The sequence below is a fragment of the Paraburkholderia phymatum genome (genome assembly GCF_038900715.1).
GTDB classification, from domain to species: Bacteria; Pseudomonadota; Gammaproteobacteria; order Burkholderiales; family Burkholderiaceae; genus Paraburkholderia; species Paraburkholderia phymatum_A.
In genome coordinates, this window is the sequence record NZ_JAYMRZ010000035.1 from 1 (window position 1) to 57,671 (window position 57,671).

A 57,671-nucleotide genomic window follows, 5' to 3' on the forward strand; every position below is an offset into this window, starting at 1 on the left:
CGATTCGCTCAGCACGAGTTCCCCTTTGGGCCGTCCGCTCATCGATGCCTCCTCGTATCGAGTGCCACACAGAACACTTTAGTACGTGATCGACATCATTCAATGAATTTTTAACTCATGACACTAGTGCTGCTGGGCTTCTGGCGCGGCTTTCGCTCCGACGAACTCAGCCGGCTGCGGATCGAGCACGTAGCCGTTGAAGCCGGCCGCGGCATGACGCTGTACCTGCCGCGCACGAAAGGCGACCGCGCGCAGCTGGGCACGACCTTCAAGGCTCCGGCGCTTTCACGGCTGTGTCCGGTGACGGCTTACGAGGCGTGGATTGCGGCCTCCGGCCTGACGGAAGGGCCCGTGTTCCGGAGCATTGACCGCTGGGGAAACATCAGCGACGAGGGACTGCATGCGGGCAGCTTCGTGCCTCTGTTGCGTGCGCTTTTCCATGCGGCAGGCCTGGCCGTGCCGGACAGCTACAGCAGTCACTCACTACGGCGGGGCTTCGCAACGTGGGCCAACCCGAACGGCTGGGATCTGAAAATGCTGATGCAGTACGTTGGCTGGAAAGACGTGCGCTCTGCGATGCGCTACATCGACGCGGCCGATCCGTTCGCGCAACACCGCATCGAATCGGCACTCGCAACGCCAGGCACGGCCGTGCAGGAACTACCAGTCCTCGCATTGCCTGCGCCATAACGCTGGATTGAGGCATCACTCCACGCCGCCCTGGCGAACATGTACCGGGGGAGATTCGCTGCAAGCTCAATCGCGATCCGGACCAGCCAGATCTTCATGGCGGAGCGCTTCGAGCGGGCGCACCACATCACGGATCGATAAAAGCCCGGCGACATAGTGATCGATCTGGTCGAGCACGTCCTCGATCTGTTCGACAATCGACACGTCCCGGGTTGTTGCCGCGAAGTTCGCACCGTTGACGAGTGCATGCGCGATGCCATGCAGGCGCAACAGATCGTCCTGCAGGCCTTCCGGATCGTTAAGGCCTGTGCGCAGTTCGTCGAGCGTATCCACCGCATCGAGCACCCGCGTCGTGTCATAGCGCGACTGCAGCCCCTCCAGTGCGGCGGCATCAACCTCACCGTAGGGCGTGGTGGTCACCGCGGCTCTTGCACTCATCGGGCGTTACCTCATTTCGTCGTGAGGCCGGGCCGCCCGGCCAAACAGGGCATCGTTGATCCAGCTTTCGGGCGGACGTTCCAGATGCAGCCGGTAGCGCCCGAAGCGGCGAATGTTGTGCGTCGCATACGGGCTGACGAATTCAATGTCCTCGGTGCGGACCTTCTCGCCCTCGGCCACCATGTCGCGCAGGGCCCGCATCATGTCCACCGTGTTCTGCAGGATCACGGCCGATGCGATGAGGTCATTGTAGCGTAGCCGTTTTTGCTGCTCTTCCGGCTCGTTCTCCGCGATCACGTCGCCGCCGAACGACAGCCATTTCGCGAAACCGTTGTACGACTCTATCGACTGGTCGCGGATTCGCTTGAATCGGAATGGAATCAGGCGCTACGTGCTCTCACCGAAGCTCAGGACCACTACGAAAAGCAGCGCGAAGCTGATCGCGCAGGACTTAACGATAAACAGCGTGCAAGCATCATGACTCTCGCGAGAGACTTCCCTCGTCTCTGGAACGATCCGCGCACACCTGATCGCGAGCGAAAGCGCATGGCGCGACTGCTCATTGCTGATGTGACTTTGCTCAAGGGTGCAGACATCTGCGTTCAGGTCCGCTTTAATGGCGGCGCCACGGATACGCTACATGTGCCGCTGTCCAAGCCAGCGTGGATATTACGGCAAACCCCTCGCGCAGTCATCGCCGAAATGGACCGGCTTCTCAACGATTACACCGAGAGTGAAACGGCAGAGCAGCTTAATCGTCAGGGGCGCGCCTCCGGCTGGGGCAAGCGGTTTACTTCCAGAATGATCACGCGGCTTCGACTATCCCACAAGCTACCGAGTCATCATGACAGGCTGCGCGCACGCGGAATGCTCACCCTGGACGAGATCGCAGAGCAGTTGGATGTGATGCCGACGACCATCAAGACCTGGCGTCGTGCAGGCCTGCTTGTAGCGCACCGCTACGACGACAAGGGAGGATATCTCTTCGAACCGCCCGGCGCTGACGCACCGGTGAAATTCCCGCACCAGGGAAAGACCCGTGGCCGACGCTCGGCCGCATAAACACCAACTCAACCGACCTATGAGGTGCACTATGCAGCGCAGCCCTTGGCGGGGCTGCTGTTCGCGCAGAAGGTGTCGATGTTCAGTTCGTACATAGCGCGGCCGAACTGCGTGACGCCTTTGCCCGCCGTCTCCGCGCGGCGCTTCACGTAAAAGACGCTGGCGCGGTCGCTGTAGAACGCCACCGGCTTGCCGTGGCGCTCCAGGTACGCGCGGGTCGCCTCGAAATAGCTGAAGGTCGACTCCGTCTGCGTGAAGTGCAGGTGCATCAACCGGCTCGTCGCGTCGTCGACGTACACCAGCAGCGTGCAGGCCGGCGCGCGATCCTCGAACCAGCGGTGGTCGCTGCCGTCGATCTGCACCAGCTCGCCGAAACACGCGCGTCGTGCGCGCGGCTGGTAGACCTTCGGCGGACGTTGTTTGCGCGGCACCCACAGGCCGGCCTGGGTCATCAGTTGGCGCGCCGTTTCCTTGCACAGCCGGATGCCGTGGCATTCGTCCAGCTTCTCGCGCGCCAGCGTGGGCCCAAAATCGGCGTAGCGCTCGCGGATGATCGTCACGGCGCGCAACGCGAGGCCTTCGTCGAGCTTGCGGTTACCTGGCCGTCCGCGCCGGCCCGAGGGCTATATTCGAGGTTCATGAAAGCCTCCTGAATAACCTGTTTTTCAAGTGAACTGGATCAAAGCACTGCACTTCAATAAACGGGTTGGGGTTCGCTCGTGATGGCAATCACATCTAGCAGGATTAACCCTAAGGTGAAGGCCCACGGCCAGTTCGGAACCGATACCCAAATCAAGCAAGTTCGGTGCCGTCCACGCCTTTCAACTAACGCAAGCACGGCGCACGAGTTCGCCGCGACACAGAGCCTTCGCTGACATCTTGCAGATGAAGCCAGCAAATCGCTCAATAAATATTACATCATATTGTGATATTTCAAGTATCGATGTTGCGCGGGGTGGGAAAGGTCCTGTGTTTCTGGTTCATGCCCGCCGCGGTAGCATAATCAGATGTCGGCACGAAGCCCCGCAATCTTTTCGCGCGCAGACGAATCGCACGCGCCGATTGCGGCCACTGTTTGTTCAGCCGTTCCTAATTCCTTGTATGGAGCGAACGATGTCGAAGCGCAACTACCAGAGGCGCAAGATCGAAGACCGGGAATTGCATCCCGAAACACTGATGATGTCGTACGGCTACGATCCGTTCCTGTCGGAAGGCTCCGTCAAGCCGCCGGTCTTTTTGACCTCGACGTTCGCGTTTCGTACGGCCGAGGACGGTGCAGACTTCTTCGACATGGTGTCGGGGCGCAAGCCACTTCCTGAAGGCGAAAGCGCTGGCCTGGTGTATAGCCGCTTCAGTCATCCGAATCTGGAAATTGTCGAAGACAGGCTCGCGTTGCTCGACGGTTCGGAAGCCGCAATCGCGACATCCAGCGGAATGTCCGCCATTGCGGCGATCCTGCTTACGTTCCTGAAACCCGGCGACTGTGTGGTCCAATCGACGCCGCTCTATGGCGGCACCGAAACGCTCATCTCGAAGTTTCTGCCGGAATGGGGAGTCAGTTCGCAAGTGATCAATGACGGGCTGTCGGCAGAGGCGATTCGCGCTGCACTCGAAGCCGCTTCGACAAAAGGCAAGGTCAGGATGTGCTGTATAGAAACGCCCGCGAATCCGACCAATGCACTCTTCGATCTCGAAGCGCTACGCACGGAAATTGACGCTTTCGAAAAACGTCATGGCTATCGGCCGCTTTCGGTATGCGACAACACGCTGCTAGGACCGTTGTTCCAGAAGCCTGCAAAACACGGCATCGACCTGAGCGTGTACTCGCTAACGAAGTACATCGGTGGACACAGCGATCTGGTCGCAGGTGGCGTCACAGGCAGCAAGAACCTGATCACGATGATCCGTGCAACGCGAAGCACGTTCGGTTCACAACTGGACCCGCACTCATCGTGGATGATCACTCGCTCGATGGAGACGCTCGTGCTGCGCATGGAGCGCGCGGCGCAAAGCGGCGCCGCTGTTGCGCGACGGCTCGCAAGCAATCCGTTCAGGCCCGTCAAGGTACTGCATCCAGAGATCATCGACGATCCGAACTACCAGGCCGTGTATCGGCGACAGTGCAGCGGCCCCGGTTCGACGTTCGCTTTCATCCTCGATGGAGGCCGCGAACAGGCGTTCCGGCTCATCAATGGCCTGACGCTTTTCAAATCGGCAGTGAGTCTGGGCGGCACGGAGTCGCTCATTTGTCACCCGGCGTCGACGACGCATTCCGGTGTCCCTGCCGATGTCCGCGCGGCAGCGGGCGTTTCAGAGGGTTTGATTCGCATCTCGGTTGGACTGGAGCACCCGGAGGACCTCATTTCGGACCTGTCGAACGCGCTGAAACACTGCTAACGGACCGGATGCGCGAAGGCTGGCCTGACCCGCATGCGCGATCGCGCTGCGGAGTCATCGTCTTTTGCCGTTAGCGCGTCCATGCTACATTCGGTTGTCACTCTTGCGCCGACCATGCGTAAAAGCCCACGTCCAGGCTTTGCATGGCAAAGCGCAGAATACCTGTCACGGCAGCCCCAAAATCGGTCCTTTAACGACACCCGGCGCGGTGCCCTCGCGGTGCCCCTACCGGCAAAGGAAAACTGCAATGAGTGCGGTTCCTGAACAATATGCCGGCGAACCGGAAGGTTCGCTGAAACGAAGGATCAGTTGGACAGGCGCATTCTGGGTAGCGAGTGGCGCCCCGGCGCTGGTGCTGTTCTCGATCGGCTCGATTGCAGCGACGGTCGGCAAGCTGTCGTGGGCCGTGTGGATCATCTCGATCGGCCTGGGTTTCATCCAGTCATTCTCCTATGCGGAGATTGCGGGACTGTTCCCGCACAAATCAGGTGGCGCATCGGTCTACGGTGCGATCGCGTGGGTGCGCTATTCGAAGCTGTTCGCGCCGTTATCGGTGTGGTGCGACTGGGTCGGATGGTCGCCCGTGATTGCGATCGGCTCCGGGCTTGCGGCAGGCTACGTGCTCTCGATCATGTATCCCCCCGACGCCGCGATCAACACCTGGCAGATCACGCTCGTGAATCTCGACTGGCTGCGCAGTGGCCTGAGCCTGCGGATCAACGCTACATTCATTCTCGGCGCGACGATCCTGCTGGTCACGTTTGCGATGCAGAACCGGGGCATTCTGCACGCGGCGCGCATTCAGATGATCCTTGGCGTCGTTGCGCTGATCCCGCTGATTATCGTCGGCACGGTGCCCCTTCTGACTGGTGATCTGCCGCTGCATAATCTGCTGCCGCTCTTGCCGTTCGCTAAAGACAGCAGCGGACAGATCATCGACGGCACCTGGGACCGCGCAGGCGTCACGCTGATGGCAGGCGGCCTGTTCATCGCCGGATACTCGACCTACGCATTCGAAACCGCCATCTGCTATACGCGTGAATTCCGCGACCCGAGGGTCGATACGTTCAAGGCCAACCTTTACTCGGGCCTGCTGTCCATCTTCGTCTTCACCGTATTGCCGCTCTCGTTTCAAGGCGTGCTTGGTCTCGGCCACCTCGTCACCCCCCAAGTCACGGATGCGGCCGGCAACGTCGTGACACCGGCCGTCTATAGCGGGATGCTGGCACCCGACATCTATAGCGGCACCGGTGTCGCGAAGGCGATGGCGCCGATGATCCACGGCGGCTTGCTGGTCGAGCGCGTCCTCGTGGTCATGCTGGTCCTGGCGCTCGTCCTCGCGATAATGACATCGATGGCAGGCTCCTCTCGCACGCTATACCAGGCGTCGGTGGACGGATGGCTGCCGAAGTACCTGTCACACGTCAATGCAAACGGCGCACCGACCCGCGCGATGTGGACGGACCTGTGCTTCAACCTGATCCTGCTCCTGATGTCGGACTATGTGTTCGTGCTGGCGATGTCCAATGTCGGCTACATCATTTTCATCTTCCTGAACCTGAATGCCGCGTGGATTCACCGGCTCGACCGTTCGCACTGGAGTCGGCCCTACCGCGCGCCGAACTGGCTGATCGCACTCGGCACGGTGTTTTCGTTCGTGGATCTGGCACTGCTCGGCATGGGTGCGGACATCTGGGGCGCGGGCACGCTGGTTTCGGGGCTGGCCTTCGCCGCGCTGATTATTCCGGTGTTCCTCTTTCGACACTACGTCACTGACAAAGGACACTTCCCCGAAGCGATGAAAGAGGACATGCAACTCGTGAACGGGGCCAAAGTCGGCAAGCGCGCGGGGATTCTGCCTTATTTGACGATACTCGCCGGTATCCTCGTGGTCGCGGTCACGCACAGTCTCGCGATTTATTGACACAGCAAACGCGAAAAAAGCGCGTCGTGATAACGACCCCACTCATCACAAACGCGCCTGACTCGTATTACTGGGCATTAGCTGGCTGAACATTTGAACGAGACGCGGCATTCAGCGTGTTCTGCATCAACATTGCGATCGTCATAGGGCCAACCCCGCCTGGAACAGGCGTGATTGCCGATGTCAGCGGAAACACATTTTCGTAGTCGAAGTCGCCGACAAGCCCAGTTTCACCATTGGGTTTCGTGACGCGGTTAATCCCTACGTCGATAGCGACTGCACCCGGCTTTATCCAGTCCGCCTTCACGAGCCGAGGAATACCGACTGCAGCGACGACTATGTCGGCCTGTCGGCAAATCTTCTGCGGCTCTACCGTCCAGCTATGCACGATGGTGACTGTGCAATCGTTGTGCATGAGAAGGTTCGCCATCGGCTTGCCGACGATGTTGGAACGTCCAATTACCACCGCATGTTTGCCACGAATACCTTCGCCGAGAACCTGCTTCAGCAGATGCAGGCAACCCAGAGGCGTACAAGGAACAATAGCCTGCTCGATGTCTCCCGTTCCAAGGCGTCCGGCATTCGAGTAGTGAAATCCGTCGACATCCTTGCTGGGTACAATTTCCTCGATCACTGAATGGGGATTGATCTGCGGCGGCAAGGGAAGCTGCACCAGAATGCCGTGAATGGCGGGGTCCTGATTAAGCTCTCGTATCAGAGCCAGGAGTTCAACCTCGGTGACCTCTTCCGGCAGATCATATTGACGCGATAGAAAACCGCATTCTTCAGCCCGGCGTTTCTTGCTTCTCACGTACACGCTACTTGCCGGATCTTTGCCCACAAGAACCACGGCCAGTCCGGGCCGCAGCCGTTCACTTTGCACCCGCGCCTTGATCGACTCGAGAATGTCGGCGGCTGCGGCTGCACCATCAATGATGAGCGTGGGATCAGCGAAAGATGATCGTTCGGTATTCATCAGCGGGACCCGTGGTTGAAGATGAACAGGCGTGATCGAGAGGCCAAGGCGAGCGTCGATTCGAAGCCGAATCGTCGAGAACTCGTCGAAAACAACAGTAGCCAGGCGATATTCGCGTGTCAACGTCGATCACCTTTTTTTCCCGTCAGGAAACTCACGTACACCTTTGGGAGTATCGCCACAAGCCATGAATCAATCGCCCGACGCGATGTTCACGACTGTTTTTCATGGCTTGCTTTCCTGACACGACGAAGTACTGAACGGTACAACTCGCCATTACCCACAATGGGGTAGACAGGGCCACCTTCAAACGGTCTACCCCCTCAAATCGTATTGACAACGACGCTGCGGAACACAAACATTGGCGGGACACTTTGTTGATCAAACGGAACTGGATGAAGCCGCCTGATCATTGACCTTGCCGGCGTTGCCGGCACAACCAAGGAGTTGCCGACATGGAACACACAATTCGAAAGCGCATTGATCGAATGTTCTTCCGCGACAAGCGCATGGCGCAAATCGCTCTCCTGCTGTTATGGGTCACGTTTGCCTACGTCTATTTCGCCATTACATCCCAGACAACCGATACATCCGTTCAAGTCGCACTCTCCATTGGCGCAGGCGCGGTGCTGATATTCAACTCCGCCTCCATTCTCGCGATGATCCGCCATTACGCGGAAGACAAGGATCACATCTACGGCCTCGACATTCGTCACCTCGACGAAAATCGCGCAGCCAAGGCGGAACTGGCCAAGCGCGAAGAAGAAGCACTCAGTCCAGTCGTCGAGTAAGCGTTCAGGCCTGACGGCCTTACTTTTGCTGTGCCCCAATGTGCGCCGCAGTCGCCCGTCCGGCAACTGCGTCGACCCCGCATTGGTTTTCCGGAAATGCCGACCAGGGAGGAAACCCACATGGCAGCCGATTATGTCCCGCCCGTCCAGAAAGGCTTCGGACAGTTCGTCGATAGCCTCTTTCTGCTCGTACTCGTGTACTGCAGCCTGCTTGCACCCCTGTTGCTCAAAGCGCCCGACAAGCCGCCTGAAACCCAAGCCGCAAGCAAGCAGGTTTCCTGGCGAGAACTTGGCCAAAACCCGGCGATGGAAGCGCAATGGCGCAAGCTTGGCTACAACGCAGAGCAGGCCAAGCCGATCATCACCACGCGATTCGATTACGAGATCGAACCCGTCTCGCTCATCGTGACGGCACTCGTCATCGTCGGCTATTTCCTGTTCGTCCTGCGCGTGTCGGACAAGCAATACCGACAGGTGATCGCGGAAAAATTTGGGGAGTGACGTCATGAATTTCTGGCAACTGCTGAGTAATGGCGCGTGGGGCCTGGCGATCCTGATCTTCGCGTGGATTCTTATCGATGCGTTCAAGGTCAGTCGCGAGTACGACGATGATTTCCTGATGAGTTCCACAGAAGGAAACGAATAGGCAAACGCGAGGGCAGACGCGAGGCAGACGGGACACAGGCAGACGGTCGGCATTAACCGCAGAGGAGCAGCTCATGAGTGACGCAGCAGCAGTACCACAAACAGGCGAACGCATCGCGTTGCTGAAAGTGTTGGGGCCGATTCACGTGTGGGCGCTCGGCGTCGGCATCGTGCTGGTCGGCGAATTCATGGGATGGAACTTTTCCGTCGCGAAAGGCGGCGCATATGGATCGCTGATCGCGTGCTGGATCATTGGCCTGCTCTATACATGCGTCGCCATGATCGACTCGGAAGTGACGTCGACCGTCGCCGCCGCCGGTGGGCAGTACACGCAGGCCAAGCACATCATCGGGCCGTTGATGGCGTTCAACGTGGGGCTTTATCTCGTGATGGCCTACACGATGCTCGAAGCGGCCGACGCGCTCGTCGTCGGCGATCTGGTCAAGGCGGTGGCCATCGATTCGGGCTATGCGAACTTCGATTCGCGTCCATTCACGCTCCTCACGATCGCCTTTCTCGCCTGTCTCAACTATCGTGGCGTATTCGTGACGCTCACGGTCAACTTCGTGATCACCGCCGTTGCATTCATCGCAATCGTCGTGCTGTTCTTCGGTGTCGCGCCGTGGCATCCGGGGCAAGTGCTCATTCATCACGAATTGCTGACACAGTTGCCGTACGGATGGCTGGGTGTCGTCGCCGCCTTGCAGTTCGGGATGTGGTACTACCTCGGCATCGAAGGCACCTGTCAGGCGGCAGAGGAGGTTCGCTCGGCGGGCCGTTCCATTCCGCTTGGAACGATGTCCGGGATGATCACACTGCTCGTCGCGGCAGCCCTGACCTGGTATGTCGCCACGGGCCTCATGCCGTGGGAGTATCTGGGCCAGGCGGTCACGCCGCTCTATGACGCTGCGCGGCTGTCCGGCAACAAGGGGTTGCAGGCACTGCTCTTCGTCGGCACCCTGTTCTCGGCTGTCGCGTCAGCCAATGGTTGCATCAACGATGCGTCGCGTGCGTGGTTCTCGATGTCGCGCGACCGGTATATGCCGATGTGGTTCGGCGCCGTTCACCCGCGCTATCGCACGCCCTACCGCGCCATCATCTTTCTCGTGCCGATTGCCATTTCGTTCGCGTTCACGGGTCTGCTCGACCAGGTGATCAAGTTCTCGATTCTCTCCGGCCTGCTCGGCTATACGTTCATGTCGATCAATATCGTCAAGTTCCGCCGGAAGTGGCCGCTTGGCAGTATCAATCGCGGCTACATTCACCCTTTCCATCCGATCCCCGCGATCGTGCTGGCCGTGCTCTGCACGGCGACTTACTTCGCGACTTACCTGGGCTATGGCACTTCGCTTCTGTCGATCATGGCTTTCTATATCACGGCGTCCATCTGGTTCGCGCTGCATCGTTACAAGTACGTCAAACGCGGCGACCAGTTCACCATGGATTGGCCCCGTCCGAAAGACTATTGACGCGACTCATGCCGCGCACCGCGCGGCTCCAACATGGAACGCCTCGACATGCACTCGACGGGAATCGCACTGGCCGTTCTGTTTCTCATCGCCCTTGGCCTGATGTATCGGCGTGACAGCAAGGCACTGCAAGCGGAGCGAAGCAGGCTGTTCGACGCGTGCCTCGCGCTCTTCGACCACCACCGCATGACACAACAAGACGCCGCCTGGCCTGTGCTCGTCGGCGCCTATGACGGGTATGAAGTGCACATTGCACCGCTGGTCGACGATGTCACCTTTCGCAAAGTACCGTCGCTATGGCTTCTCGTTACGGTTAAACGCGAGCTGCCGATGAATGGTGCCGTCGACCTGCTCGCCCGCGCGCAGAATACCGAGTTCTATTCGCCCGCGGACAGCTTGCCGGTGCGGGTCGTCACGCCGCAAGAGTGGCCCAGTCAGACGACGATCAAAGCTGACAGATCCGCTGCGGAACTTCCGCTTTCCGTGCTGGATCCTCACGTGAGGCGATTCTTCGGTGATCCTCGCGCGAAGGAGATGCTCGTTACGCGGCACGGCGTGAGGATGGTTTATCAGGCACAAGGCGCCGACCGCAGCGAGTACCTCGTGCTGCGACGGGCCGTGTTCCGCGAAGCGAGGCTGTCTGCGGCGCTGGTCGAATCGCTGCTGGATCAGGCTGTGCAGTTGTGCGCGGACATAACCAGAGGAGGTGTTCATGGACAGGCTTAAGACCGCACGCGCACAGCGACCCGTGCATCCTTATCTCGTACTGGTGGCGGCCGCACTTCTGCCAGGAGCCGGGCAGGTGATCAACGGCATGCCGACGCGTGCATTGATCATGATATTTTTCATGCTGTCGCTCGGGTTCGTGACGATGCAACTCGCGGCACCCGGGCGGTCTTTTGTTGGCCAGCACGCTGGTGGAATCTTTGTCTACGCCATTGCGGTAATGGACGCCTATTTCATCGCGAGGTATCGGTGGGAGATGTTTCGGACGCGCGGCGCCACCGCCGTCGCTCGAATCTGCGATTGATCCGCTGGGTTAGCGGAAGGTAAGCGGGAGACAAACGGGGCGATGTGAGCGGGTCTTGACGCTCAGTCCGTATCATCCGCCGCACCAGCCACTTCCCAGCCTGAAGCGGAAAGCACATGGTCGAGCACTTTCTTGGCGTCGGTTTCCCCATTGCCAAGCGAGCTACAGCCAACACGCGTCTGCACCTCGAACTCGTGGCCTTCCACCTTGACCGGGGCTTCGAGCAATTTCCGCAGATTGTCCCGCAGTGCCTCCAGTGCCTCGTCCATGTTGGCCGCCGCGCGTTGCGCCAGGTGTTGCGCTTCGCTGCACCATGCGAGGGCGTCGGCGCTGAAGTCGACCAGCAGCACCGCGAACACGTGAGAGTCGAGCAACGCTGCGCAATTCAATTGCCCTTGTATGACTTCGAGCCTTCTGCCAATCGCGATCAGAACCCGATCGGCGTAGTCCTGGCCAAAGCGCGTCGCCACACGTTCGAGTTCGCCGACGTTGATCGCGAAGATCGCACACGGCAGCGAAGTCCGCGATGACATGGACATGGAAAACGCCACGCGGTCGACAAACATCGACGCACTCATGAGCCCCGTGGAGTTCTCGAACGTCAAACGCCGACGGGCGTCTTCTTCGATCATCTGCCTGCGCGCCACTTCCACGATGAAGCCCTCCAGGCCCATCAGTTCGTCACGCGCCGAATAGACGCCGCATCCCTGATCCCATACCCATTTGGTTTGCCCGGAGCGGTCCACTATCCGGTAAGTCAGTTCATAAGGCTTTCGGGCTACGATTCGCGTCTGCACCTCGTTCCAGACGAACTCACGGTCATCCGGGTGAATCAGCGAGCGGAAGGTCATCCGGCTTTCGTCAATCAGTTCGAACGCCTCATATCCTGTGAGATCGAAGCATCCTTCGCTGACGAATGCCATCGACCGGTCGCGGTTGTTCTGGCCGCGATAGATCATCGCCCGCAAATTGGACAGCAGCGTGCGCAGGCTGCGCCGGCTCGCGCGCAGTGCTTCTTCATTGCGCCGGCGATTCGATATGTCCGTCGCGAGGCCCACGGCGCCGACCAGAATGCCTTCGTGGTCGGTCACGGCGTGGCCGCGCAGTTCGACATGCGCCGTCGTGTTGTCGGCGCGGATGAGCCGCGCTTCCATCACCAGTTCGCTCAAGTGTCCATCGAGCAGCGCTTTCAACCGCGCATTCAAGGTTTCCGCGTCTTCCGGATGGAAAAACGCCGAGAACGGCCGTGGCTCCGGTTCGCTGCCGACAGCACGCACGAGGCTGCGCCACGCAGGATTCGAAAAGATCAGACGTAACTCGCGATCGACACGGAACAGCGCTTGAGGCAACTGCAGAACGGCATCCTGGCAGTGATGCAGGATCTGCAGCTCGCTGCGCTGCGCGTCCGCACTCGTGTAGGGAGCGGGAAACTGCAGCAGCGTCATGCTCGAACCGCGTGCGCGCAGGGCTGTGACCGGATGCAACCGGAAGCTGCCGTCGCCGTATGCAATCCTCAACGAGCCCGACGTGCGCTCTTCACCATCACGCGACTGCGTGAGCAATGCCGTCAAATCGAGCAGCGACTGCGGATGCACGAGATTGCTGAACGGCATCCCGACGATTTCGTCAGCGTAGGGTTCCCAGCGGGCGTGCTTGAGGAAGGCGCTGTTGACGAACACGAGCGCGTCGTTGTCGAGCAGCACGGCGGGCGTCGAGAGATTGGCCGCGAATGCGCCCAGTTCCGGCGACTCGACGGCGCGCACGACGCGAGGCGCACTGCGGCGCGCGCCATACGCCATGGCAAGCAGAAAGGCCGTCAGGCATCCTGCCAACCCAATCGCGACATACAATAGATCATTACTGCCGGGACTATATACGAGCCTGGGAATCACCAGCGCGGCTACCGCACCCAGCAATACCGTGGCGAACAGATAAACCGACATGACGTTCTCGCTTCGAAAAAGCAGGATCACCGCTCGTGAGCGGGTTTCCGACCAGTCTGCGCCCGTTTACCGCTACCCGCTCTATGCGAGGGTGTGCTCACTGCTGGCCTGCATCGTTGCCTTGATCGCGCTGCTCTACGTGAGCGCGTTCATGCAGGCAAGGGGAACTGAAGATTTCCGGCAGACGCTGTTCTCTCTGGACGAAGCCGCGAGATTGCGAACCAGTGCGAAGAACCTGCAAACCAGTTCGCCGGAAAAGGCCGATGCGCAAAAAGAACTGGCCGACTCGCTTGTCCGCAACGATACGCTACTGAACGACTGGAGGCAACGCGGCGCGCCGACCACGGAACTCGCCGCACTACTTGCGGCCACGAGCGCAGTGTCTGCGTCCGGCATCGCGCGTGAGCCGGATGCAAGGATCTCTACGCTGAAGGCGCTGCGCTTGCAGGTCGCCGATCAGTTACAGGTGCACATGGCCGTGCTCGGACTGCTGCAGGCCGGCACCGTTTGCCTCCTGATTCTGGGTGTCATCGCGCTCGCGCGCGGCGCGCGCCGCGCGGTCGTCACGCGGCCGAACGCCGCCTTGCAGGCGCTCGCGGACATAGGCCAGGCGATACCGCAAGGAAGCGATGAAATCGACCGGCTGCTGAAGCTCCACGCGCAACTCGCCGTTCGACTGCGCACTGAGCAAAACGAGTCGGCGCAACTCAAGCGGATCGTCGAAGACTACATTGCATTCGCGGACCAATCGCTCGAACTGCTTCACCACATCTGCGCGCAGCTTGCCGAAGAAGAGCCTTCGGGCCGCACGCTCGAGGCCCTGCTGCAACGTCTCGTCGGCGTGCTCCAGGCGAGGCGTATCGCGCTGGTGGTGACGGAATCGACGGCCCAGCTACTCGATATCGACCTCGTCGTATCGCCCAATGGCGACGTGCCGTCCATTGTCCGCGCACGCGTCACGAACGAACTGATGACGCTGGTCGGCACCTACACGTTTTCGCCGATCAACGGCGAGGTGCCGCCGCCGCCCGTGCTGGCCGCCCCGGTGCGCGTGCCGCTCGCCAGCTATGGCGTGCTGATCGCGGAAGGCGAGCCGGACACACGCTTCGAACAGCGCCACCTGTATCTGATGGAGACCATCGCGAGCGTGCTCGCACACGCGATCTCCAACGTCAGCCGCGATGTGCGCGACCGGCGGATGGCGCTCTTCGAAGAACGCAACGCGATTGCGCGCGAACTGCATGATTCGCTCGCGCAATCGCTGTCGTACATGAAGATCCAGCTTGCCCGCCTCCAGGCCGTGCTGCCGCCCGAACTCTCGCAAACCGACGTCGGCGAAATTGCGCGGGCGATTCGCGAAGGCATCGACAGCGCGTACCGGCAGTTGCGCGAACTGCTCACGACATTCCGCTCGCCGATGCATGCGCATGGTCTCGCCTCGACGCTCGAAGAACTTGCCGAAGAATTCGGCTCACGCAGCGAGGTGCAAATCTCGATTGACAATCGTGTGCCGCGCATGCGCCTGACTGTCAACGAGGAAATGCACGTCGCGCAGATCGTGCGCGAGGCGCTCACGAATGTGCTCCGCCATGCGCGCGCCACGACTGCGCAGGTACAACTGATGTCGGACGGTCACGCGATGACGGTGTCGATCGAGGACGATGGGCGCGGCATCGACCGGGCGCAGGGCGACGAACATCACTACGGCCTCACGATCATGCGCGAACGCGCTCGCAGCCTCGGCGGCCGCCTCGAACTCAAGCCGGCCGAACGCGGCTCGCGCGTCGTATTGAGCTTCGTCCCGACAGCGCTCGCCGCGCACAAGGCGCGCGCAATCAGCGGCTCGGGCGTTCGTTGACCGGTCCGCAAGACGCTTTCGCCGAACTTACGGACGCGGCTGCCGCCTGTGTCGTGCGTCTGTCCGATCAGCGTGCGGCCGTGATTCATGAGCCGTAGTCATTGGTCATTGCGCAGCGATCGTTGCCTCACTCTACCGTCCCCGCGCGCAATGGTGGAATCCGCAACTACCCCAGAACTTGTGCGGTCAGCCGCGCTGTCCCGATTCGGGTAGCACGACCTACCCACAAAGAGGTAATGCCACTGGGCGATTGCGAAATGTAATTGGACGACAAAGACTTGCGATCATCGACGCTGCGATAGTCAAACCGGCCGAGCATCGCCGGAGACATCTTTGACATTGCAGAAGAACTGCTCTGTCGCTTCCGACACTATGGAAAACCCGGAATAAGCCAGCGTTCCGGCACCAGGCTATTTTTTCGCTCGCAGCATGTTGTTAAACTGTTTCGGCATCGATTCCGGGAATAACAACACTAACCACCGCTCGCACGTTCACGAGATCGTACTGCGTCAAACGGTGCAGTTTACGCGTCCAGACCGATGAACTTCATTGTTCTGGTCCATGAACCCAGGAAGAGCAGATGGTCACTCACACCGTACTTCTTATCGACGACCACCCGTTGTTTCGCAAGGGCGTCGCGCAACTGATCAAGATGAACCCTGCGTTCGAGGTCGCCGGCGAAGCGATCTCCGGCGAGGACGGGATCGAACTGGCTGTCCGGCTCAAGCCGGATGTCGTCCTGATCGACCTCAACATGCCGCGCATGAACGGTATCGAAACGCTGGAAGGAATGCGCGAAGCCGGCGTGGACGCGCGCTTCATCATGCTGACGGTGTCGGACAACGAGCGCGACGTGGTGGCCGCGTTACGCGCAGGCGCGCACGGATATCTGCTCAAGGATATGGACCCCGAGGACCTGTGCGTGTCGCTTCAAAAAGCGCTCAAGGGCACGGCTGTTCTAAGCGAGTCCGTCACGGGCGCCCTGGTTCAGGCGCTCTCGGGCGGCCACGGCCAAAGCATTCCCACCGCGCAGAACGAACTGACCGCGCGCGAGGTCGAGGTGTTCGACTATCTGGTCGCGGGTCTGTGCAACAAGGCCATCGCGCGCAAGCTCGATATCAGCGTGGGTACTGTGAAAGTGCATGTCAAGCATGTACTGCGCAAGCTCGATCTTCACTCGCGGCTTGAAGCCGTTCTGTGGCAACGCGAACACGGCGGAACGCGCTCGCCTCACTAATGCGCCAGCACAATGCGGCTGCACGCGCGCTCGCCGCTCGCTCCTCTCTCATTTCATCAGTGAATCAGTGACGCACACGCCGCGCCATCTTGCGGCGTCGTCTCGTGGCTTTCCCGTGGGCTCCCGCATCGCCCCTGTGGTTAACCTTTACTCACCAGTAGGTAATCCAACGAGGCGCATTGCCACGTCGAATCCGAATGCCAATAATTGGCTCAGTGTGGCGCACCAGCTTGCATATGCGCTCGTGTTTTCTCGGAGATGCCCACCATGTCGTCATGCCAGTCGCTCTCAAGAAACAGTACCCGGGTCGAAAGCATCATGCGTGAGCGCGTCGGCGGATTCGCCCCGAGCGAGCCCGTGGTCCGCTCGTGGACGCGCTGCATCGAAGACTACGGCCTCGATCCCGACGTGTGCGCGCCGCCACCCTTGATCTCCAGTGCGGAACTCGCGCAGCGCCGCGAGCTGAATGTCGATCTGGTCGATTGCGCGAAGCTCGAAATGGCTACGCTCTATCAGCAGCTCGGCGATCCCGAACTCGCCGTCATCATGACGGACGCCGAAGGCGTCATCCTGCATCTGGCTTCGTCGCCCGAATTCGCGGGCGAAGTCGAAGACTGGGGGCTTTGCGCCGGTGCCGTGTGGAACGAGCGTGAAGCGGGCACCAACGGCATGGGAACCTGTCTCGCCGAAGGCGAATCCATCGCCGTGCGCCAGCACGAGCACTTCTATAAGCGCTATACCACGCTCACTTGCGCGGCCGCACCGGTATTCGACGAACGCGGAACGATTGCAGGCGTGCTCGACGTCACGAGCCGCTCGCCTTTGTTGCAGCAGCATTCGCTCGTGCTTGTCGGCATGTCGCGGCAGATGATCGAGAACCGCCTGCTCGATGCACGTCACACGCACGCCTACCGTATCCAGTTTCACAGCCGCCCCGAGTTCGTCGGCACGCTGCATGCGGGCAGGCTCACTGTCGACGAGGACGGCACGATACTCGGTGCGAACCGCAGCGCCTTGATGCAACTCGGCTTTGCGAAGCTCGACGATATCGCGGGCAAATCGGTCACTGAAATCTTCAACGCTTCGCTCAACGCGATCGTGACGCGCAGCGCAGGCAGTTCGTTTTATCCCGTCGCCATTTACTGCACGCATGCGTCGAGCCGCTTTTTCGTCGTCGCGCAGGCGCCGCGCGATCGTGCGGCGCACGAAGGGATCACAACGCAGCCCGTTGCAGCCGTCCGCCGTCCGGCACGGGCAGCAAGGCCGACAGCCGCGTCAGGGCCGGGCGCTGCGCGCGTCGAATTCGGCGACGCGCAGATTGCCAGTCAGTTCGATCTCGGCGCACGCGTGATCGATCGCGGCGTCGCCGTGCTGGTTCATGGTGAAACGGGCAGCGGAAAGGAAGTGTTCGCCAATGCGCTGCATGCGGCAAGCAAAAGCAGGAATGGTCCGTTCGTCGCCGTCAATTGCGCTTCGTTGCCCGAGCACCTGATCGAGAGCGAACTGTTCGGCTATCGCGCGGGCGCCTTTACAGGCGCACAACGCGAAGGACGACGCGGCAAGATTCTGCAAGCCGATGGCGGCATGCTCTTTCTCGATGAAATCGGCGACATGCCGCTTGCGTTGCAAGCGCGTCTGTTGCGCGTGCTCGAAGAACGCGAAGTCACGCCCCTCGGTTCCGAAGCCGTCGTCAAGGTGGATTTTCAGCTCGTGAGTGCAAGCCACCGGGATCTCGAGGAACTGGTCGAAAGCGGACAGTTCCGCGAGGACCTGTATTACCGGCTCAACGGCGTGATGCTGGAGCTTCCTCCGCTGCGCGCGCGCACGGATAAGCTCGCGCTGATCCGCCATCTGCTCGAGAAGGAACAGAGCCCTGCTCCACGGCTTTCGGCAGACGTGCGGCAGATTCTGCTCGACAGCGACTGGCCCGGCAATATCCGCCAGCTACGCAACGTGCTGCGCACGGCGGCTGCATTGTGTGACGGCGATGTACTCACCACGGACCATCTGCCCGCGTGGCTCGTTCAGCGGGAGAAGAATCTGCATCGGCCGCAACCTGCCAGCCCGGCGCCCGCGCTGCCCGATAGCGATGACTTCGCCGACGCCGCAGACGCCGAAGCGGCCAGTGCCGCGCCGCTCAATGCGATCCTCCAGGCGGAGCGCGAAGCCCTGCTCGCGCTGCTCGACAAGAACCGCTGGAACGTGAGCCAGGTCGCGATTGCGCTCGGCATCACGCGCAACACGCTCTATCGGAAAATGAGGCGCGTCCACATCAATACGTGACGCGCCCCGGCGAAGTCAGTTCAACTGGCTCGCCTGCATCTCGTGCGTTGCGATGCCGTGATCGATACGCGTTGCACGCTGCCACGTGCGCGGCCCGCCAATCAACTCCGTCAACTCCCCGATTCTGTCGATCACGCGCACGCAAGGCAGTTCGGACACGGGATGGTTGCTGCTGTATCCATAGCTGACGCACACCATCGGCATCCCGGCCGCCTGCGCCGCGAGCGCGTCCGTCACGCAATCGCCGACAAAAAGCGTATGCGCCGGGTCGACGCCCAGCGCCTCGCACGCGTGCAGGAGCGGATCGGGATCGGGCTTGCGCGGCAAGCGCGCGCTTCCATCGACGACCATGTCGAACCATGCATGCAAGCCGAAGCGCCACATCAGCGGATCGACGAAGCGCGATTCCTTGTTGGTGACCACGCCGAGCTTGAGCCCCATGCCCCGCAAGCTGTCGAGCGTCGTCTCGATGCCGGGATAAAGCGCCGTCAACTGGTTTTCATCGCGGCAGATCTGGTGATAGCACGTCTCGTAGCGGCGCAGCACGAGGTCGAGAGTCGCGGGACGCGATTCGACACCCAGCAGCGTCAGCGCACGATCGACGAGAATTTCGGAACCGCCGCCGATCAACGTCTGCGCCACGCCCGGCGCGAGCAAAGGAAAGCCGTTCTCGGCCAGCGCCCGGTTGAGCGCGTTGCCGATATCCGGCGACGTGTGCAGCAGCGTGCCGTCGAGATCGAACAGCACGGCATCGATTGGCATATTGCGCGGCATGACTTGCATGTCTGTGTCTCCTTGTTGACGGTCAGGGTGTTCCCGTAGACGGGTCAGGCCGCCCGCTTCTGGCGGTCGATCATCTGCAGGATCATGGGTGTGAAGATGAGTTGCATCGCGAGTCCCATCTTGCCGCCCGGCACGACGACGACGTTCGGCCGGCTCATGAACGAGTCGTGCAGCATCGTGAGCAGGTAGGGAAAGTCGATGCCCTTCGGGTTGGCGAAACGGATCACGACGAAGCTCTCGTCGGCACTCGGAATGTCGCGGGCGGTAAATGGGTTCGACGTGTCCACGGTCGGCACGCGCTGAAAGTTGACATGCGTGCGGCTGAACTGCGGACAGATATGGTGCGCATAGTCCGGCATCCGGCGCAGGATCGTGTCCATCACGGCTTCCTGCGAATATCCGCGCAGCGTTTTGTCCCGATGCAGTTTCTGGATCCATTCGAGATTGATGATGGGTACGACGCCGACCAGCAGGTCCGCGTGTTGCGCCACATCGATGCCGCGTCCGACGAAGCCGCCATGCAGGCCTTCATAAAAGAGCAGATCGGTGGGCGGCTCGATGTCCGTCCACGGCGAGAACATGCCGGGTTCGAGATCGTACTGCGCGGCTTGCGCTTCGTCATGCAGATATTGCCGCACCCGTCCTCGCCCCGTCGCGGCATACTCGCTGAACAGCGCCGCGAGATCCTCCAGCAGGTTCGCTTCCGGGCCGAAATGGCTGAACTGACGGCGGCTTTCCTCCGCCTCTTTCATCGCGGCGCGCATCGCCGTGCGGTCGAATCGATGAAACGCATCGCCTTCGATAACCTGCGCATTGAGCTTCTCGCGCCGGAAGATGTGCTGGAAGCTGTTCATCACGGTCGTCGTCCCTGCCCCGCTCGAACCCGTCACCGCGACAATCGGATGTTTGATCGACATGCCGTCACTCTCCTCTACACGCGCGCTTCCGGACGAAACAATGAGCGCTCGTTAAAGAGCGGTGACGTGAACGGTGCATCCTCGCCTCGCTCGTGCTCGCGGTGATAGCGCTCGATGCGCTCGACCTCGCTCTGCGTGCCGAGAAACATCGGCGTGCGCGCATGCGTATCGGCCGCGACATCGAGAATGCGCGCGCGCCCGGTGCTGGCCATTCCCCCCGCCTGCTCGACGAGCCACGCCAGCGACTGCGCCTGATACAGCAAAGGCTGACGCGCGGCGCGCGCCGCACGGCGGCACTCGCGCGGGAAAAGACACAGGCCGCCGCGCAGCAGCGTGCGATGCGTATCGGCAACCAGCGACGCAATCCAGCGCGTGTCGAAGTCGCGCTGGCGCATGCCCGCGCTGCCGTCCTGACACTCCCTCACGTATCGCTGCACGGGCGGCTCCCAGAGGCGTTCATTGCCGCCATTGATAGCCAGTTCGGCGCCCTGTTCGGGAATGCGGATAGCAGGATGCGTCAACAGGAATTCGCCGCGTTCGCGGCACAGGGTAAAGCCATGCGTGCCGCGTCCGACGGTTATCACAAGGATCGTTGCCGGTCCATACAGCGCGTAGCCGGCGGCAAGCTGATTCGTGCCTGTGATTTCGCGTCCTTCGTCGGCGTTCGCTGCATCGGCAGACCGTATCGAGAAAACCGTTCCGAGCGCCACGTTCGTTTCGGCATTCGCCGCGCTGTCGAGCGCATCAGCCAACATCACGTAACGGCCCGCCCGCACCACGCGAACGGACTCCATGCCACGCGAGACCATGCCCGCGCTATCCGCACTGCGCTCGCACACGCCGATCAGGGCGTCATGCACGGTGGCGCCGAGCGTCGCGTGAAACGATGACGCGCGCGCCGGGCAGACGGTCCGCGGCCCGCTGATCGTACCCTGCGCGATGTGCATCGCAATGTTCTTCACTGCCTGAGCGATCTCGTCGATCAGGGCACCGAGCGCGGCATCGGCGGCGGCGTGCACGACGTTGGCCGCCTGCGCGTGACGCTCTGTCAGATGGGCAGCGAGGAAGCTCGACAGTGTCGGCTGGACGGCACTCATGGCGGCGGCGCAGCCGTCGCCCGTGATGCCGGCGGAGCGCTCCTGTTCGCCTGGTTCGATTCGTGCATTCATCGTGACCTCGATCGTCCGTTGCGTGCGATGACCACTGGCAACCACAGTAAGCCGGTGAGCCCTCGATAGAAATTCAGAAATTTTTATTTGCGCTTTAAGCGACGCTTATCAGTCGCCGTATGGAGTGCCGACCATGCTCAATCTGCTTCGCAACCTCACCTTGCGCCAGTTGCAGATATTCTCTGCTGCCGCACAGTACGAGAGCTTTGCGCGCGCCGCCGAAGACCTGCATTTGACGCAGCCTGCCGTCTCCATGCAGATCAAGCAGCTCGAAGAAGCGGTCGGATTGACGCTTTTCGAACGCATCGGGAGGCGCATTACGCTCACCGAAGCCGGCGCGACGCTGTCGCATCACGCGAAGCGGATTCTCGGCGACATCAAGGACGCCGAAGATGCGATGCGGTCCCTTTCGTCTGCCGATGGCGGAACCGTCTCCATTGGTCTCGTCAGCGCGGCCCGGTACTTCGTCCCTCGCCAGATCTCGCGATACGCGGAGCGTTATCCGAAAGTCGATATTCGCTTTTCGATCGGCAAGCGTGACGTGCTGCTGCGCCAGTTGCAGGACAACGCGATCGATCTCGCCGTGATGGGGCGTACGCCCGTCGAACTCGATGCACATTGCGAGCCGCTCGCGTACAACCCGCATGTGATCGCCGCGAGCACGACTCATCCGTTCGTCGATGCAGCGTCTTTCGACTTGCACGATTTGCGCCATGACACGTTTCTGATGCGTGAACCGGGTTCCGACACAGCGGCCGTCGCGATCGAAATGTTCCAGCATCATCTGTTCACGCCGGCTCGCACCCTCGCGCTCGACAGCAACGAAACCGTCAAACAGGCGGTGATGGTGGGCATGGGCGTGAGCCTGTTGCCGCTGCACACGCTCCGGCTCGAACTGCTGGCACGCGAGGTGTCGATCCTGCACGTGAACGGCACGCCCATCGATCGCGTATGGCACGTGGTCCACATGAACGCAAAGCAGATGTCGCCGACCTGCGCGGCGTTCCGGCGCTTTCTGATCGAGAAAACGGGGGCGTGGCTCGAAGGTCAGTTCGCGGACCTCACGCCGCCCGCTCATGCCGCGAGTCCGTTCTTGCAGACATGAAGCAAAATGTCACTGATTCTGCACAGTGTTCGACAGCATGCACGCATCGGATCAAGGCCACCGCGCGGTCCGTTCGATCGTCACGCCGACCGCCTTCACGTTTGCGAACTTCTCGGGTTTGGCGAGCGAGACGCGCACCCAGTGAGCACCGAAGTCGGCAAGCAGCATTTGCGCAATCGACTCCGCCAGCGCCTCCAGCAACTGCACTTTGTGCATGTCCAGCAGCCATTCCAGCGCCGCGCGCACCTTGCTGTAGTCGATGGTGTCGCCGATACGATCCGTGTCGCACGCGTGACTGCGCGGCACGCCTGCCCATAGGTCGATCCGCACCGGCTGCAGACGGGTCAACTCGTCCGGGTCGATTCCGATGACCGTATCACCCTGAAACCCTTCGATAAAGATCAGGTCCATCCCGGACGAAGCGAGATGTGGCCGCTCTATTACGTTCCTGTCGATCACGTTCATTGGGTGTCCTTATAGCCTGTGTGTGGTGCTCGCTGATGCAAGAAGCGGCCCAGGCACGAATGTCGCAAGCGATCGGCGTAAACGTTCTCGACCAAGCCTGAGTGCATCGCGCAGACGACGGATAGCCGCACAGATGACCGGTCGAGAGGCGTTGCAGTGTGTACCGCAAACTGAACATCCTGGCTACCCTGGCTACGCGCGTCTTTATGCGAGAACGGCTTGAACAAGGAGGCTCCATGATCCGTATGCTCGCCAGTGTGCGCACGCTCGACGAGGCGCGCGACGCCGCGAGAGCCGGCGCCGATCTCATCGATCTGGACGAACCTGGCGCCGGCGCATTCGGCGCCATCCCGGCGGCGCGGATCGCGCGCATCGCGCAATCCCTGCGCGCGGAATATCCCCATCTGCCCGTCAGCGCAACGATCGGTGACGGGCGGGCCGGGGACGACGCGTCGCTGGCGTTTCGCGCGTCGAGGACGGCACGTTGCGGTGTCGGCTATGTGAAGGCTGGCGTCCCGGCCGATGGCGCTTCATTCGACGTCGCGTGTCGAACGCTCGCTTCTATGCGTCGCCTTCACGGGAACATGGTGCCCGTGCTGCTGGTGGACAATGGCCTCGACCTGCGCGTGGTCGAATACGCGTCCAAACTGCGCTTTGCGGGCGTCATGGTCGATACGACCAGCAGGAAACTCGCGAATCTCTTTCAATGCGTGCCGCTTGCCGTGCTCGACAGCATGGTGCAGATCGTGCGCATGCACGATGCGATGGCGATACTCGCGGGCGAGTTGCTTGGCAAGCACGTGCCGTTGATCCGCGCACTCGGTCCCGACATCGCCGGTTTCCGCACGGCGCTGCGCGATGGGTCGCGCACTAGCCGGCTCGATCCCGCGCGCGTGCGCGATCTGCGCGCGCAACTGCCGGGCCCTGCACGTAGCGCTCACGGCGCTGCAAACGATATCGGTATCGAAGCACCCGCTCAATCCGCTGTCGCGTGAAGCAAACGGTCGCGCACGCGCGACCCGTCGCTGCGGTTCACGAGGTCGACGGGATACGACGCGTCGCAGGTGAACCTCGCGAATGAGCGATCGACGATGCCGAGCGCGGCGTATTCCTCGATCGAACGCGACGGTTCGATCTCACATGACTTCACGACGACCAGGCGTTCCGCATTCAGCCGGTTCGCGAGCCAGGCGGCGAGGCTGTCGGAGGTCACGTCCGAACTGGTCAGCCGGTTGGCTTCCTGGAACAGCAGATCGAGCGGCACCCACACGGCCACGCGCCCCGCATGCAACGCGGCGCGAATCTGCGCATCCGTCGCGGCAATCAGCAGTTGACGGCACAGGCCCTGCATCATCAGCGCATATTGCGCCATCGCCAGCACGGTCATGTTATGCGCGGCGACATCATCGAATCGCCAGATGTCCTGATGCTCGCGAGCCTGCTCCGCGAACCGGCCGCCGCCCGGCACGATCACGACCCGTCCGCGGCCGAAATCACTCAGATCCGCGAGCCATTCTTCGAGTAACGGATCGCGGCTCAGACTGCCGCCAATCTTTACCACCCACATAGGCGCTCCGTGTGAGGTGATTGCCTGGTTTCAAGAGGTCGCATCGGCCGCGCGATGCAATAACGCAATCAAGTTCGCCGTTGATTCTTCAAACGTGATCTGTCCGTCGCCTGTGCCGATGTATTGCGACAGCAGGAGCAAGTATTCGACCATGCGGCACGCGCCGCTGACACGCCTCGTTCCGCGCCGCCCTTGTCGCTCAGACACTCCTACAGAACGATTTTTTTCATCGCCAGGTCTTGGCGCATTGGAGGTGGGATATTCACGTTCCATGCCATGAATCGATTCGCTGCATGCGTGCAGCGAGATCCCTGCCGATCCCGGCCATCGCAATCGGACGACGCGTGACAATCTGCATCGCGCACGACGCAAAACACACGAATGCGGGCTATACGCGTGATGGCGGCGTGCTTGCGATGTTGTCTCGCGCGCATATACACAGCGGCGGCTGCGCGGCGACGTATCGGTTCGGGGTAAAGGAGAAAACTGCTGCGAGGTTAGGCGTCCATTGACACCCGCTCACCCGCTTCTTGCGCGCTGTTCACGAGGCTCTCCCTGAACGTGGACGCGGCAGCAGATAGCTGCTTGCTCTCCCGATGCACCAGATACAAATACCGGACGATCGGAAAGTGCTCGACATCGAGCACCTTGAGCCGCAGCGTTTCGAGTTCGGCCATGATCGTCGCGAGAGGCACGACCGACAGGCCCATGCCGGCCTGCACAGCCCATTTGACGGCCTCGTTGCTGCTCACTTCCATGCCCGGACGAAAACTGATGCGGTGTTCGGCAAAGAAGCGCTCCATCGCGCGGCGCGTGCCGGAGCCGGACTCGCGCACGAGAAACGTTTCGCGCTCCAGCATATCGAGCGCGATGCGGCGCTCGCGCACGAGCGCATGATCGGGCGGCGCGATCATCACGAGCGGATTCTTCGCCACGCGCACGGCGGCGAGACCTTGTCCTTCAGGCGGAAGCCCCATGATCGCGAGATCAGTCTCGTTGCTCGCCAGTTCGTTCAGCACGCACTCGCGGTTCCCGACCGAAAGGCTCACCTTGACGCCCGGAAATGCCCGCGTGAACTTTGCGATCAACTGCAATGCAAGCGGATTGGCCGTCCCGCTCACCAGCGACACCTTCAGCTTGCCCTGCTTCATGTCGCGCAACTGGTCGAGCGACTCTTCGAGGAACGACAGCTGCTGCTGGAGCAGCCGCGTATGGCTATACAGTTCCTTGCCCGCCGCCGTCAGGAAGAGGCGCCGCCCAACCTGCTCGAACAGCGGCATGCCAATGCCCGTTTCGAGTTGCTTCAGTTGTGACGAAACGCCGGGCTGCGTCAGATGAAGCTCTTCCGCCGCGCGCGAAAAGCTCAGATGGCGCGCACTCGCTTCGAACACGCGTAGCTGACGCAAAGTCAGGTGCAGCATCTCGCTCTCTTTCCTCCTGGACGCACGCCAGAACGGCCTGCTTTCACGCCTCAACTCTACCAGCCGGGGCTACGCGGGCAATGCCCATGAAGAGGTACTCCATGAGGCTTCATGCCCAGCCGGCAAGGCTCACACGCGAGCTTATGGGTCGGATAAGTAACCCGAATGAGTGCTTTTGGCGCTGCGCCACTACCATCGTTTCAACAGGAATGCCAAGTTGACTTAAAGACGAAACAGCGGACGAGCAGTACGTCCGACCTGTCTCATCGACTCAAGAGAGGTTCATCCATGTTCAGCTACCAAAACACGCTCGCGGTCACCGATCCGGAATTGAAGCAGGCCATCGCAGCGGAAACGCAGCGCCAGCAGGATCACATCGAGCTGATCGCATCCGAGAACTACACGTCGCCCGCCGTGCTGGAAGCGCAAGGATCGCAGCTGACCAACAAGTATGCGGAGGGCTATCCGGGCCGCCGCTATTACGGTGGATGCGAACACGTCGACGTCGTCGAGCAGCTTGCGATCGATCGCGCGAAGCAACTGTTCAACGCCGAATATGCGAACGTGCAACCGCATTCGGGATCACAGGCGAATCAGGCCGTGTATCTGTCCGCGCTCAAGCCGGGCGACACCATTCTCGGCATGTCGCTCGCGCATGGCGGACACCTCACGCATGGCGCGTCCGTCAACGTGAGCGGCAAGCTGTTCAACGCCGTGTCGTACGGTCTGGATCCCGATACGGAAGAAATCGACTACGACGAAGTGCGCAAACTCGCGCAGACGCATCGGCCGCGCATGATCGTCGCGGGCGCTTCCGCGTATTCGCTCGTGATCGACTGGCAGCGCTTTCGCGAAATCGCCGATAGCGTGGGCGCGACCTTGCTCGTCGATATGGCGCACTATGCGGGCCTCGTCGCGGCGGGACTTTACCCTAGCCCCGTCGGCATCGCCGACTACGTGACCACCACCACGCACAAGACGCTGCGCGGTCCGCGCGGCGGCCTGATTCTCGCCAGTGCGCAGACAGCAAAGGCGATCGATTCGACGATCTTCCCCGGCATCCAGGGCGGCCCGCTGATGCATGTGATCGCGGGCAAGGCCGCCGCGCTGCGCGAAGCGATGACGGACGAATTCCGTCAATACCAGCAACAGGTGCTCGTCAACGCGCGGACCATCGCGCAGACGCTCCAGCAGCGTGGCTTGCGGATCGTGTCGGGCCGCACCGATTCACACGTATTCCTCGTCGATCTGCGTGCGAAGAACGTGACGGGCAAAGAGGCGGAAGCCGCGCTTGGCCGCGCGTTCATCACCGTCAACAAGAACGCGATTCCGAACGATCCGCAAAAGCCCTTCGTCACGAGCGGCGTGCGCATCGGCTCGCCTGCCATCACGACGCGCGGCTTGCGCGAAGCCGAGTCCGAACAGCTTGCGCATCTGATCGCCGATGTGCTCGATGCGCCCGGCAACGATCTCGTGATTCGCCGCACAGCCGATGCCGTGCTCGCGCTCACCGCGAAGTTCCCCGTCTATCGCGACGCACCCGACGCATTGCGTCACAACCCGTCTGCGTCACGGGACGACAGATCGGCCGCTGGCCATACGGCGCACTGAAACACGCCAAACGACTTCTCAAAGTCCATCATTCAAGGAGACGAATCATGTCGAATACTTCAGGCACGCGCATCGCAGGACGCAACATCCTCGCCGTCCCCGGCCCGACGAATATTCCCGACGCCGTGCAACGCGCGATGGTCGTGTCGATGGAAGACCACCGCTCGACGAAATTCCCTGAACTCGCGCATGGTCTGCTCTCCGATCTGAAGAAAATCTACCGGACAGCCGAAGGCCAGCCGTTTATTTTCCCGTCGTCGGGTACGGGCGCATGGGAAGCGGCGCTCACGAATACGCTGTCGCCGGGTGAGAAAGTGCTGGTGCCGCGCTTCGGCCAGTTCAGCCATCTGTGGGCCGACATGGCGCAGCGCCTCGGCTTCGACGTCGAGATTCTCGATGTGGATTGGGGCGAAGGCGTGCCCGTCGAACGCATCGCGGAGATTTTGAAGGCCGACCGCCAGCACACGATCAAAGGCATTCTCGCCTGCCATAACGAAACGGCAACGGGCGTGACGAGCGATATCGCCGCATTGCGCCACGCGATGGATGCGGCGGGTCATCCGGCCTTGCTGTTCGTCGACGGCGTGAGTTCGATCGGCTGCATCGACTTTCGCATGGACGAATGGGGCGTCGATCTCGCCGTGACGGGCTCGCAAAAAGGGCTGATGCTGCCTGCGGGCCTCGGCATCCTGTGCGTGAGCCAGAAGGCGCTGAAGACCATCGCGCACGCGACATCGCGCCGCTGCTACTTCGATCTCGCCGACATGGTGCGCGCCAACGCAACCGGCTACTTCCCGTACACGCCTGCCCTGTCACTGATGTACGGGCTGCGCGCCGCACTCGATCTGCTGTTCCAGGAAGGCCTCGAAAACGTCTTCGCTCGCCACCACTATCTTGCCTCGGGCGTGCGCGCCGCCGTCACGGAAGGCTGGGGACTGGACGTATGCGCGAAGGCGCCGAAGTGGCACTCCGATACGGTGTCCGCGATCGTCGTGCCTGAAGGATTCAACGCCGCTCAGGTGATCGACACGGCGTATCGCCGATACAACCTCGCGCTCGGCGCGGGGCTGTCGAAGGTCGCGGGCAAGGTGTTCCGCATCGGCCACCTTGGGGACCTCAACGAACTGATGCTGACGAGCGCAATTGCAGGCGCGGAAATGGCCATGCTCGATGCTGGTATCGACGTACGCCCAGGCAGCGGCGTGGGCGCAGCGGGACAGTATTGGCGCACACACACGCCGGGCGCGCAAGCGGCGACACATTCGACGGCCCAGCAGGCAGCCGAGCCCGCCGTGCGCCGCGTCGTCGCGGCCTGATGCAGTGGCCCGCAGTGGCCCGATGAGACGCGCTTCGGATCGCAATCTTCCCGCTCACATCACGGCACCTACGACATCATGCAACACGACATCGTCTTTCTTGACCGTTCGACGCTGAACGCCGACGTCCGGCGTCCCGCGTTCGAGCACCGCTGGGTCCAGTACGCATCGACCTCCTCACACGAAGTCGAGCAGCGGCTCGAAGGCGCCACCATCGCGATCACCAACAAGGTGCCGTTGCGGGCGAACGTGCTCGACCGGCACCCGTCGATCAGGATGATCGCCGTGGCCGCGACGGGCTACGACTGCGTCGATACGGCGTACTGCCGCGAGCGCGGCATCGCCGTCGCGAACATTCGCGGCTATGCGACGCACACCGTGCCCGAGCACACGTTCGCGCTGATCCTCGCGTTGCGGCGCAATCTGCTCGCTTACCGCCACGACGTGCAGCGCGGACGCTGGCAACAGGCGAGGCAGTTCTGCTTCTTCGATCACCCGATCCGCGATCTTCATGGCTCGACGCTCGGCATCATCGGCGGCGGAGCGCTCGGCCAGGGCACGGCGCGGATCGCGCGCGGCTTCGGCATGCGTGTGATCTTCGCCGCCCACGACTCGAAGCGCGCACGCACGCCGGGTCTCGACTACGTGCCGCTCGACACGCTGCTGCGCACGTCCGATGTGATCTCGCTGCACACGCCGCTCACGCCCGCTACGCGCAACCTGATCGGACTCGACGAGTTGCGCATCATGAAGCGCGACTGCCTGCTGATCAACACGGCGCGCGGCGGGCTCGTGTGCGAAGCCTCGCTTGCCACGGCGCTCAAGGAAGGGCTGATCGCGGGTGCGGGCTTCGACGTGCTGAGCCAGGAGCCGCCCGTCGCGGGCAATCCGCTGCTCGAACTCGATCTGCCCAACTTCATCCTGACCCCTCACGTTGCGTGGGCCTCCGACGACGCCATGCAGTCGCTGGCCGACCAGCTGATCGAGAACATCGAGGCCTTCGCGCGTGGCGAGCCGCGCAACCTCGTGACCTGACGGCCACGCAACCACGCAACGGAAACCAGCACTACATCGGAGACATCGATATGGACATTCACGAGTATCAGGCCAAAGACCTGCTGGCTGGCTTCGGCGTGCCGATCCAGCGCGGCTCGGTCGCCTACACGCCGGATCAGGCCGTGTATTGCGCAACGGAACTCGGCGGCTGGCACTGGGCCGTCAAGGCGCAGATCCATTCGGGCGCGCGCGGCAAGGCGGGCGGCATCAAGCTGTGCGAGACCTATCACGACGTGCACGAAGCGGCGACCGGGCTGTTCGGCAAGCATCTGGTGACAACGCAGACGGGGCCGGAAGGCAAGGTCGTCGAGCGTGTGTACGTGGAAGTCGCGGAGAAGTTCGAACGCGAGATCTATCTCGGCATCGTGCTCGACCGGAAAGCGGAACGCGTGCGCGTGATCGCCTCGGCACAGGGCGGCATGGATATCGAGGACATCGTGCGCACGAACCCGCAGGCCGTGCTCCAGACGGTGGTAGAGCCCGCCGTCGGCTTGCAGCCCTTCCAGGCCCGCGAAATCGCCTTCGGTCTGAGCCTGAGCATCAAGCAGGTGAGCCGCGCTGTCTCGACGATCATGGGCGCATACCGCGCGTTTCGCGATCTCGACGCGACGATGGTGGAGATCAACCCGCTCGTCGTGACGGCTGACGATCGCGTGATCGCCCTCGACGCGAAAATTTCCTTCGACGACAACGGGCTGTTCCGCCATCCCCATGTGGCCGAGATGCGCGATGCGACGCAGGAAGATCCGCGCGAAGCCGAAGCCGCGCAGTTCGGCCTGAACTACGTGGGGCTCGACGGCGACATCGGCTGCATCATCAACGGCGCCGGCCTCGCGATGGCCACCATGGACACGATCAAGTATGCGGGCGGCGAACCGGCCAACTTTCTCGACGTCGGCGGCGGCGCATCGCCCGAGCGCGTGGCGGCCGCATTTCGCCTCGTGCTGTCGGACCAGAACGTGTCGGCCGTCCTCGTCAACATCTTCGCCGGCATCAATCGCTGCGACTGGGTCGCCGAGGGCGTCGTGCAGGCGGCACGCGGCCTGAGAGTGCCGCTGGTCGTGCGACTGGCGGGGACGAACGTCGCGGAAGGACGACGCATCATCAAGGAAAGCGGGCTGCCCATCATCGCGGCGGAGTCGCTGCTGGAAGCGGCGCAAAAGGCCGTCGAGGCCTCCAAGGCGCACCGCGCGCGCCAGGCCGGCAATCACAGATAAGGAGCACAGACATGAGTATCCTGATCGACGAAACCACCCGCGTCATCGTGCAGGGCTTCACGGGCGACAAGGCCTCGTTCCACGCGAAGGAGATGATTGCCTACGGGACCCGCGTGGTCGGCGGCGTGACGCCCGGCAAGGGCGGCAAGCATCACATCGAGCGCCCCGTGTTCGACACCGTGAAAGAGGCCGTGCGCGAAACGGGCGCGACCGCGAGCCTCGTGTTCGTGCCGCCGCCCTACTGCGCCGACGCCATCATGGAAGCCGCCGACGCGGGGCTGAAGCTCGTCTGCGTGATCACCGACGGCATCCCGGCGCAGGACATGATGCGCGTCAAACGCTATCTGCTGCGCTATCCGAAGGAAACCCGCACGATGGTGGTCGGCCCGAACTGCGCGGGGATCATCAGCGCGGGACGCGCGATGCTCGGCATCATGCCGGGTCATATCTACCGGCGCGGCAATGTCGGCATCGTGTCGCGTTCGGGCACGCTCGGCTATGAGGCCGCCGCGCAACTCAACGCGCTCGGCCTCGGCGTCACGACGAGCGTGGGCATCGGCGGCGACCCCATCAACGGCAGCTCGTTCCTCGATCATCTGAAGCTGTTCGAGCAGGACCCGGAGACGGAAGCCGTCGTGATGATCGGCGAAATCGGCGGACCGCAGGAAGCGGAAGCGGCAAAGTGGGTCAGCGAGCATATGACGAAGCCCGTCGTTGGCTATGTGGCCGGCCTGACGGCACCGAAGGGCCGGCGTATGGGACATGCGGGCGCCATCATCTCGGCGGCAGGCGATAGCGCCGCCGAGAAAGCGGAAATCATGAAGTCCTACGGCCTCCCGGTTGCGCCCAGCGCGTCCGAGCTGGGTTCCACGGTTGCCTCTGTGCTCGAAGACAATGTCGCGCGCCGCGTTGCCTGACTGGGGCTACGGCATCGACACACAGCCCGACTCGCCGCGCGTCGAAGCTGTGCGCCCCCTCCATGCGGGCAGGCACGCTGCCGCCGACGGGCTGCACAAGCTCGCGGCCGCGTCGGCGTCGCTGCCCGCCCTCAGCGCGGACGACTATGAAGAGGCAGTGATCGATCTGCTGTCGGAGCTGTTGCGCGACATCGCGCACGCCCGTCAGCCCGAAGTCGAACGCACGCTGCGGGGCGAGTCCGCGCATGAATCGATGAGCGAGCTGATGCGCGAGCGGATGGATGACCGCACCTCCCGCGTCGTGCTCCGGCGCATGCTGCAAGCGCAAGGCATGTGGTTCCAGCTGCTCAGCATTGCCGAGCAAAGCACGGCGATGCGCCGGCGCCGCGAAATCGAGATCGAAGGGGGCTATGACCAGTTGCCCGATTCGTTTGCGCGCGTGATTGCCGAAGTCGCTGACGCCGGCGTTCCCGCTGCCGAAGTGCGCAACGCGCTGAGCCATCTAAAAGTTCGGCCCGTGCTGACGGCCCATCCGACGGAAGCGAAGCGGGTCACCGTGCTCGAAATTCACAGGCGCATCTACCGGCGCCTGATGGAACTCGAATCGCCACGCTGGACGCCTCGCGAACGCCATACGCTCGTTCTCGCGCTCAGAAACGATATCGAGCTGTTGTGGATGAGCGGCGAACTGCGGCTCGAAAAGCCCACTGTCGCACAGGAAGTCGCGTGGGGACTGCACTTTTTCGGCGAGACGCTATTCGAAGCCGTGCCGCTGCTGTTCGACAAGCTGGAGAACGCGCTCGAGCGCCACTATCCGGGCGAGCGCTTCGACCTGCCGCGCTTTTTCCAGTTCGGTTCGTGGATAGGCGGAGACCGGGACGGCAATCCGTTCGTCGACGACAGCGTCACGCGCGCGACGCTGCATGAAAACAGGCTGGCGTGTCTGAAGCGCTATCGGCTGCGTCTCGTCGAACTGACGCAGATGCTGAGCATCACATCCGAAGCGTTGCCTGCGCCGGACAGTTTCCACGAGGCGCTTGCGCGCGCATTGATGGCGAGCGGCGAGCCCACGTCCATCGCGTCACGCAATCCGGGCGAACTGTTCCGTCAATACCTGACGTGCATCCTGCGGCGGCTCGATGCGACGCTCGCCAACGCGAGCCGTCCCGCCGACAGCATGCCCGTTCAGGGCGGCTACACGAGCGCCGACGAACTGGCCGCCGACCTGCTCGTGATCGAGCAGACACTCCTCGCGACGGAAAGCGGGCGGCTGGCGCGGATGCTCATACGGCCATTGCGGCACGAAGTGGAGACGTTTCGCTTCAGCACCGTGCAGCTCGATCTGCGCCAGAACACGAATGTCATCGAGCAAGCCCTGCGCGCTTTGTGGCGCGCGACCTGCGGCACGTCCGGCGAGCCACCCGCGAGCGACTCGCAAGAATGGAAAGCGTGGCTCTTGAGCGAACTGGGGCAAGCGTCGGACAGCGAAGCGGAACGGGAGCGCCGTTTTCTCGCGCTGCCGCCCGAGGCAGCACAGACGCTGCAGATTTTCCGCACGGTGCGCCAGATGCGTCAGCAGGTGGATCGCAATGCGTTCGGCGCGTTCATTCTCAGCATGACGCATCGTGCGAACGACGTGCTCGGCGTCTATCTGCTTGCGAAGGAAGCGGGTCTCTTTTCCGACGCGGCGGGCACGGAGAGCTGCACGCTGCCCGTCGTGCCCTTGCTCGAAACCATCGACGATCTGCGCCGCGCGCCTGAAATCCTGCGCGAACTGCTGGCCGTGCCGATGGTCCGCCGCAGCATCCGCGCGCAGGGCGGCGTGCAGGAGATCATGATCGGCTATTCCGATTCGAACAAGGACGGCGGATTCTTCGCGAGCAACTGGGAGCTGTCGAAGGCGCAGACGAAGATCAAGCGGCTCGGAGACGAACTCGGCATTTCGATCGCGTTCTTCCATGGACGCGGCGGTTCAGTGAGCCGGGGCGGCATCCCTGCTGGCCGCGCGATCGCCGCGTTGCCCGCCGGCTCGGTCAACGGACGTTTTCGCGTCACCGAACAGGGCGAAGTGGTGTCGTTCAAATACGCGAATCGAGGCACCGCGCAGTATCACGTCGAGTTGCTGGCATCGAGCGTGCTCGAACATACGCTCAAGTCGGAACGCGAAGCAGCGTTGCTGCCCAAAGGCGAATTCGATGAGGCGATGGAAGCGCTCTCCGGCGCGTCGCGAGCCGCGTACGCGAAGTTCATCGAACAGCCGGGCGTGCTCGCGTATTTTCAGGCGGCGAGCCCGCTCGAAGAATTGTCGATGCTCAACATGGGTTCGCGCCCTGCGCGCCGCTTCGGCGCAAAGAGCTTGCAGGATCTGCGCGCGATTCCGTGGGTGTTCGCGTGGGCACAGAACCGCCACGCGCTCACGGGCTGGTACGGCGTCGGCAGCGCGATCGAAGGCTTTCTGTCGGTGCGTCAGGAACGCGGGCTCGATCTGCTGCGGCGGATGTTCGACGAGTCGCGGCTCTTCCGGCTCGTCATCGACGAAGTCGAGAAGACGCTGGCCCAGGTGAACCTGGATATTGCGCGGGAATACGCGAGCCTCGTTCAGGATGAGCAGACCCGCGACACGCTCTTCAGGCAGATCGAGGCCGAATACCAGCTCACCGTGAGGATGGTGAAGACAGTCACGGGTTCGCCCGGACTGGGCGCGCGCTTTCCGAAGTTCACTGCCCGCCTGCAGCGCCGCCTGCCCGCGATCGATCTCATCAGCCGGCAGCAGATCGAACTGCTTCGCCTCTATCGCTCCGCAGAGACCGAACGGCAGCGGCGCGCGTATCAGGTGCCGCTGCTGCTGTCCATCAACTGCATCGCATCGGGTTTCGGCGCGACGGGCTGAACGCCGTCGCCCGTCGTCGATAACCGCCACCGTAGATTGCCTACAGGAGAATCCGCATGAGCTTCACTGTCATCGAGCAGGCCAAAGCGCGCTTGCATCGTTCCGAGCTGGCCGTTCCCGGCTCGAATGCCGCGATGTTCGAAAAGGCCGCGCGCTCGGCCGCCGACATCATCTTTCTCGACTGCGAGGACGCCGTCGCGCCGGACGACAAGGAACAGGCGCGCAAGAACATCATCGAAGGGCTCAACGAGATCGATTGGGGCAGCAAGACGATGATGGTCCGCATCAATGGTCTCGATACGCATTACATGTATCGCGATGTGGTCGATATCGTCGAGGCTTGTCCGCGACTGGACATGATCCTGATTCCGAAGGTCGGCGTGGCGGCGGACGTGTACGCCGTCGACATGCTCGTCACGCAGATCGAAGCCGCGCGCCAACGCACCAGACGCATTGGCTTCGAAGTGCTGATCGAAACCGCGCTCGGCATGGCGAACGTCGAGAGCATCGCGCAATCGAGCCGGCGTCTGGAGGCGATGTCGTTCGGCGTCGCGGATTACGCGGCTTCGACGCGCGCGCGTACGACGGTGATCGGCGGCGTGAATCGCGACTACGGCGTGCTCACGGACAAGAACGCGCGCGGCGAGCGCGATTACTTCTGGGGCGATCAATGGCATGCCGCGCAGACACGGATGATGGTCGCCTGCCGCGCGTATGGGCTGCGTCCCATCGACGGTCCGTTCGGCGATTTCAGCGATCCCGATGGCTACGATGCCGCCGCGCGCCGCGCAGCCGTGCTGGGCTACGAGGGCAAGTGGGCGATCCATCCGTCGCAGATCGAACTTGCCAATCAGGTGTTCACGCCCGCCGACACCGAAGTCACCAAGGCTCGCCGCATCATGGATGCGATGGCGCAAGCCGCGAAGGAAGGCAAAGGCGCTGTTTCGCTCGATGGCCGGTTGATCGACGCCGCGAGTATACGCATGGCCGAGGCGTTGCTCGCAACTGCGGATGCGATTGGGAATAACAGCAAGCGGTAGGGGAAAGGGCGGCCTGCGGGCCGCCCTTCATCAAGATGTGCAGTACAACGTTCAACCAAACGCCAGCGCCATTGCCTCACGTTCCTGACACAGATAGTCGCCCTGTACCTGATTCCAGGCCGACAGAATGGCATCGGCGGCGCAATCGGCGTCATGCCCGATGCTCGCCCACGAATTGACCGACAGGCGCATCACGGCACGTCCTTGCCACACGGCCTCACGTACATCGCAAACGCCCTGTGCCTGGATGCATGCGATCGTGCGCAGTGTCAGCTGGTCGGCGAGTGAGTCGTCATAGGCGGAGCCGAAGCGCACGAACACCAGGTTCGATTCGACCTCGTCAACCAACGCAACGCCCGGTCCCAACGCAAGCCGGCGGGCCATGCGGCTCGACAGCGCGAACTGTGCGGCCGTACCAGGTGCCTTGTGTGTATCGTCTGCCATCCGGGCCTCCCTGTGATCTTGAACGCAATTAACGCGTTTCTGCCCGCCTACCCCGCCGGCATCTGCCAGAAAGGCTGCGCGGGGTGAAACGCTTCCCCGTCTGCAAAACGCTCTGCCGAGCGCAGCGTATTTTCGATCAGCATCGTGACCGTCATCGGTCCGACGCCGCCGGGCACCGGCGTAATCCACGAAGCCCGCTCGCGCACCGGCTCGAAATCGACATCGCCGACAATGCGTCCATCAGCCATCCGGTTGATCCCGACGTCGATCACGATCGCGCCTTCCTTGACCATCTCCGCCTTGATAAGCCCCGGCTTGCCCGCCGCGACCACGAGAATGTCAGCGTGTATCGTATGCTGCGCGAGGTCGCGCGTCTTCTTGTGACAGACGGTGACGGTCGCTTCCTTCTGGAGCAGCATCAGCGCCATCGGCTTGCCAACGATATTGCTCGCGCCGACCACGACGACGTTCTTGCCCGCCACGTCGATACCCGTCGTCTCCAGCAGAAGCTGGACGCCGTAGGGCGTGCACGGAGGAAAGACGGAATTGCCGACCACCAGCGCGCCGACGTTGTACAGATGGAAGCCGTCGACGTCCTTGTCGACGACGATGCTTTCCAGCACACGACGCACGCTGATTTGCGGCGGCAACGGCAATTGCACGAGAATGCCGTGCGTGCCGCGCTCGACGTTGAGCGCGGCAATGCGATCGAGCAGTTCCGTCTCCCGGCAGTCCGCATCGAAGCGATGCATGAACGAGCGCACGCCGCAATCCGCGCAGGCTTTTACCTTGTTCGCGACGTACACCTCGGACGCGGGATTGTCGCCCACCAGCACCACGGCTAGACCAGGCACGACACCTCGCGCGGACAGGGCCGCGACGCGCTCGCGAAAGCGCGCGCGCAGACGTCGTGCGAGGTGCCGGCCATCGATCAGTTGCGCGGTCATCGTGCGCCGTTCAGGCCGGGAATCCAGTTGGTCCCGGCGAGCGGCACGCGCGCCATCGCCGCTGCTTCGACGGTGAGCGCCACGAGGTCTTCCAGCTCCAGATGGTGCACGTTCTGCTTGCCGCACGCGCGCGCGATCGTCGTCAGCTCCATGTTCAGCGTTTTCAGATAGTTCTTCAGACGCTTTGCGCCGACCTCGGGCTTCAGACGCTCCTGCAGCACCGCGTCCTGTGTCGTGATGCCGACGGGGCACTTGCCCGTGTGGCAATGGTGGCAGAAACCCGGCGCGGTGCCGAGGTTCGCGTAGTCGTCGAGCGCATTCACATGCTGGCCGTTCTCGATATACGACGCGCTATTGCAGCCGAGCGACACCAGCACGCCCTGCCCGATGGCCACGGCATCGGCGCCCATCGCCAGCGCCTTCGCGACGTCGGCCCCACTGCGGATGCCGCCCGAGATGATCAGCTGCACCTGGCCTTTCATGTTGAGGTCTTCGAGCGCATCGACGGCCTGGCGCAGCGCGGCGAGCGTCGGAATGCCGACGTTCTCGATGAAGCACGTCTGCGTCGCGGCCGTGCCGCCCTGCATGCCATCGACGACGATCACGTCCGCGCCCGCATGCACCGCGAGCTTGACGTCGTTGAACGTGCGGGTCGCGCCGACCTTCACATAGATGGGCGTCTGCCAGTCGGTCATCTCGCGCAATTCGAGAATCTTGATCTGCAGATCGTCGGGACCCGTCCAGTCGGGATGGCGCGATGCCGAACGCTGGTCGATGCCTTCCGGCAGCGTGCGCATCTTCGCCACGCGCGGCGAGATCTTCTGGCCGAGCAGCATGCCGCCGCCGCCGGGCTTGGCGCCCTGCCCGATCACGACTTCGATCGCGTCGGCCTTGCGCACGTCGTCGGGATTGAAGCCATAACGGGACGGCAGGCACTGATAGACGAGCGTCTTCGACGAGCGCCGCTCTTCGGGTGTCATGCCGCCGTCGCCCGTCGTCGTCGACGTGCCGACTTCCGTGGCGGCGCGGCCGAGCGACTCCTTCACGTTCGCCGACAGCGCGCCGAAACTCATCCCCGCGACGGTGATGGGAATGGCAAGCTCGATCGGCTTTTTCGCGAAGCGCGTGCCGAGCACGGTCTTGGTCACGCATTTTTCGCGGTATCCCTCCAGCGGATAGCGCGACAACGATGCGCCGAGAAACAGCAGGTCGTCGAAGTGCGGCACGCGGCGCTTCGCCCCGAGACCACGGATCTCGTACAATCCGTGTGCCGCGGCATTCTGGATATAGTCGATCGTCTTGCGGTCGAAGCCCCAGGACTCTTCAGTGGCAATGTGTTTCATATGTACGGGCTTGATTTCCATGGCGGGGTCCCCGGTTCAATATTCCTGATTCGCATCGGCATTCCAGTGATACAGCGAGCGAGCCGACGCAACGCGCCTGAATTCCTTGGGATCGAATTCCGCGAACGCGGGCCCCGCTGCGCGCAACAACTGCGCAACGGCTTCCACATCCGCGGCCTGCATCGGCTCTTCGCGCGCGTCGGCGCCCAGCGACTTGACCTTGCCGCGCACGTAAAGCACCGCCTCGTACAGCGAGTCGCCGAGCGCGTCGCCTGCGTCGCCGCAGATCACGATGCGGCCCGCCTGAGCCATGAACGCGGTAAAGCTGCCAACCGATCCCTTCACGACGATGTCCGCGCCCTTGAGCGAAATGCCGCAGCGCAGGCCCGCATCGCCTTCGATGACGAGCAGCCCGCCGTGCGCCGATGCGCCCGCCGCGTTCGAGGCGAAGCCCTTCACGTGGACGCGGCCGCTCATCATGTTCTCGGCCACGCCCGTGCTGGCGCTGCCCGAGATCGTCACCTTCGCTTCCTTGTTCATGCCGGCCGCGTAGTAGCCAGCATGGCCGTCGATCTCGACTTCGATGGGCAGATCGATTCCCACCGCGATGTTGTGCGCGCCGTCGGGATTCGAAATCAGCACCTTGCGCGTGCCCGCCTTCGCGGCCTCGCGGTGCAGGAATCCGTTCACGTCCGTCACCGAGCCGGACGCCAGGTCGAAGTTCACACTGTCCATACGTACATCTCCTCGGGAGCCGGTTCAAAGACGCGGGCATGCTTGATGTCGGGCAGATGCGCGAGCGAGCGGAACTCGGAAGCGATCGCGACGAGATCGTCCGTCTCGGCGACCACAGCCGGCTTGCAGGCGAACGGATCGCGGATCAGCGCGAGCTTGTCGGGCGTGCCCATCAGGAACGTGTAGAAGCCGTCGAGCTGCTCGAAGCCCTTTTGCAGCGCGACTTCGAGATCGTCACCTTCGCGCAGCCGGTATTCGAGGAAACGGCACGCGGCTTCCGTGTCGTTGTCGGTGTCGAAGCGGATGCCTTGCGGTTCGAGCATGCGCCGCACGCCGTTCGGATTCGACAGCGAACCGTTGTGCACGAGGCAGAAGTCCTCGCCCGCCGTGAACGGATGCGCGCGATCGGGCGTCACGGCGGATTCCGTCGCCATCCGCGTATGGCCAACCAGATGCGTGCCCGTCAGCCCGCTGAACGCGTAACGGTCCGCGACCTGGCCGGGCGTGCCCGTGTCCTTGTACAGGTCGATCATGCGGCCCGTCGACAGCACATGCAGCCCAGGATGCGTTTCGCGGATCCAGTGCTTGACCGTCTCGGGATCGGCGGCCACACTCAGCACGGCGTGATTGTCCTTGGCATGCACGGAGGCCTTCGCGCCGAGGTGCTGGTTCAGTTCATGAACGAGCCCCTGCCAGTTGAAATCCGCGCCCTCGTCCGTCAGGCCCGAATAGAGGCTGATCTTGCGCGTGCCGTCCGCGACGGGCTTCGTGAACACCGCAAGACCGGCCGAATCGGGGCCGCGCTCCGTCATGCCCAGCAGCATGGGCACCATCAATTCGCCGAGCCGCTCACGCAGCTCCGGTTTCTTGACGAGTAGTCCGACAATTCCACACATCGTTATCTCCTCGCGCTCAATTTCAATAAAAATTCTGATTAGGAACCTTGATCAGAAAAATTCGAGGTAAGACTTTTGTTCCCAGTCCGACACATGGCGCATGTACTCGATCCACTCCATGTGCTTCAGTCGGAGAAACTCGTCGCCTGCCGGCCCCAGCGCCTCGAGCATCAGTTCGTCGCGCTCCAACGCATGCAACGCGGCTTCGAGGTTCTGCGGCAGGATGCTGATGCCGTTCTCCTTGAGGTCCTGCGAGGACATCTCGTAAAGGTTCGCATTGCACGGCTTACCGGGCTCCAGACGGTTCTCGACACCATCAAGGCCCGCTGCGATCACGGCGGCTGTAGCGAGATAGGCGTTGCAGGCGGCATCCGGCAAGCGCAGTTCGATCCGGCCGCCAGGAATGCGCACCATCGACGAGCGGTTGTTGTCGCCATAGCTCACATAGGCGGGCGCCCATGTCGCGCCCGTCAACGAACGCCCGACGACCAGACGCTTGTACGAATTGACCGTCGGCGCGCAGATCGCGGCGAGCGCGCCCGCGTGCTTGAGAATGCCCGCCGTCCAGTGGTACGCGAGCTTCGAAAGGCCGAGGCCGTTCTCGTCGTGATCGTCGGCGAACAGATTCTTCTTGCCGTCGGAAATCGACATGTGCATGTGCATGCCGTTGCCGGGACGGTTCGCGAAAGGCTTCGGCATGAACGAGCAGATGAGGCCCAGTTCGTTCGCGATCTCCGCCGCCGCCATCTTGAAGAACACGTAGTGATCGCAAGACTTCAGGCAGTCGGTGTACGTGTAGTTGATTTCGAACTGGCCATTCGCGTCTTCGTGATCGATCTGATAGACGTCGATGCCCGCCTTGATCAACGCGTCCGTCAGCCGCTCCAGGAATTCGCGCGAACGCGAGAGACCCTTGTAGTCGTAGCACGGCTTGTGCAGCGCATCGGTGTGGTCGCACGGCACGATGGCGCCGTCGGGCCCTTTGCGCAGCAGCGAGAACTCCGGTTCGAGACCGGTGTTCAGGATCCAGCCGTGATCTTCCAGACGGCGCACCTGCTTCTTCAGCGTCACACGGCTTTCGAACGGCCAGGGCTCGCGCTTCACATGTCCGTCACAGACGATGCGCGCATAACCCGGCTGCCAGGGCACGATCTGCAACGTGTTGACGTCCCCGACGGCCATGAAGTCGGGGCCCTGCGGATCGATGCCGAGCCCCCACACCGCGAAGCCCGCGAAACCGGCGCCTGCGGTGAGAATGCTGTCGAGATGCGCCGCAGGCACGGACTTCGTCTTGGCGACTCCGTGAATGTCGACGAACTGCGCGAGGATGTATTTCACCTCGTTGTCCTTGAGAAATTTCCGGGCGTCTTCGGGGGTCATGTGAATGTCCTCAAACGTGATAAGTCCAGGGTTTCGGAAAACGCCGGCCCGTCCTTCGCGCCCGCGCCGACTACTACGGTCTGCTACCTTTGCTTGCTACCGGACGGCCAGATGGTCGATATCCGTGACCGCGGCAAGCCCTACCGGGCCGCCGCCCAGCTCGGCGGCGATGCCCGAGAGGGTTTCCCACAGATACAAGCCATATGTGCCGTCGGCCCATACCCGGTAGTAAGCCCTGCCTGCGCGGGCACCCGGCATGACGGTGACGGCGACACCCGCCATCGAAGTCAGCACGACCGGCCGGGATGCCAGATCGAGCGCGCCGAAATTGACATTGCAGGTTTGCAGCAGCAACTCGTGCGCGGCTTCGCCGCACAGCACGAGCGCAACGTCCTGATGAAGCACGGGATACACATGCACGGGCGTCTCGAGATGCGCCATCCGTGCCGAGCTGCCATGCGTGAGACCGTCTTCGATCAGGTACTCGGAGAGGCCGAGCCGCAACACGACACCGCCGCCTGCAAGCGGTGCCCAGCTATTCGGCTGCTCCGGCACGGGGATGTCCTGCGCCTGCAGCCAGGCCGCCGCGCCCTTGCCCTTGAAGCCGGTTCGGGCGAGATACGACACGTCGGCGATCCCGAGCGCCGCCGCGCGGATGCTGTCGGCAGCATCGACGTGCTCCTCGACGCGCATGTTCTCGCGCACGCTCCCTTGCTGGCCGCTCGCCTTCCGTGCGTCGCAGACCGGGCTCATTCGAAGTGGCGCGTTCATGCTGTCTCCTTCCTCGGCGCGGCAGCCTTTGTCGTTACGGCGTCTTTCTGACGCTCGCTCTCAGGGTCGTAGAACGGTGTCGGCACGACAGTCGCGGGCAGCATGCGGCCATCACTCAAACGGAACGTGATGCGTGTGCCGGGTTCGGCTTGCTCCAGCCGCACGAAGGCAAGGCCGATCGTTTTTTGCAGCGTCGCGCTCCACGCGACGCTCGTGACGCGCCCCGCGATCTCGCCGCGCTCGATCACGAGATGGCACTCGCGCAGACCGGCATTGCGCACGCCGGCATCGAGCGCGAAGCCGACGAGACGCTGTTTGGCCGGCAGCTTGTCGATGATCTGCAGGCTGCGCTTGCCGACGAAGAACGGCTTGTCCATCTTCACGGCCCATTCCATGCCGGCATCGCGCGGTGTCGTCAGGCCGTCGGTGTCCTGGCTGACAATCACGTGTCCCTTCTCGAGCCGCAGCAGACGCTGCGCTTCGACGCCGAATGCACGGATGCCGTGTTCCTTGCCCGCTTCGAGCAGCGCGCGCCAGAGCGCCGCGCCGTACTCGGCGGGAATATGGATTTCGTAGCCCCATTCGCCGACAAAGCCCACTCGCATGAGCCGCGCGGGCGCGCGGTTCTGTCCAAGCTCCACGCCCGTCACGCGCACGCCGAGATACGGAAACGCCGCCGACGACAGATCGAGATCGACGAGCTTGCCGAGCACGGCTCGCGACACGGGGCCCGCCAGGTTCACCGCTGCAAACGCGCCCGTCACGTTGACGATCCCGCAGTCGAGCTGCCAGATCGTATTGAGCCGCGACAACTCGCGATAGATGGCGGCCGCGCCCGACGTCGTGGTCGTGAAGTAGAAGTGGTCGTCGGCGAGACGCGCGACCACGCCGTCGTCGATCACGACACCGGACTCGTCGCACATCACCGCGTAGCGGGTCATGCCAGCCTTCAGCCCCGCATACTTCGACACGTAGACGCGCTCCAGAAATTCGGCGGCCTGCGGTCCGCGCACTTCGATCTTGCCGAGCGTGCCCACGTCGATGATGCCCACGCCGTTGCGCACGGCGAGCGACTCTTCCTCGATGCAGGTCGCGCGATCCTTGCCGGCGACGGCGTAGTACTCCGGCCGCTGCCACACGCCCGCCGGCATCCACACGGCATTGAGCAACTGATGCTGTGCGTGCAGCGGCGTGCGCCGTTCCGGATTGAAGCCGCGCCCCGCGAGATGCGACATCGGCACGGGATGGAAGAACGGACGCGCCGTCGTCGTGCCGACCTCTTGCGGTTTCTTGCCCGTCAACCGCGCGAGGATGCGCAGGCCATTCATGTTCGAATGCTTGCCCTGGCTCGGTCCCATGCCGTTGGTCGAGAAGCGCTTCAATAGTTCGATGTTGTCGAAGCCTTCCTGCACCGCGTTTTCGAAGTCCTTGAGTTGCAGGTCTTCGTCGAAGTCGACGAAGTTCTTGCCCGACGTATGGCCGACGATCGGCCACGGATGCGACGGCGACTCCCGTTCGGCGAGACGCGGCTGCGCAGCGGCACCTGCTGTATCGTCGCCGAAGCCGCAGTGCGTGGCCGCCTGCATGCCCGCGCGCGCGCCGTCGCGCAGCTTGCTGTCGAGCGTGTACACGCCGTTCACCCGGCCGCATGCGAACACGCCTGGCGGCAATTGCTCGGGCACGAACTGCTCGACGGCATGATCGAACTGCATCTTCGTGCCCGCCTGGTACAGCAGATTCGCGGCAGGCGCCCAGCCGACGCTCATCAGCAGCGTGTCGCAGTCAATCAGGCGCGTCGTCGCCGTCGAATAGCGCAAGCCGCCTTGCGTCGAGAACGCACCGACGCGCACGCCCGTCAGGCGCCCACCCGATTTGTCCGCCACCGCCTCGACGACACAGCTCGACGCGATCACATCGACGCCCTTCGCGCGGAGCGCGCGCTCGAGGTCCTTGCTCAGATGCGATGCACGCAGGTCCACGACGGCAACCACTTCGATGCCCCGTGCGAGCATGTCGAGCGCCGCGCGGTAGCCGTCCGCGTTCGCCGCCAGCACCACCGCCCGCTTGCCCGGCGCGACCGAGTAACGATAGGCGAGCCGCTGCGCCGCCGAAGCCAGCATCACGCCGGGCACGTCGTTGTTGCGAAACACGGCGGGCTGCTCGAACGCGCCGCTCGCGACGACCACCGCCTTTGCGCGCATCTTCGTGATGCGTGTCGCCTCCACGAGCGGCACCCAGAGGTCAGCGTAATAGGCTGCCGCGAGCGTGCCCGTCATCACGCGAATGCGCGGATGGCCGAGCACGGTGCTCTCCAGTTCACGGATCGCGTCGAAGCGCCTCTCGTCGCCGCCCAGTTGATAGCCGCCGCTGCCGCCGATGCGCGCGTTCTCGTCGACGATGACGACATCCGCGCCTGACTCCGCCGCCGCCAGCGCCGCCGACAGACCCGATGGCCCCGCGCCGATCACGAGCACGTCGCAAAAGCCATAACGCTTCGGCGTGCGGATATGCGGCGCATCGAAGTCGACTGTGCCGAGGCCCGTCATCGTGCGGAACATGCGTTCCCAGCGCGGGAACCAGCGCTTGCTATAAAAAGCCTTGTAGTAGAAGCCGACGGGCAGAAACGCAGCGAGCTTGCCGACGATCCGGGCGCGATCCGCTTCCACGCCGCCGAACGTATTGACGGAATGCCAGTTGCCGCCCTGCGTCAGTGCCGTCACGTCGGCGCGCACGTTCAGCCGCGCGCCGTCCTGAAGCATCACGTTGACATCGTGATTGGCGAGCGATAGCACGCCGCGCGGCCGGTGATACTTGAAGCTGCGGCCGAGCACGCGCACGCCCGAAGCCCACAATGCGCTCGTGATTGAGTCGCCGGCGAGGCCGTTGTAGTGCTTGCCTTCGTAAGAGAAATCGACGCGCGTATTGCGCTCGATCCATTCGCCGCGGTGGGGAGTCAGACGCATTCAAGCCTCCTCGCCGGCAAGCCACGTGCGCAGCACGAGATCTTTCGCGGTATCGCGCTCGGCGATGAACCATGTGTTGCTCGGCGTGTGGCACCACCATTCGCGCTTCACGCCCGCCGCGCCGTTGCGGCAGAACACATAGTCGGCCCATTGCGCGTCGCTCGCTTCGATCGGGTCGGGCATCGGGCGAATCTCACCCCAGTACGCGAATTCCGACACCGGGCGCGCGCCATTCACCGGACAGGTCATGATCTTCATCGTCATTCTCCAGGTCAGTGGCCAACGGAGGCCGCACCCTTTTCGCCCGTGAGCGAGAAGCGGCGGAACCGGTCGAGCGAGAAGCCCTCGATCAGCGGATGGGCAGCGTCGTTCACCACTGTGTGAGACATCGTCTTGCCGCACACGGGCGTGGCCTTGAAGCCCCAGGTGCCCCAGCCCGCATCCAGATAGAAGCCTTCGACGGGCGTCTTGCCCATGATTGGCGCGAAGTCGGGCGTCATGTCGGCCATACCGGCCCATTGACGCATCACCTTCGCCTGCGACAGGAACGGAAACATTTCGAGCATGTGCGCGGTGAGCCCTTCGACGAAGTCGAGCGTGGAGCGCGTCGAGTGCAACTCGTACGGATCGAGCGAAGCGCCCATCACGAGTTCGCCCCGCGCCGACTGGCTGATGTAGACATGCAGGCTGCCCGACACGAGGATGGGATCGAGCCACGGCTTGAGCGGCTCGCTCACCATCGCCTGAAGCGGATGGATGAAGATGGGAGTGCGCACACCGACCATGTCCGTCACGCGCGGCGTCGATCCGGCCACCGCACACAGCACCTTGTTCGTCGAGATATAGCCGCGCGAGGTCTTCACGCCCTTGACCTTGCCGCCCACCACGTCGATGCCGAGCACTTCCGTCTGCTGATGGATCTCGACGCCGCGCTGGTCCGCGCCGCGCCCGTAACCCCAGGCGACGGCATCGTGCCGCGCGACGGCGCCCGGTGCGTGATACAGCGCGCCCATGATCGGCGCGACGCCGCCGCACGAGATATCGATCATCGGCGCCGCCTTCTTCACTTCGTTCGGGCCGACGACTTCGGAGTCCACGCCGTAGTGCTTGTTGACCTCGGCACGCCAGCGCATCGTGCGCATCGCCGAATCGGTATGGGCCAGCGTGTAGTGGCCGCGCGTCGAATAGAACAGGTTGAGGTCGAAGTCCTGTGACAGGTCTTGCCACAGCTTCACCGACTCGTCGTAGAACTTCACGCCTTCGGGCGTCAGATAGTTCGAGCGGATGATTGTGGTGTTACGCCCGGTATTACCTCCTCCGATATACCCCTTCTCCAGCACGGCCACATTCGTGATGCCGTGTTCCTTCGCGAGATAGTAGGCCGACGCGAGACCGTGACCTCCCGCGCCGATGATCACAACGTCATAGGAACGACGCAAAGTGTCGTGTCTCGTGAACATCCTCGGTTCGGGATGTTTCTTCGAGAGAGCGAAGCGGACGAGACGCCATGGCATAAAACGCTCCTTTGTGCTGCCCCGCTGGGGGCGGCTCTACGACCTGTTCGATGGGGAATCGGCCACGTGCCTAGCGCAGCACGATGGTCTTGTTGCCGTGGATCAGCACGCGATCCTCGATGTGATAACGCAAGCCTCGCGCCAATACGGCCTTCTCGATGTCCCGGCCAAGACGCACGAGATCATCCGGCCGGTCCGAGTGACGCACGCGAATGACGTCCTGCTCGATGATCGGCCCCTGGTCGAGTTCTTCCGTCACGTAGTGGCAGGTGGCGCCCGTCAGCTTGACGCCGCGTCCGAATGCCTGGTGATAAGGCTTCGCGCCGACGAAGCTCGGCAGGAACGAATGGTGGATGTTGATGATTTGCCCCGGATACGCGGCGCACAGCTTCGGCGACAGAACCTGCATGTAGCGCGCGAGCACCATCGTGTCGGCGCGCGCATCCTCGTACAGGCGCTGCACCTGGTCATAGGCCTGCGCCTTGTTGTCGGGCGTGACGGGCACGTGATGGAACGGAATGCCGTGCCATTCGACGAAGCTGCGCCATGTCTCGTGATTCGAGATCACGCACGGAATCTCGATGTCCAGCTCACCCGCTTTCCAGCGCGCAAGCAGATCGTAGAGACAGTGCTCCAGCTTCGACACGAGTATCACGACCCGCTTTTTGACGGAGTTGTCGGAGATCTTCCAGTCCATCGCGAACTCTCTGGCGATGTGGGCGAAGCGCTCGCGAAACCCATCGACACCGAATGGCAGTGAATCCGCGGTGATCTCGTGGCGCATGAAGAAGCGCTTCTCGATTTCGTCCGCGTGATGGGTGGCCTCGATGATCCATGCGTGATGCTCGGCAAGGAACGTGCTTACAGCAGACACGATCCCGATGCGATCGGGGCAGGAAAGGGTAAGCGTGAAACGGTGCGTATTTGAGGACATGGTGTGGGTCGATTCGAGGAGGAATCATTGAGCACAACAGTAGCCAGGCGATATTCGCGTGTCAATGACAATCAACTTTTTTTCCTGTCAGGAAACCACGTACATCTTCTGTATTGGCTCTCTACCCACCCGGGAGTATCGCCGTGCGCATATCACTCAAGCGCGCGCGAGATGGACGTGTGGCCGCCCGCCCTGAATACATCTGCATTCCAAACTAAGCTGCACTGGAAAGATGGGGAGGACGCGCAGCCATCCGTCCTGATGAGACGGCTACAAGGCGTGCGTGTGGTGGAAGGAGGAACGTGCAGGAAGGAAATGCAAGCGGGCGCACGTCTCGATGCGCGCGCAGCGATCGCCTCGTCTGTCAGACGGGCGAGGATCGATCAGGTGTCCAGTTCCGGGGACTGGCCATACATGATCACAGTGATGAACTTGATGGGCAGCTTGATCAGACGCTCGGGGCCATGCGCGACGGAGCCGCGAAAGGTCAGCGCATCGCCGGGCTGCAGCAGATAGCTGCGATTGCCATGGCGATATTCCATCTTGCCTTGCAGCATGTAGATGAACTCCGTGCCGGGATGCTCGAAGGTCGGAAACACTTCGGCCTCGTCGTCCATCGTGATGAGGAACGGCTCGAACAGCTTGACGGGGCCTTGATCGTAGGCGAGCAGATGGTACGTATGCCCCTTCGTGGTCCCGCGACGCACCACCTCCATGCCCTTGCCGGCCTTCACATGCTGCGCGTTGCCCTCGCGATGCTCGAAGTTCTTGAACAGCGCTGAGATCGAAATGCCCAGTGCGCGCGCAAGGCTCACGATGGAATCGAGACTAGTCGACACCTGCCCGTTCTCGATCTTCGACACCATGCTTCGCGACAGGCCGCTTTGCTCCGCCAGGTCGGCGATCGTCAGCCCCTGATTCGTACGGTACTCTTTGACAACCTTGCCCAGGAATGACTCGATCGACCTTCCATCGCCCGGATCGTCGAGTTGACTGGTGGTGAGATCGGCATTTGTCTCGCTCTTCATCGCTTGGCTCTACACGTGGCTATCTGACTAGGGCTATCCGACTATCGGCAATCGGAGATGCGGCACGGCCCTTTCCGGGCGTCCGCAGTGCGAATAGTACCAGTGGCCGGCGACGATGAGGACAAGCCGAGCGAATGCAGTCAATGCGGCGAGTTCATGCCCGTGGCGTATTGCGGCGCGCCAGGTGCTCGTGATGCCACACCACGGCTTCAACCCTGGAATGCAGGTCGAGTTTGTGCAGCAGATGCTTGACGTGCACCTTGACAGTACCGACGCTGATATCGAGCTTGCGGGCAATTTCCTTGTTGCACAGTCCTTCGACGAGATAGTCGAGCACCTCCTGCTCGCGCGCGGAAAGGCCCGTCTCATTGGCAGGCAAAGGTTGCCCCGAGGACAGCGCGTGAAACAGCTTGCCCGTGACAGCCTCGCTGAGCACCGCCGTTCCTTGCAGCGCTTTCTGCAAGTTCAGGCATAGCTCTTCCGGTTCCATGTCCTTGAGCAGATAGCCGCTCGCCCCCGCGCGCAGCGCAGCCACGACGTCGCGTTCGTTGTCCGAGACCGTCAACATGAGAAAGCGCGCATCGACGCCGCGTTGCCTCATCATCTCGAGCGTTTCGATTCCACTCATTTCCGGCATGTTGAGGTCGATCAGGATCACGTCCGGCTTGAGCTGCACCGCGAGGTCGACGCCCACGCGGCCCGAGGACGCTTCGCCGACCACACGAAATGCCGGGTTCATCTGAATGAGTTGCGCGACACCTTTGCGAAATAGCGCATGATCGTCGATCAGCAGTACGGTATTGACAGGCTCCACGTCCCATTCCTCATACCTGAATTGGCACAAGCGCCGCACACGATTTTGCCGCGCTTCCCGACACTTTCATCATAGGTCAAACCCGATGGTGCCACGCGTCAAGCGGCTTGCGGGCAAGTCATCGCCGGGCGCTCGCGCCGGGGCGGGAAGACACGCCACGAGCCGTCGTCATGCCGGAAGAAAACGATCGCCACGGAACATGCCGGCTGCGCGACCTCGACGCAGACATAGCGCCTGTTGCCGTCTCGCGTGCGACTGAACCGGGTCACGCGAACGGGTGTTGTCGACGTCGGCGCGAGCCATTTCTCGACGAGGTCGCGTAAAGAGTGCTGGTAAGTATTCACGATCTCCGCCCTATCGCCCGTTGATGATTGCCGGTTCGTTCATGCCATTGCAGCCGACGCAGCCGACCCATGCGGCGATCACGCCGCCGCCTTCAGCAGGCAGGCCGACAGGCCGAACTGGCGCGCGATCGACTGAAGCCGCTCGCACCATTCCCATTTCCCGAATACGTCGTGCACGTTCTGGAGACAACTCAACAATTCGATCGTCGCCGGATCGTAGACGTTGATATGCGCGCGAAGCAGCGCCTTCCTGAGCGCCGCGACACCGACGTCCATGTACGCGGGTATCGCGTCCAGTGATTCTTTCCCGACATAGCGGACGGGCACCCCTTCCATTGCAGTCATGTAATCGCGAGCCTTGATGAAGCTGCCGACGGGACACCCTCCGCAATAACCGCGATATGCACCGCCGCCGTGTGGCAGCAGCACCGCGCGGCCTTGGCAGAAGAGATGCTCCACTGCCCGGTCGAAAATCTGCTGATGGGTCAGAAACTTACGGCTTTCCATGATGCTGCTCCGCTGCGAGGTTCCGGTAATTCGTGTCTGTAGTATGCCCCGTCAACAGCGCGTTGCAATCTGCCAGAGGGGGCTCCCTCTCTGGGGGTAGTCGAAGCGATCGAGGGGAAGCCTGGACAGCTTATGCGTCGTCGTCAGCAGGAATGGCTGCCCCTATGGCGAGATAGTCCGGGGATAGATGATTGCGATCACGCCGGGTTCTACCTACCTGGTGGTATCTCCACAAGGGAGTTGTCATAGGCTTGCCCAAAACTGACACTGTGGACCGATGGAAGTCGTTTTGCTGTTCCCAGCGGAAGTCTCAGCGCCCGTGTTTCCGCGCTTCTTCGATCACGATGCCGTTCCAATGAAACGATCTGACACGCGAAGTCTAATCAATGATGTCGGGACGGCGTGCGACGCAATGGCCGCGCTGGCGTTATACGACCATAGCATCCAATGCGGTCATAGAAGGATCGCTCTGCTCCGGTACATGGACGCCAGAGACCTCGCTGCACCGCTTACGGAACGGCACCACATTTACGCGCAAGCTGTTGCCGAGTCCCTGGGCGTGAGCGCAATGGAATCTATCGCAAGGCAGGCTGTTGTACGGAGCAGGCAGCGCCGGATCGAAGCGGCAAAACGCAATGGGTTTCAACGAAACACTCAAACACTTGAAACTGCTCCAGCGGCATCGAACATGGACTGACACCGTGGCCCGCCACGTTCACATCGAATGTCGGCGAATCTCCGGGCGCTGCGGCTTCATGGGAATCCAAGGGTCATCGTCATCTGCCGTTGGAGATGGGCTGTCTCCGCAACGGTCGGTCAGGGTGGCGATGTTTGCGGCCTCGACTTGTTCAGGAAGTCGAGGTCATTTTTTTGCGGGCGTTGCCGAGTGCTTGACGAGCGCTTTGGCTTCGGTGCTGCTCGAATCGATTGATAGCGCGTTGCTGGCATTCTGCCAAACGCACTGCCGACGTTCGGGTTCGACGCAACTGCGCGCCGCCGTCAGTGCCGCATCACGAGCCCTTTCGCGCGAGATCAGATCCACCTTCAGCAGGAGTGCCTCGCGATTGTCCGGCTGCAGCGAAAGCGCCCAATAGACTCCTGATCGCGCCGTATGCAGGTCGTTTTTCTGAAGACCGCCGTGTGCTCGCGCAAGTGCAAGCGACCTCAGCCTGAGTTGTTCGCCTTCATGTCCCTTGTCACTCGACGTCGAGTTCTGTGATGGCATCTCCCTGTTCTGCGAACTATATGACGACGCCTCAGACAGTCGCGGCACCACTGTGGAAGCCGTCGCAGCGAGCGTCGCCGATGAACCGTCAATCGCGGGCGGGACGTCGGCTGTGATTGTCCGGCTTTGCTCCGTCGGGTGCGGATGACTTGTGTCATTCGACGTCACGATGCCTTGCACGGTGCTCGATTTCGCCCGCTGTTCGCGCGTGCCAGCATGGCTAATTTCGCCCAACCCCCGAAAACCGAAAATCTCCTTTAGCCCCTCACGGACAAGGCTTCCCGGGCCAGATAAATGGCGGAACTGGCGTCCTGAAAGTCGGGTGTCAGCCTTCCTCATCCTCCTCTTCGGCTGCCGCCTGCAGCATGCGGGCCCAGTACTCGGGGTCGGTGTAAAACGAGGCGAGCGCGTCGATGTCGACTGGCGCGGTCGCGGCGCCGAAATCCATCGCGCCGAACAGGTTGACGTGTCGCCAGGCGACTGGCGACATGCCTGCGATGAATGCCATCGCGGCCCTGTCTTCCGCGGCCCGCTTGTGCTCGTGGACGCGTGAGAGCAAGGCCGTGTTGTAGTGAATGATGGCGTTCGCGATCAGGCGGGCGCACTCGTTCCACAATTGCTGCTCGGCCTCGGTATGCACGCGCAGCTTGCCGCCGTTGACAAAGGCGACCGCGCGGCGCAGCCGGTGGTACGCCTCGCCACGGTTCAGGGCCCTCTGCACTGATTGGCGCAGATCGACATCGTTGATGAAGCCGAGGATGTGGCGCGTACGGCAGAGGTTGTCGAGTTCCCAGAGCGCCTTTTTCGTCTGGTTTGGCGCTTGTAGCTCGAGAGCTTGGGTACGATGGTGGCCTGCGAGACCTGCTTCTGCCCGAGCGAGGCCATGATGCGCTGCACGGCGGGCCATTCGCGGATGATCAGTTCGTCATTGGATTTACGCGAGGGTTTGACGAGCCACTTGCCATAGTGGCCCGGGGCGTGACGGCCAACGAGGCCGCCGAGTTTCTTATGGAAGTCGCGATAGCGCGGCGCGAACTGATAGCCGAAGGCATACAGGGTCCAGTAGTTCACCTGGTTGGTGCCGTGCGTGTCGGTGGAATGCAGCTGCGGGCGGATGTCGGAGGTGTTGTTGTAGAGCAGATCGAACACGTAATGGCTCTCGTGTTCGTGAGCGCCGAAGACGGTCAGGTTGAACGGTACATGGTTGGCGACGGCGGTGTTGGCGCTGATGCCTTTGCCGAGGCCGAAGTATCTGGGTGAATGGCGTGCCTGGAAGGTGTCGAACTGGGTCTCGAAGCGCTGACCATCGCTGCTTGAATGGATCTGGTCGCCGATGTTGAAAAGGTGGAAAGCGGGCAGCGCGGCGGTCGCGTTGCTGATCGCATCGTTGGCCGCATGGGCAGTTTCGATTCTAAGATAATTGCGTGCGCAACTCAACAGCGCGGCGTAACTGAGGCCCGAGACTTCGGCCATTTTGCGCAGCCCCATATTGGTGCCCATCGCGATGATGCAGGCGAGGAGCTCCCGTGGATCGGCCTCGTGTTTGACGTACCGGTCGAGCACATGCGTGAATACCTTGAGAAAGCCGGTGCGACCGGCAACGAACCAGAGCAGCCGCGCGATGTCGATGCGGGGGATCTGGCCGTAGAAGGCGTGATTGACGTCTGGACGGCCTTTGCTGTGTGTCGCGACAGCACGACCGCGAAGTTGCCGTCATGCTCTTCGGCGATCGTGTTGACCCGAAGGACATCAGACAGGTCGAAGGGCCTGCAAGCCTGACAGGCGACGTAAGAATCTATGTCACGATCGTTGACCTCGCATTTGAGCTCGGTGTCAGTCTCGTGTGACGGGCACGGTTCCGCGGCATTTCACAAAGCCTTGTTCGCCTCGTCGCGCGCTGCCATCGCTAGCGCCTCGCGAATCGCCGACAAGCTGGCAGCCGGTTACACCGCCAACGCAACACTTCTGATGAAGCAGAACGTCCTGCTACGGGAGACGAGCTGGCCTGTTCTTGTGACGTACCAGCGTGGATAAACTGTCCCGTGCTCGACGACAACATCGAGGCTTGCGAAAAGGTTGCTTCGGCATCACTGCTACTCCGCACACATTTGACCATAAACCCCTGCCTGGCAACCGCGATGAAGCAGCGGCTGAAGCCCGCGGTTCACCTGCGTCTGCCACTTGGGTAACACGAGCGCGCGGCCCTCGGGCAACGCAACCCTTGTCAAGGACGCTTCTGCGCCCTTCTGCCGCCAGATCCTCCTGAAAGAGACGACCGGCCTGGATTACGCGAAAAGGTCGAGCTGGCGCTGGTCACCTATCTGCTCAGAGACGGTCGAGCTTTCGACCAGGGCTGGCTCGTGTGCTCTTGTTTCGATCCGGAAGAAGGCCGGATTGACGCCGACGTTCTGCGCGGCGCGCAGCCAGGCTGGCACGTCGCCGAGGCCGTTCCACTCGTTACCGCGCGCGTCGCGATACAGCGGTGGATGGTCTTTATCGTGCTGAAGCGATTCGGCGAGCGCTTCCGGCGTGATGCCGAATTCTTCCATCCGGCGGCGGATCCAGACGATCAGCCGGTCGCGGGCTTCGCCATCAGCGATTTTTCCCTTCATGGACAAGCATTTCTCGTAGTTGTCGTGCCGTGCAGTATACCGGCGGCTCGAAAACGGAAAGGCCTGCGGGGGCGGCTTGAAGCCATATCGAGGCAGATATGGGCTGCGTCGCAGAAGTCGTTACGCGAAACCCGAACTGTTCGAGCAGGACGGAAACGTCCTGCTCATACCGAACATCCTGCTGCGGAAATCAGGCCGAGACCGCCTCCGAAGCCATATCGCTGGTCAGCGCAACCCTTTCCGGATTGCGCGGTGCCTTTTTCGCCGGCGCTTTCTTCGTCGCAGGTTTCTTCGCCACGGCTTTTTTGACTGCGGCCTTCTTCGCCGGCGCAGATTGAGTTACTGCCTTGCCCTTCTTTGCGGTGACCTTCTTTCCTGCAACTTTCCTGGTCGCGGCTTTCTTCACCGCTGCCTTCGTGGCCGGAGCAGATTTCGAGGTCGGGAGTCCGTCTTCCGCGCCAGCAATCAGAAACGTCGAACGATCCTTGGCGCCAGCCAGCCATGCGGGTGCCCGACCGCGGCCACTCCAGGTCGCGCCACTCCCGGGATCCCGATATTTCGGGGCCTGGGGTCCCCGCACGTAGTTGCCGGGTTTTGCCGTCCACCGGGCGACAGGAGCCAGTTGTGCGGCGCTGTCGTCAATCAGAAACCTGGTACGGTCGCTGGCGCTCGCAATCCAAGCTGGAGCGCGCCCGTGTCCCGACCAGGTGGCGCCCGTCTTCGGATCGCGATACCTCGCCGCAGCTGCAGGTTTGGCGGTCGCCGCGACGCCCGGCTTGCGACCACGTTTCTTGCCGCCGACGTGCGCATCGATGTCCGCGATCGTCAGGTCATACTTCTCCATCAGGTCACGAATCCTGGCGATGGCGGTCGACGACTGGCGCTTGATGAGCGCATCGGCTTGCGCTTGAAGCTTTGTTATTTGTACCTGTACTTTTTCGAGCGTGGCCATTTTGTTCCCCTGACTTAGCGATGGCCGCACTATGCCACACAGCATTGAGCAAACGCTAGTGTCCATTGCCAGCCGGCGGGCGCGCTCGCCGCCGGCCTGCTCGCCCGTTCGACTGAAAGACACCTTCACTTGCTCAAGATCGCGACATATCGTGCAGCCTGTGATTCGGCGTTTGTCACTTCAACGCGTCTTCTTCCATTCCACTTCGCACGATGCAGCGCTGCGTCAGCGCAACTTGTGGAGTCGCGCAGCGGAAAACCGCATTCGTCGGAACCCGCATTGGAGGTCCACCGAGGCCTCAGCGTTGTAAGCATATCGGCTCGCCCCGATCAGATCCCGGGAGATCAGAACCGGGCGGCCCCTGGGTATCCTCACCTTTTCCTGATCTGATAGTACAGGAAAACGGGCAAATGCCGCATGCCTTTGAATTGCCCGTGCCATGTGTGTTGCAGAAAAATCATTTGAGAGCATGTTTTAAGGCATTTTCTTGACACGTCGATCGTGGGGCGTCATAGAATGGCTTTGCCTGCTTCATAAACAGAATAGCCGGCGCCTCCTAATCCGAAAGTGAGTCCCCTACGACCATGGCAAAGACTGCAACGAAGGCTGCACCGAAAGTCGCCGCAAAAGGCAAGGCCGCTGCACCCGCTACCAGGGGGAGCGCGAAGGCTGCAAAGGGTACTGAGAAAAAGCTCGTCGCCGGCGCGCCCGTGAAGGAGTAATTCACCAAGGCGTCGCTGGCCGCGCACGTTGCACAGGCCGCTAATGTTGAGCCGAAGGCTGCAAAGGCGGTGCTCGCCGCGCTGGAAGACACGATGCTCGGCTCGATCCACAAGAAGGGCGCTGGCGAATTTACGCTGTCGGGTCTTCTGAAGATCAGCGTTCAGCAGGTACCGGCGAAGAAGCGCCGTTTCGGCAAGGATCCCTTTACACGCGAGGAGCGCTGGTTCGACGCCAAGCCGGCAACGGTTCGCATCAAGGCACGCGCGTTGAAGAAACTGAAGGACGCAGCGGCTTAAGTAGCGTCGTACTGGCTGCCTGGTGCGCGGCATCATCCGGGCGGGCCCCGGACAGGTGCCCGCTCGCCGGGTTTCACACCTTTTGCCACTTACACGACAGGTGTGCCTCTTCCGCTATTCAACTTCCGTTCTCGCTGCCAGATGCACCCGAGCAAATCATAACCCTCGGGTAAGGCCTCTCAACAGCAGCTCCCTCTGGAGACCTGCACCGAAAGCGGTTTGCACGCCTGGAGGCCCGGCACACAACCGCTTCGACGTCTGTCAAAGCACGCCAGCGAGATCTATACCAATTCAAGTCATCCAGGTCCGTCGCGAAGGTCGTCCACAATTCCAGACACGGCATCCTCGTGATCCTTCGCAGCCGTGCCGTCCTCATGCCATCAGAAAACCTGAAGACGGCGATCAAAACTATGAGATTTCATAGTCGGCACGCTTCTGCCATAGTTTCTGCATGCAGGTATGTTGCAGCATCGATGGCTGCGTGAATAGCAACCCGTGAAAACATCAACCATGGACCATCCATTGCGCGCCATGCTGGCTGCGGAATTGCATGCTCGCCCGTTCCTGAAGCTGGCCGAGTCTGTCGCCCTCACGCACTACGCGATTTATGCCGAACACAATCCATCGATACACGGGACGCTGCTACACGCATTGTGCCGGGACACGGGCATACCGATGCCCGCGGAAGGCGCCACCCATTATTCGGTGCAATCGCCGTGCGGATGGCATCTGAAGTGGGAGCGTCATACCGAATTCTCCACGTTCACGTTCGTCATCCCGCGCAACGACAGCGACTATTTCAACGACAGTGCAATCCAGGGCATTCCCGCCGGCTGGTTCACGCAACTCGCCGGAAGCCGGTTCGTCGCGTCCCGCATGGAACTGTTGACGGGAGACAGCGCACGCGCGGCGCGCGATTCGTTGCGTCAATGGATCGACGGGCCGATTCTCGTCGGCAGCAACGTGCTTGGCGGCGGCCAGGTGTTCTGCGACTGGAACGTGAGGCAGGACGGCTTCATGCGCTTT

The 57,671-nt window shown here is 62.2% G+C and carries 50 protein-coding genes and 4 pseudogenes (1 of these 54 running past the window's edge); 24 read left to right on the forward strand and 30 right to left on the reverse strand.

The genetic code is table 11. The annotated features are described in order from the left end of the window. Window positions 1–117: 117 nt before the first annotated feature. The gene (locus tag VSR68_RS38655; RefSeq protein ID WP_428983686.1) at window positions 118–690 is read left to right on the forward strand and encodes a site-specific integrase; all 573 of its coding nucleotides are present in this window, start codon (window positions 118–120) and stop codon (window positions 688–690) included. A gap of 66 nt (window positions 691–756) precedes the next feature. Here VSR68_RS38655 and tnpC read toward each other — a convergent pair whose 3' ends face one another. Further along, window positions 757–1,110 (reverse strand): Tn3 family transposase post-transcriptional regulator TnpC, encoded by a 354-nt coding sequence (gene tnpC / locus VSR68_RS38660; RefSeq protein WP_342944786.1) that lies wholly within the window; start codon window positions 1,108–1,110, stop codon window positions 757–759. 24 nt (window positions 1,111–1,134) lie between these two features. Beyond that, window positions 1,135–1,473: pseudogene (locus VSR68_RS38665) on the reverse strand (Tn3 family transposase); the annotation flags it as partial. Here VSR68_RS38665 and VSR68_RS38670 point away from each other — a divergent pair. Then, window positions 1,393–2,190 (forward strand): hypothetical protein, encoded by a 798-nt coding sequence (locus tag VSR68_RS38670; RefSeq protein WP_342944787.1) that lies wholly within the window; start codon window positions 1,393–1,395, stop codon window positions 2,188–2,190. The pseudogene VSR68_RS38665 and the gene VSR68_RS38670 overlap by 81 nt on opposite strands. A gap of 41 nt (window positions 2,191–2,231) precedes the next feature. Here VSR68_RS38670 and VSR68_RS38675 read toward each other — a convergent pair. Further along, a pseudogene (locus VSR68_RS38675) lies at window positions 2,232–2,810 on the reverse strand (ISNCY family transposase); the annotation flags it as partial. 493 nt (window positions 2,811–3,303) lie between these two features. Between VSR68_RS38675 and VSR68_RS38680 the strand changes: the two are divergent. Together VSR68_RS38680 and VSR68_RS38685 are read left to right on the forward strand one after the other, a co-directional pair. Next, window positions 3,304–4,587, forward strand: coding sequence for a cystathionine gamma-synthase family protein (locus tag VSR68_RS38680; RefSeq protein ID WP_342944788.1), 1,284 nt, complete (start codon window positions 3,304–3,306; stop codon window positions 4,585–4,587). A 247-nt stretch (window positions 4,588–4,834) separates the two neighbouring features. Beyond that, window positions 4,835–6,511: an APC family permease gene (locus tag VSR68_RS38685; RefSeq protein WP_428983689.1), complete on the forward strand. Its 1,677-nt coding sequence runs from the start codon at window positions 4,835–4,837 to the stop codon at window positions 6,509–6,511. A 67-nt stretch (window positions 6,512–6,578) separates the two neighbouring features. Here VSR68_RS38685 and VSR68_RS38690 read toward each other — a convergent pair whose 3' ends face one another. Beyond that, window positions 6,579–7,487 (reverse strand): bifunctional 5,10-methylenetetrahydrofolate dehydrogenase/5,10-methenyltetrahydrofolate cyclohydrolase, encoded by a 909-nt coding sequence (locus tag VSR68_RS38690; protein ID WP_428983690.1) that lies wholly within the window; start codon window positions 7,485–7,487, stop codon window positions 6,579–6,581. 455 nt (window positions 7,488–7,942) lie between these two features. Here VSR68_RS38690 and VSR68_RS38695 point away from each other — a divergent pair, with 455 nt between their 5' ends. The 6 genes from VSR68_RS38695 to VSR68_RS38720 all read left to right on the forward strand — a co-directional run bounded on the left by VSR68_RS38695 (window position 7,943) and on the right by VSR68_RS38720 (window position 11,422). Beyond that, the gene (locus VSR68_RS38695) at window positions 7,943–8,278 is read left to right on the forward strand and encodes a hypothetical protein (protein WP_342944791.1); all 336 of its coding nucleotides are present in this window, start codon (window positions 7,943–7,945) and stop codon (window positions 8,276–8,278) included. 120 nt (window positions 8,279–8,398) lie between these two features. Further along, window positions 8,399–8,779: a hypothetical protein gene (locus VSR68_RS38700; RefSeq protein ID WP_342944792.1), complete on the forward strand. Its 381-nt coding sequence runs from the start codon at window positions 8,399–8,401 to the stop codon at window positions 8,777–8,779. 4 nt (window positions 8,780–8,783) lie between these two features. Then, window positions 8,784–8,924 carry a hypothetical protein gene (locus VSR68_RS38705; RefSeq protein ID WP_342944793.1) on the forward strand — a complete coding sequence of 47 codons (141 nt, stop codon included), beginning with the start codon at window positions 8,784–8,786 and terminating at the stop codon, window positions 8,922–8,924. Between the two features lie 73 nt (window positions 8,925–8,997). Then, window positions 8,998–10,392: an APC family permease gene (locus VSR68_RS38710; protein WP_342944794.1), complete on the forward strand. Its 1,395-nt coding sequence runs from the start codon at window positions 8,998–9,000 to the stop codon at window positions 10,390–10,392. A gap of 33 nt (window positions 10,393–10,425) precedes the next feature. Continuing rightward, a complete protein-coding gene (locus tag VSR68_RS38715) occupies window positions 10,426–11,118 on the forward strand; it encodes a hypothetical protein (protein ID WP_342944795.1) in 693 nt (230 codons plus the stop codon). Beyond that, entirely contained in the window at window positions 11,105–11,422 is a 318-nt protein-coding gene (locus tag VSR68_RS38720; protein ID WP_342944796.1) for a hypothetical protein, read from the forward strand. The genes VSR68_RS38715 and VSR68_RS38720 overlap by 14 nt, the downstream gene beginning before the upstream one ends. A 62-nt stretch (window positions 11,423–11,484) precedes the next feature. On the opposite strand, the gene VSR68_RS38725 is transcribed toward VSR68_RS38720, so the two are convergent. Beyond that, the gene (locus VSR68_RS38725) at window positions 11,485–13,365 is read right to left on the reverse strand and encodes a sensor domain-containing diguanylate cyclase (protein WP_342944797.1); all 1,881 of its coding nucleotides are present in this window, start codon (window positions 13,363–13,365) and stop codon (window positions 11,485–11,487) included. Between the two features lie 121 nt (window positions 13,366–13,486). Between VSR68_RS38725 and VSR68_RS38730 the strand changes: the two genes are divergently transcribed. The 3 genes from VSR68_RS38730 (at window position 13,487) to VSR68_RS38740 (ending at window position 18,743) form a co-directional block, all read left to right on the forward strand. Next, window positions 13,487–15,223: a histidine kinase gene (locus VSR68_RS38730; protein WP_342944798.1), complete on the forward strand. Its 1,737-nt coding sequence runs from the start codon at window positions 13,487–13,489 to the stop codon at window positions 15,221–15,223. Window positions 15,224–15,803: 580 nt separating this feature from the next. After that, window positions 15,804–16,460 (forward strand): two-component system response regulator NarL, encoded by a 657-nt coding sequence (gene narL / locus VSR68_RS38735; protein WP_342944799.1) that lies wholly within the window; start codon window positions 15,804–15,806, stop codon window positions 16,458–16,460. 267 nt (window positions 16,461–16,727) lie between these two features. Then, on the forward strand, window positions 16,728–18,743 hold the full coding sequence (locus VSR68_RS38740) for a sigma-54-dependent Fis family transcriptional regulator (protein WP_428983687.1): 2,016 nt from the start codon (window positions 16,728–16,730) through the stop codon (window positions 18,741–18,743). A gap of 15 nt (window positions 18,744–18,758) precedes the next feature. Here VSR68_RS38740 and gph read toward each other — a convergent pair whose 3' ends face one another. From gph to VSR68_RS38755, 3 genes are read right to left on the reverse strand one after another with little or no spacing between them, the layout of a single operon-like run. After that, on the reverse strand, window positions 18,759–19,526 hold the full coding sequence (gph, locus tag VSR68_RS38745) for a phosphoglycolate phosphatase (RefSeq protein ID WP_342944801.1): 768 nt from the start codon (window positions 19,524–19,526) through the stop codon (window positions 18,759–18,761). A 44-nt stretch (window positions 19,527–19,570) separates the two neighbouring features. Then, window positions 19,571–20,443 (reverse strand): phosphoribulokinase, encoded by an 873-nt coding sequence (locus tag VSR68_RS38750; protein WP_342944802.1) that lies wholly within the window; start codon window positions 20,441–20,443, stop codon window positions 19,571–19,573. Window positions 20,444–20,457: 14 nt separating this feature from the next. Further along, window positions 20,458–21,612, reverse strand: a complete 1,155-nt coding sequence (locus VSR68_RS38755; RefSeq protein WP_342944803.1) for a class 1 fructose-bisphosphatase — start codon at window positions 21,610–21,612, stop codon at window positions 20,458–20,460. 133 nt (window positions 21,613–21,745) lie between these two features. Between VSR68_RS38755 and VSR68_RS38760 the strand changes: the two genes are divergently transcribed. Further along, window positions 21,746–22,717 carry a LysR substrate-binding domain-containing protein gene (locus tag VSR68_RS38760; RefSeq protein WP_342944804.1) on the forward strand — a complete coding sequence of 324 codons (972 nt, stop codon included), beginning with the start codon at window positions 21,746–21,748 and terminating at the stop codon, window positions 22,715–22,717. Window positions 22,718–22,768: 51 nt separating this feature from the next. Here VSR68_RS38760 and VSR68_RS38765 read toward each other — a convergent pair whose 3' ends face one another. After that, on the reverse strand, window positions 22,769–23,182 hold the full coding sequence (locus VSR68_RS38765) for a dihydroneopterin aldolase (RefSeq protein WP_342944805.1): 414 nt from the start codon (window positions 23,180–23,182) through the stop codon (window positions 22,769–22,771). 236 nt (window positions 23,183–23,418) lie between these two features. Here VSR68_RS38765 and VSR68_RS38770 point away from each other — a divergent pair, with 236 nt between their 5' ends. Then, window positions 23,419–24,177, forward strand: coding sequence for a (5-formylfuran-3-yl)methyl phosphate synthase (locus VSR68_RS38770; protein ID WP_342944806.1), 759 nt, complete (start codon window positions 23,419–23,421; stop codon window positions 24,175–24,177). Here VSR68_RS38770 and VSR68_RS38775 read toward each other — a convergent pair. From VSR68_RS38775 to VSR68_RS38785, 3 genes are all read right to left on the reverse strand, one after another. Next, complete coding sequence (locus VSR68_RS38775) at window positions 24,159–24,749, reverse strand: aspartate kinase (RefSeq protein WP_342944807.1); 591 nt, start codon at window positions 24,747–24,749, stop codon at window positions 24,159–24,161. The genes VSR68_RS38770 and VSR68_RS38775 overlap by 19 nt on opposite strands. Window positions 24,750–24,779: 30 nt before the next feature. After that, on the reverse strand, window positions 24,780–25,022 hold the full coding sequence (locus VSR68_RS38780; RefSeq protein ID WP_342944808.1) for a hypothetical protein: 243 nt from the start codon (window positions 25,020–25,022) through the stop codon (window positions 24,780–24,782). Between the two features lie 224 nt (window positions 25,023–25,246). Next, window positions 25,247–26,170, reverse strand: a complete 924-nt coding sequence (locus VSR68_RS38785) for a LysR family transcriptional regulator (RefSeq protein WP_342944809.1) — start codon at window positions 26,168–26,170, stop codon at window positions 25,247–25,249. A 288-nt stretch (window positions 26,171–26,458) separates the two neighbouring features. Here VSR68_RS38785 and glyA point away from each other — a divergent pair, with 288 nt between their 5' ends. From glyA to VSR68_RS38820, 7 genes are all read left to right on the forward strand, one after another. After that, entirely contained in the window at window positions 26,459–27,781 is a 1,323-nt protein-coding gene (gene glyA / locus VSR68_RS38790) for a serine hydroxymethyltransferase (RefSeq protein WP_342944810.1), read from the forward strand. Between the two features lie 47 nt (window positions 27,782–27,828). Further along, window positions 27,829–29,097, forward strand: coding sequence for an aminotransferase class V-fold PLP-dependent enzyme (locus tag VSR68_RS38795; RefSeq protein WP_342944811.1), 1,269 nt, complete (start codon window positions 27,829–27,831; stop codon window positions 29,095–29,097). A gap of 78 nt (window positions 29,098–29,175) precedes the next feature. Then, window positions 29,176–30,132, forward strand: coding sequence for a D-2-hydroxyacid dehydrogenase (locus VSR68_RS38800; protein WP_342944812.1), 957 nt, complete (start codon window positions 29,176–29,178; stop codon window positions 30,130–30,132). Between the two features lie 50 nt (window positions 30,133–30,182). Next, entirely contained in the window at window positions 30,183–31,370 is a 1,188-nt protein-coding gene (locus tag VSR68_RS38805) for a malate--CoA ligase subunit beta (RefSeq protein WP_342944813.1), read from the forward strand. An 11-nt stretch (window positions 31,371–31,381) separates the two neighbouring features. After that, window positions 31,382–32,287: a succinate--CoA ligase subunit alpha gene (gene sucD / locus VSR68_RS38810; protein WP_342944814.1), complete on the forward strand. Its 906-nt coding sequence runs from the start codon at window positions 31,382–31,384 to the stop codon at window positions 32,285–32,287. Then, a complete protein-coding gene (locus VSR68_RS38815) occupies window positions 32,265–35,177 on the forward strand; it encodes a phosphoenolpyruvate carboxylase (protein WP_342944815.1) in 2,913 nt (970 codons plus the stop codon). The genes sucD and VSR68_RS38815 overlap by 23 nt, the downstream gene beginning before the upstream one ends. A gap of 56 nt (window positions 35,178–35,233) precedes the next feature. Beyond that, window positions 35,234–36,217, forward strand: coding sequence for a CoA ester lyase (locus tag VSR68_RS38820; protein ID WP_342944816.1), 984 nt, complete (start codon window positions 35,234–35,236; stop codon window positions 36,215–36,217). Between the two features lie 51 nt (window positions 36,218–36,268). On the opposite strand, the gene VSR68_RS38825 is transcribed toward VSR68_RS38820, so the two are convergent. From VSR68_RS38825 to VSR68_RS38915, 18 genes and pseudogenes are all read right to left on the reverse strand, one after another. Further along, on the reverse strand, window positions 36,269–36,661 hold the full coding sequence (locus VSR68_RS38825) for a hypothetical protein (RefSeq protein WP_342944817.1): 393 nt from the start codon (window positions 36,659–36,661) through the stop codon (window positions 36,269–36,271). A gap of 47 nt (window positions 36,662–36,708) precedes the next feature. Continuing rightward, complete coding sequence (gene folD / locus VSR68_RS38830) at window positions 36,709–37,608, reverse strand: bifunctional methylenetetrahydrofolate dehydrogenase/methenyltetrahydrofolate cyclohydrolase FolD (RefSeq protein WP_342944818.1); 900 nt, start codon at window positions 37,606–37,608, stop codon at window positions 36,709–36,711. Further along, a complete protein-coding gene (locus VSR68_RS38835; RefSeq protein ID WP_342944819.1) occupies window positions 37,605–38,972 on the reverse strand; it encodes an FMN-binding glutamate synthase family protein in 1,368 nt (455 codons plus the stop codon). The genes folD and VSR68_RS38835 overlap by 4 nt, the downstream gene beginning before the upstream one ends. Window positions 38,973–38,987: 15 nt before the next feature. Next, complete coding sequence (locus tag VSR68_RS38840) at window positions 38,988–39,686, reverse strand: protein glxC (RefSeq protein WP_342944820.1); 699 nt, start codon at window positions 39,684–39,686, stop codon at window positions 38,988–38,990. Beyond that, entirely contained in the window at window positions 39,674–40,582 is a 909-nt protein-coding gene (locus VSR68_RS38845) for an amidophosphoribosyltransferase (protein ID WP_342944821.1), read from the reverse strand. The genes VSR68_RS38840 and VSR68_RS38845 overlap by 13 nt, the downstream gene beginning before the upstream one ends. A 51-nt stretch (window positions 40,583–40,633) precedes the next feature. Then, on the reverse strand, window positions 40,634–41,962 hold the full coding sequence (glnT, locus tag VSR68_RS38850; protein WP_342944822.1) for a type III glutamate--ammonia ligase: 1,329 nt from the start codon (window positions 41,960–41,962) through the stop codon (window positions 40,634–40,636). A 96-nt stretch (window positions 41,963–42,058) separates the two neighbouring features. Continuing rightward, window positions 42,059–42,733, reverse strand: coding sequence for a hypothetical protein (locus VSR68_RS38855; protein WP_342944823.1), 675 nt, complete (start codon window positions 42,731–42,733; stop codon window positions 42,059–42,061). Then, window positions 42,730–45,696, reverse strand: coding sequence for a glycine cleavage T C-terminal barrel domain-containing protein (locus tag VSR68_RS38860; RefSeq protein ID WP_342944824.1), 2,967 nt, complete (start codon window positions 45,694–45,696; stop codon window positions 42,730–42,732). Before VSR68_RS38860 ends, VSR68_RS38855 begins: the two co-directional genes overlap by 4 nt. After that, a complete protein-coding gene (locus tag VSR68_RS38865; protein WP_342944825.1) occupies window positions 45,697–45,954 on the reverse strand; it encodes a sarcosine oxidase subunit delta in 258 nt (85 codons plus the stop codon). 14 nt (window positions 45,955–45,968) lie between these two features. After that, on the reverse strand, window positions 45,969–47,135 hold the full coding sequence (locus VSR68_RS38870) for an FAD-dependent oxidoreductase (protein WP_342944826.1): 1,167 nt from the start codon (window positions 47,133–47,135) through the stop codon (window positions 45,969–45,971). A 145-nt stretch (window positions 47,136–47,280) separates the two neighbouring features. Next, on the reverse strand, window positions 47,281–48,144 hold the full coding sequence (gene purU, locus VSR68_RS38875) for a formyltetrahydrofolate deformylase (protein ID WP_342944827.1): 864 nt from the start codon (window positions 48,142–48,144) through the stop codon (window positions 47,281–47,283). 383 nt (window positions 48,145–48,527) lie between these two features. Next, window positions 48,528–49,172, reverse strand: coding sequence for an XRE family transcriptional regulator (locus VSR68_RS38880; RefSeq protein WP_342944828.1), 645 nt, complete (start codon window positions 49,170–49,172; stop codon window positions 48,528–48,530). A gap of 154 nt (window positions 49,173–49,326) precedes the next feature. Beyond that, entirely contained in the window at window positions 49,327–49,986 is a 660-nt protein-coding gene (gene narL, locus VSR68_RS38885; protein WP_342944829.1) for a two-component system response regulator NarL, read from the reverse strand. A gap of 422 nt (window positions 49,987–50,408) precedes the next feature. After that, window positions 50,409–50,837, reverse strand: a complete 429-nt coding sequence (locus tag VSR68_RS38895; RefSeq protein ID WP_342944831.1) for a hypothetical protein — start codon at window positions 50,835–50,837, stop codon at window positions 50,409–50,411. A gap of 862 nt (window positions 50,838–51,699) precedes the next feature. After that, window positions 51,700–52,401, reverse strand: a complete 702-nt coding sequence (locus tag VSR68_RS38900; RefSeq protein ID WP_342944832.1) for a hypothetical protein — start codon at window positions 52,399–52,401, stop codon at window positions 51,700–51,702. Further along, window positions 52,388–53,724, reverse strand: a pseudogene (locus VSR68_RS38905) (transposase); the annotation flags it as partial. The gene VSR68_RS38900 and the pseudogene VSR68_RS38905, both read right to left, overlap by 14 nt. A gap of 623 nt (window positions 53,725–54,347) precedes the next feature. Next, window positions 54,348–54,674, reverse strand: a complete 327-nt coding sequence (locus VSR68_RS38910) for an H-NS family nucleoid-associated regulatory protein (RefSeq protein WP_342944833.1) — start codon at window positions 54,672–54,674, stop codon at window positions 54,348–54,350. A gap of 190 nt (window positions 54,675–54,864) precedes the next feature. Continuing rightward, complete coding sequence (locus VSR68_RS38915) at window positions 54,865–55,626, reverse strand: H-NS family nucleoid-associated regulatory protein (RefSeq protein ID WP_342944834.1); 762 nt, start codon at window positions 55,624–55,626, stop codon at window positions 54,865–54,867. Window positions 55,627–56,210: 584 nt separating this feature from the next. Here VSR68_RS38915 and VSR68_RS38920 point away from each other — a divergent pair. After that, window positions 56,211–56,645 (forward strand): annotated as a pseudogene (locus tag VSR68_RS38920) (HU family DNA-binding protein). A gap of 510 nt (window positions 56,646–57,155) precedes the next feature. After that, on the forward strand, window positions 57,156–57,671 hold the 5' end (the start) of the coding sequence (locus VSR68_RS38925) for a DUF3422 domain-containing protein (protein ID WP_342944835.1). 780 nt of this gene lie beyond the right edge of the window; 516 of the gene's 1,296 nt are visible here — the first part of the coding sequence; its start codon is at window positions 57,156–57,158; its stop codon lies beyond the right edge, outside the window.

What these genes read in the sequence shown, in the direction of transcription:
- VSR68_RS38725 (WP_342944797.1), bottom strand. Translation starts at nt 13,365, where the DNA reads ATGTCGGTTTATCTGTTCGCCACGGTATTGCTGGGTGCGGTAGCCGCG.
- sucD (WP_342944814.1), top strand. Translation starts at nt 31,382, where the DNA reads ATGAGTATCCTGATCGACGAAACCACCCGCGTCATCGTGCAGGGCTTC.
- VSR68_RS38720 (WP_342944796.1), top strand. Translation starts at nt 11,105, where the DNA reads ATGGACAGGCTTAAGACCGCACGCGCACAGCGACCCGTGCATCCTTAT.
- VSR68_RS38800 (WP_342944812.1), top strand. Translation starts at nt 29,176, where the DNA reads ATGCAACACGACATCGTCTTTCTTGACCGTTCGACGCTGAACGCCGAC.
- VSR68_RS38845 (WP_342944821.1), bottom strand. Translation starts at nt 40,582, where the DNA reads ATGTGTGGAATTGTCGGACTACTCGTCAAGAAACCGGAGCTGCGTGAG.
- VSR68_RS38695 (WP_342944791.1), top strand. Translation starts at nt 7,943, where the DNA reads ATGGAACACACAATTCGAAAGCGCATTGATCGAATGTTCTTCCGCGAC.
- VSR68_RS38815 (WP_342944815.1), top strand. Translation starts at nt 32,265, where the DNA reads ATGTCGCGCGCCGCGTTGCCTGACTGGGGCTACGGCATCGACACACAG.
- gph (WP_342944801.1), bottom strand. Translation starts at nt 19,526, where the DNA reads ATGCAAGTCATGCCGCGCAATATGCCAATCGATGCCGTGCTGTTCGAT.
- VSR68_RS38705 (WP_342944793.1), top strand. Translation starts at nt 8,784, where the DNA reads ATGAATTTCTGGCAACTGCTGAGTAATGGCGCGTGGGGCCTGGCGATC.
- glyA (WP_342944810.1), top strand. Translation starts at nt 26,459, where the DNA reads ATGTTCAGCTACCAAAACACGCTCGCGGTCACCGATCCGGAATTGAAG.
- VSR68_RS38780 (WP_342944808.1), bottom strand. Translation starts at nt 25,022, where the DNA reads ATGGAACGTGAATATCCCACCTCCAATGCGCCAAGACCTGGCGATGAA.
- VSR68_RS38860 (WP_342944824.1), bottom strand. Translation starts at nt 45,696, where the DNA reads ATGCGTCTGACTCCCCACCGCGGCGAATGGATCGAGCGCAATACGCGC.
- VSR68_RS38710 (WP_342944794.1), top strand. Translation starts at nt 8,998, where the DNA reads ATGAGTGACGCAGCAGCAGTACCACAAACAGGCGAACGCATCGCGTTG.
- VSR68_RS38895 (WP_342944831.1), bottom strand. Translation starts at nt 50,837, where the DNA reads ATGGAAAGCCGTAAGTTTCTGACCCATCAGCAGATTTTCGACCGGGCA.
- VSR68_RS38820 (WP_342944816.1), top strand. Translation starts at nt 35,234, where the DNA reads ATGAGCTTCACTGTCATCGAGCAGGCCAAAGCGCGCTTGCATCGTTCC.
- VSR68_RS38690 (WP_428983690.1), bottom strand. Translation starts at nt 7,487, where the DNA reads ATGAATACCGAACGATCATCTTTCGCTGATCCCACGCTCATCATTGAT.
- VSR68_RS38880 (WP_342944828.1), bottom strand. Translation starts at nt 49,172, where the DNA reads ATGAAGAGCGAGACAAATGCCGATCTCACCACCAGTCAACTCGACGAT.
- VSR68_RS38740 (WP_428983687.1), top strand. Translation starts at nt 16,728, where the DNA reads ATGTCGTCATGCCAGTCGCTCTCAAGAAACAGTACCCGGGTCGAAAGC.
- VSR68_RS38680 (WP_342944788.1), top strand. Translation starts at nt 3,304, where the DNA reads ATGTCGAAGCGCAACTACCAGAGGCGCAAGATCGAAGACCGGGAATTG.
- VSR68_RS38915 (WP_342944834.1), bottom strand. Translation starts at nt 55,626, where the DNA reads ATGGCCACGCTCGAAAAAGTACAGGTACAAATAACAAAGCTTCAAGCG.
- VSR68_RS38910 (WP_342944833.1), bottom strand. Translation starts at nt 54,674, where the DNA reads ATGAAGGGAAAAATCGCTGATGGCGAAGCCCGCGACCGGCTGATCGTC.
- VSR68_RS38700 (WP_342944792.1), top strand. Translation starts at nt 8,399, where the DNA reads ATGGCAGCCGATTATGTCCCGCCCGTCCAGAAAGGCTTCGGACAGTTC.
- glnT (WP_342944822.1), bottom strand. Translation starts at nt 41,962, where the DNA reads ATGACCCCCGAAGACGCCCGGAAATTTCTCAAGGACAACGAGGTGAAA.
- VSR68_RS38715 (WP_342944795.1), top strand. Translation starts at nt 10,426, where the DNA reads ATGGAACGCCTCGACATGCACTCGACGGGAATCGCACTGGCCGTTCTG.
- VSR68_RS38765 (WP_342944805.1), bottom strand. Translation starts at nt 23,182, where the DNA reads ATGAACGTGATCGACAGGAACGTAATAGAGCGGCCACATCTCGCTTCG.
- VSR68_RS38825 (WP_342944817.1), bottom strand. Translation starts at nt 36,661, where the DNA reads ATGGCAGACGATACACACAAGGCACCTGGTACGGCCGCACAGTTCGCG.
- VSR68_RS38655 (WP_428983686.1), top strand. Translation starts at nt 118, where the DNA reads ATGACACTAGTGCTGCTGGGCTTCTGGCGCGGCTTTCGCTCCGACGAA.
- VSR68_RS38785 (WP_342944809.1), bottom strand. Translation starts at nt 26,170, where the DNA reads ATGCTGCACCTGACTTTGCGTCAGCTACGCGTGTTCGAAGCGAGTGCG.
- VSR68_RS38855 (WP_342944823.1), bottom strand. Translation starts at nt 42,733, where the DNA reads ATGAACGCGCCACTTCGAATGAGCCCGGTCTGCGACGCACGGAAGGCG.
- VSR68_RS38685 (WP_428983689.1), top strand. Translation starts at nt 4,835, where the DNA reads ATGAGTGCGGTTCCTGAACAATATGCCGGCGAACCGGAAGGTTCGCTG.
- VSR68_RS38755 (WP_342944803.1), bottom strand. Translation starts at nt 21,612, where the DNA reads ATGAATGCACGAATCGAACCAGGCGAACAGGAGCGCTCCGCCGGCATC.
- narL (WP_342944799.1), top strand. Translation starts at nt 15,804, where the DNA reads ATGGTCACTCACACCGTACTTCTTATCGACGACCACCCGTTGTTTCGC.
- VSR68_RS38900 (WP_342944832.1), bottom strand. Translation starts at nt 52,401, where the DNA reads ATGAGGAAGGCTGACACCCGACTTTCAGGACGCCAGTTCCGCCATTTA.
- VSR68_RS38770 (WP_342944806.1), top strand. Translation starts at nt 23,419, where the DNA reads ATGATCCGTATGCTCGCCAGTGTGCGCACGCTCGACGAGGCGCGCGAC.
- VSR68_RS38835 (WP_342944819.1), bottom strand. Translation starts at nt 38,972, where the DNA reads ATGGAAATCAAGCCCGTACATATGAAACACATTGCCACTGAAGAGTCC.
- VSR68_RS38795 (WP_342944811.1), top strand. Translation starts at nt 27,829, where the DNA reads ATGTCGAATACTTCAGGCACGCGCATCGCAGGACGCAACATCCTCGCC.
- VSR68_RS38840 (WP_342944820.1), bottom strand. Translation starts at nt 39,686, where the DNA reads ATGGACAGTGTGAACTTCGACCTGGCGTCCGGCTCGGTGACGGACGTG.
- folD (WP_342944818.1), bottom strand. Translation starts at nt 37,608, where the DNA reads ATGACCGCGCAACTGATCGATGGCCGGCACCTCGCACGACGTCTGCGC.
- VSR68_RS38775 (WP_342944807.1), bottom strand. Translation starts at nt 24,749, where the DNA reads ATGTGGGTGGTAAAGATTGGCGGCAGTCTGAGCCGCGATCCGTTACTC.
- VSR68_RS38805 (WP_342944813.1), top strand. Translation starts at nt 30,183, where the DNA reads ATGGACATTCACGAGTATCAGGCCAAAGACCTGCTGGCTGGCTTCGGC.
- VSR68_RS38750 (WP_342944802.1), bottom strand. Translation starts at nt 20,443, where the DNA reads ATGTCGATCAAACATCCGATTGTCGCGGTGACGGGTTCGAGCGGGGCA.
- purU (WP_342944827.1), bottom strand. Translation starts at nt 48,144, where the DNA reads ATGTCCTCAAATACGCACCGTTTCACGCTTACCCTTTCCTGCCCCGAT.
- VSR68_RS38760 (WP_342944804.1), top strand. Translation starts at nt 21,746, where the DNA reads ATGCTCAATCTGCTTCGCAACCTCACCTTGCGCCAGTTGCAGATATTC.
- VSR68_RS38865 (WP_342944825.1), bottom strand. Translation starts at nt 45,954, where the DNA reads ATGAAGATCATGACCTGTCCGGTGAATGGCGCGCGCCCGGTGTCGGAA.